51 protein-coding genes (2 of these 51 cut by a window edge) are annotated in these 57,671 nt (G+C 33.4%); 24 read left to right on the top strand and 27 right to left on the bottom strand.

What is annotated here, in order from left to right; genetic code table 11:
• From C1H87_RS01675 to C1H87_RS01660, 4 genes are all read right to left on the bottom strand, one after another.
• On the bottom strand, positions 1-856 hold the 5' end (the start) of the coding sequence (locus C1H87_RS01675) for a gluzincin family metallopeptidase (RefSeq protein WP_233783294.1). Its footprint begins 1,880 nt before the window's first position; only the first 856 of its 2,736 coding nucleotides appear in the window; it begins with the start codon at positions 854-856; its stop codon lies beyond the left edge, outside the window.
• 221 nt (positions 857-1,077) lie between these two features.
• Positions 1,078-1,767, bottom strand: coding sequence for an LOG family protein (locus C1H87_RS01670; RefSeq protein WP_102754157.1), 690 nt, complete (start codon positions 1,765-1,767; stop codon positions 1,078-1,080).
• An 84-nt stretch (positions 1,768-1,851) separates the two neighbouring features.
• Positions 1,852-4,683 (bottom strand): excinuclease ABC subunit UvrA, encoded by a 2,832-nt coding sequence (uvrA, locus tag C1H87_RS01665; protein ID WP_102754156.1) that lies wholly within the window; start codon positions 4,681-4,683, stop codon positions 1,852-1,854.
• A gap of 196 nt (positions 4,684-4,879) precedes the next feature.
• Positions 4,880-5,233, bottom strand: coding sequence for a hypothetical protein (locus tag C1H87_RS01660; RefSeq protein ID WP_102754155.1), 354 nt, complete (start codon positions 5,231-5,233; stop codon positions 4,880-4,882).
• Between the two features lie 390 nt (positions 5,234-5,623).
• Here C1H87_RS01660 and C1H87_RS01655 point away from each other — a divergent pair, with 390 nt between their 5' ends.
• Positions 5,624-6,148: a hypothetical protein gene (locus C1H87_RS01655; protein WP_102758136.1), complete on the top strand. Its 525-nt coding sequence runs from the start codon at positions 5,624-5,626 to the stop codon at positions 6,146-6,148.
• Between the two features lie 112 nt (positions 6,149-6,260).
• Here the strand turns inward: C1H87_RS01655 and C1H87_RS01650 are convergent, their stop codons facing one another.
• The 4 genes from C1H87_RS01650 to C1H87_RS01635 all read right to left on the bottom strand — a co-directional run bounded on the left by C1H87_RS01650 (position 6,261) and on the right by C1H87_RS01635 (position 10,728).
• Positions 6,261-6,671, bottom strand: a complete 411-nt coding sequence (locus C1H87_RS01650; protein WP_102754154.1) for a hypothetical protein — start codon at positions 6,669-6,671, stop codon at positions 6,261-6,263.
• Positions 6,672-7,646: 975 nt separating this feature from the next.
• The gene (locus tag C1H87_RS01645; RefSeq protein ID WP_102754153.1) at positions 7,647-8,369 is read right to left on the bottom strand and encodes a hypothetical protein; all 723 of its coding nucleotides are present in this window, start codon (positions 8,367-8,369) and stop codon (positions 7,647-7,649) included.
• Between the two features lie 73 nt (positions 8,370-8,442).
• Positions 8,443-10,131 (bottom strand): gamma-glutamyltransferase, encoded by a 1,689-nt coding sequence (gene ggt / locus C1H87_RS01640; RefSeq protein WP_102754152.1) that lies wholly within the window; start codon positions 10,129-10,131, stop codon positions 8,443-8,445.
• 3 nt (positions 10,132-10,134) lie between these two features.
• Entirely contained in the window at positions 10,135-10,728 is a 594-nt protein-coding gene (locus C1H87_RS01635; protein ID WP_102754151.1) for an acyl carrier protein phosphodiesterase, read from the bottom strand.
• 71 nt (positions 10,729-10,799) lie between these two features.
• On the opposite strand from C1H87_RS01635, the gene glmM reads away from it, so the two are divergent.
• Positions 10,800-12,188 carry a phosphoglucosamine mutase gene (gene glmM / locus C1H87_RS01630; protein WP_102754150.1) on the top strand — a complete coding sequence of 463 codons (1,389 nt, stop codon included), beginning with the start codon at positions 10,800-10,802 and terminating at the stop codon, positions 12,186-12,188.
• Positions 12,189-12,826: 638 nt separating this feature from the next.
• Positions 12,827-14,365, top strand: coding sequence for a sulfatase-like hydrolase/transferase (locus C1H87_RS01625; RefSeq protein WP_102754149.1), 1,539 nt, complete (start codon positions 12,827-12,829; stop codon positions 14,363-14,365).
• A 4-nt stretch (positions 14,366-14,369) separates the two neighbouring features.
• Here the strand turns inward: C1H87_RS01625 and C1H87_RS01620 are convergent, their stop codons facing one another.
• Positions 14,370-15,251: a lysophospholipid acyltransferase family protein gene (locus C1H87_RS01620; protein ID WP_102754148.1), complete on the bottom strand. Its 882-nt coding sequence runs from the start codon at positions 15,249-15,251 to the stop codon at positions 14,370-14,372.
• Positions 15,252-15,313: 62 nt separating this feature from the next.
• On the opposite strand from C1H87_RS01620, the gene C1H87_RS01615 reads away from it, so the two are divergent.
• From C1H87_RS01615 to C1H87_RS01595, 5 genes are all read left to right on the top strand, one after another.
• Positions 15,314-15,964 carry a rhomboid family intramembrane serine protease gene (locus tag C1H87_RS01615; protein WP_102754147.1) on the top strand — a complete coding sequence of 217 codons (651 nt, stop codon included), beginning with the start codon at positions 15,314-15,316 and terminating at the stop codon, positions 15,962-15,964.
• A gap of 193 nt (positions 15,965-16,157) precedes the next feature.
• Complete coding sequence (gene lon, locus C1H87_RS01610) at positions 16,158-18,608, top strand: endopeptidase La (RefSeq protein WP_102754146.1); 2,451 nt, start codon at positions 16,158-16,160, stop codon at positions 18,606-18,608.
• 261 nt (positions 18,609-18,869) lie between these two features.
• The gene (porQ, locus tag C1H87_RS01605) at positions 18,870-19,892 is read left to right on the top strand and encodes a type IX secretion system protein PorQ (RefSeq protein ID WP_102754145.1); all 1,023 of its coding nucleotides are present in this window, start codon (positions 18,870-18,872) and stop codon (positions 19,890-19,892) included.
• Positions 19,893-20,320: 428 nt separating this feature from the next.
• A complete protein-coding gene (cmk, locus tag C1H87_RS01600; protein WP_102754144.1) occupies positions 20,321-21,016 on the top strand; it encodes a (d)CMP kinase in 696 nt (231 codons plus the stop codon).
• Positions 21,017-21,172: 156 nt separating this feature from the next.
• Positions 21,173-21,874 (top strand): DUF547 domain-containing protein, encoded by a 702-nt coding sequence (locus tag C1H87_RS01595; RefSeq protein WP_102754143.1) that lies wholly within the window; start codon positions 21,173-21,175, stop codon positions 21,872-21,874.
• Positions 21,875-21,991: 117 nt separating this feature from the next.
• Here the strand turns inward: C1H87_RS01595 and C1H87_RS01590 are convergent, their stop codons facing one another.
• Both C1H87_RS01590 and C1H87_RS01585 read right to left on the bottom strand, forming a co-directional pair.
• A complete protein-coding gene (locus C1H87_RS01590) occupies positions 21,992-23,155 on the bottom strand; it encodes a carboxypeptidase-like regulatory domain-containing protein (RefSeq protein WP_102754142.1) in 1,164 nt (387 codons plus the stop codon).
• A gap of 250 nt (positions 23,156-23,405) precedes the next feature.
• The gene (locus C1H87_RS01585; protein WP_102754141.1) at positions 23,406-23,786 is read right to left on the bottom strand and encodes a LysM peptidoglycan-binding domain-containing protein; all 381 of its coding nucleotides are present in this window, start codon (positions 23,784-23,786) and stop codon (positions 23,406-23,408) included.
• A gap of 439 nt (positions 23,787-24,225) precedes the next feature.
• Between C1H87_RS01585 and rpsA the strand changes: the two genes are divergently transcribed.
• The 6 genes from rpsA to C1H87_RS01560 all read left to right on the top strand — a co-directional run bounded on the left by rpsA (position 24,226) and on the right by C1H87_RS01560 (position 29,167).
• Complete coding sequence (rpsA, locus tag C1H87_RS01580; RefSeq protein ID WP_102754140.1) at positions 24,226-26,058, top strand: 30S ribosomal protein S1; 1,833 nt, start codon at positions 24,226-24,228, stop codon at positions 26,056-26,058.
• A 150-nt stretch (positions 26,059-26,208) separates the two neighbouring features.
• On the top strand, positions 26,209-26,748 hold the full coding sequence (gene pyrR, locus C1H87_RS01575; protein WP_102754139.1) for a bifunctional pyr operon transcriptional regulator/uracil phosphoribosyltransferase PyrR: 540 nt from the start codon (positions 26,209-26,211) through the stop codon (positions 26,746-26,748).
• A gap of 66 nt (positions 26,749-26,814) precedes the next feature.
• Entirely contained in the window at positions 26,815-27,744 is a 930-nt protein-coding gene (locus C1H87_RS01570) for an aspartate carbamoyltransferase catalytic subunit (protein ID WP_102754138.1), read from the top strand.
• A 3-nt stretch (positions 27,745-27,747) separates the two neighbouring features.
• On the top strand, positions 27,748-28,080 hold the full coding sequence (locus C1H87_RS01565) for a ribonuclease Z (protein ID WP_102754137.1): 333 nt from the start codon (positions 27,748-27,750) through the stop codon (positions 28,078-28,080).
• 1 nt (position 28,081) lies between these two features.
• Positions 28,082-28,258, top strand: a complete 177-nt coding sequence (locus C1H87_RS23255; RefSeq protein WP_158655095.1) for a hypothetical protein — start codon at positions 28,082-28,084, stop codon at positions 28,256-28,258.
• Between the two features lie 3 nt (positions 28,259-28,261).
• The gene (locus C1H87_RS01560) at positions 28,262-29,167 is read left to right on the top strand and encodes a ribonuclease Z (protein ID WP_102754136.1); all 906 of its coding nucleotides are present in this window, start codon (positions 28,262-28,264) and stop codon (positions 29,165-29,167) included.
• On the opposite strand, the gene C1H87_RS01555 is transcribed toward C1H87_RS01560, so the two are convergent.
• The 4 genes from C1H87_RS01555 to C1H87_RS01540 all read right to left on the bottom strand — a co-directional run bounded on the left by C1H87_RS01555 (position 29,164) and on the right by C1H87_RS01540 (position 31,362).
• Positions 29,164-29,580, bottom strand: a complete 417-nt coding sequence (locus C1H87_RS01555) for a hypothetical protein (protein WP_102754135.1) — start codon at positions 29,578-29,580, stop codon at positions 29,164-29,166. The genes C1H87_RS01560 and C1H87_RS01555 overlap by 4 nt on opposite strands.
• Positions 29,581-29,864: 284 nt before the next feature.
• Positions 29,865-30,290 carry a hypothetical protein gene (locus C1H87_RS01550; RefSeq protein WP_102754134.1) on the bottom strand — a complete coding sequence of 142 codons (426 nt, stop codon included), beginning with the start codon at positions 30,288-30,290 and terminating at the stop codon, positions 29,865-29,867.
• Between the two features lie 202 nt (positions 30,291-30,492).
• The gene (locus tag C1H87_RS01545; RefSeq protein ID WP_158655094.1) at positions 30,493-30,903 is read right to left on the bottom strand and encodes a hypothetical protein; all 411 of its coding nucleotides are present in this window, start codon (positions 30,901-30,903) and stop codon (positions 30,493-30,495) included.
• Positions 30,904-30,942: 39 nt separating this feature from the next.
• Complete coding sequence (locus tag C1H87_RS01540) at positions 30,943-31,362, bottom strand: hypothetical protein (protein WP_102754132.1); 420 nt, start codon at positions 31,360-31,362, stop codon at positions 30,943-30,945.
• Positions 31,363-31,455: 93 nt separating this feature from the next.
• Here C1H87_RS01540 and pdxH point away from each other — a divergent pair, with 93 nt between their 5' ends.
• Both pdxH and C1H87_RS01530 read left to right on the top strand, forming a co-directional pair.
• Positions 31,456-32,103, top strand: coding sequence for a pyridoxamine 5'-phosphate oxidase (pdxH, locus tag C1H87_RS01535; protein ID WP_102754131.1), 648 nt, complete (start codon positions 31,456-31,458; stop codon positions 32,101-32,103).
• A 163-nt stretch (positions 32,104-32,266) separates the two neighbouring features.
• On the top strand, positions 32,267-32,764 hold the full coding sequence (locus C1H87_RS01530) for a CAP domain-containing protein (RefSeq protein WP_102754130.1): 498 nt from the start codon (positions 32,267-32,269) through the stop codon (positions 32,762-32,764).
• A gap of 336 nt (positions 32,765-33,100) precedes the next feature.
• Here the strand turns inward: C1H87_RS01530 and C1H87_RS01525 are convergent, their stop codons facing one another.
• The 9 genes from C1H87_RS01525 to C1H87_RS01485 all read right to left on the bottom strand — a co-directional run bounded on the left by C1H87_RS01525 (position 33,101) and on the right by C1H87_RS01485 (position 41,989).
• Positions 33,101-34,111, bottom strand: coding sequence for a Gfo/Idh/MocA family protein (locus C1H87_RS01525; protein ID WP_233783292.1), 1,011 nt, complete (start codon positions 34,109-34,111; stop codon positions 33,101-33,103).
• Between the two features lie 30 nt (positions 34,112-34,141).
• Complete coding sequence (locus C1H87_RS01520) at positions 34,142-34,861, bottom strand: YebC/PmpR family DNA-binding transcriptional regulator (RefSeq protein ID WP_102754129.1); 720 nt, start codon at positions 34,859-34,861, stop codon at positions 34,142-34,144.
• Positions 34,862-35,481: 620 nt separating this feature from the next.
• Positions 35,482-35,772: a 4a-hydroxytetrahydrobiopterin dehydratase gene (locus C1H87_RS01515; RefSeq protein ID WP_102754128.1), complete on the bottom strand. Its 291-nt coding sequence runs from the start codon at positions 35,770-35,772 to the stop codon at positions 35,482-35,484.
• A 59-nt stretch (positions 35,773-35,831) separates the two neighbouring features.
• On the bottom strand, positions 35,832-36,671 hold the full coding sequence (locus tag C1H87_RS01510) for a sugar nucleotide-binding protein (protein ID WP_102754127.1): 840 nt from the start codon (positions 36,669-36,671) through the stop codon (positions 35,832-35,834).
• Positions 36,672-36,685: 14 nt separating this feature from the next.
• Entirely contained in the window at positions 36,686-37,768 is a 1,083-nt protein-coding gene (gene gcvT, locus C1H87_RS01505; protein WP_102754126.1) for a glycine cleavage system aminomethyltransferase GcvT, read from the bottom strand.
• 156 nt (positions 37,769-37,924) lie between these two features.
• The gene (locus C1H87_RS01500) at positions 37,925-39,028 is read right to left on the bottom strand and encodes a hypothetical protein (protein WP_102754125.1); all 1,104 of its coding nucleotides are present in this window, start codon (positions 39,026-39,028) and stop codon (positions 37,925-37,927) included.
• Between the two features lie 136 nt (positions 39,029-39,164).
• Positions 39,165-40,076 (bottom strand): C1 family peptidase, encoded by a 912-nt coding sequence (locus C1H87_RS01495; protein WP_102754124.1) that lies wholly within the window; start codon positions 40,074-40,076, stop codon positions 39,165-39,167.
• Positions 40,077-40,435: 359 nt separating this feature from the next.
• Positions 40,436-40,942 (bottom strand): hypothetical protein, encoded by a 507-nt coding sequence (locus C1H87_RS01490; RefSeq protein ID WP_158655093.1) that lies wholly within the window; start codon positions 40,940-40,942, stop codon positions 40,436-40,438.
• A gap of 171 nt (positions 40,943-41,113) precedes the next feature.
• A complete protein-coding gene (locus tag C1H87_RS01485; protein ID WP_102754122.1) occupies positions 41,114-41,989 on the bottom strand; it encodes an AraC family transcriptional regulator in 876 nt (291 codons plus the stop codon).
• A 103-nt stretch (positions 41,990-42,092) separates the two neighbouring features.
• Between C1H87_RS01485 and C1H87_RS01480 the strand changes: the two genes are divergently transcribed.
• Entirely contained in the window at positions 42,093-42,452 is a 360-nt protein-coding gene (locus C1H87_RS01480; protein WP_102754121.1) for a DUF983 domain-containing protein, read from the top strand.
• A 183-nt stretch (positions 42,453-42,635) separates the two neighbouring features.
• On the opposite strand, the gene thrC is transcribed toward C1H87_RS01480, so the two are convergent.
• From thrC to thrA, 3 genes are all read right to left on the bottom strand, one after another.
• Positions 42,636-43,928, bottom strand: a complete 1,293-nt coding sequence (gene thrC, locus C1H87_RS01475; RefSeq protein ID WP_102754120.1) for a threonine synthase — start codon at positions 43,926-43,928, stop codon at positions 42,636-42,638.
• Positions 43,929-44,062: 134 nt separating this feature from the next.
• Entirely contained in the window at positions 44,063-44,989 is a 927-nt protein-coding gene (locus C1H87_RS01470) for a homoserine kinase (RefSeq protein WP_102754119.1), read from the bottom strand.
• Positions 44,990-45,082: 93 nt separating this feature from the next.
• The gene (gene thrA / locus C1H87_RS01465) at positions 45,083-47,527 is read right to left on the bottom strand and encodes a bifunctional aspartate kinase/homoserine dehydrogenase I (protein ID WP_102754118.1); all 2,445 of its coding nucleotides are present in this window, start codon (positions 47,525-47,527) and stop codon (positions 45,083-45,085) included.
• 964 nt (positions 47,528-48,491) lie between these two features.
• On the opposite strand from thrA, the gene C1H87_RS01460 reads away from it, so the two are divergent.
• From C1H87_RS01460 to C1H87_RS01430, 7 genes are all read left to right on the top strand, one after another.
• Complete coding sequence (locus tag C1H87_RS01460; RefSeq protein WP_102754117.1) at positions 48,492-49,775, top strand: T9SS type A sorting domain-containing protein; 1,284 nt, start codon at positions 48,492-48,494, stop codon at positions 49,773-49,775.
• A 129-nt stretch (positions 49,776-49,904) separates the two neighbouring features.
• Complete coding sequence (locus tag C1H87_RS01455) at positions 49,905-51,467, top strand: NAD(P)H-hydrate dehydratase (RefSeq protein WP_102754116.1); 1,563 nt, start codon at positions 49,905-49,907, stop codon at positions 51,465-51,467.
• A gap of 269 nt (positions 51,468-51,736) precedes the next feature.
• A complete protein-coding gene (locus tag C1H87_RS01450; RefSeq protein WP_102754115.1) occupies positions 51,737-52,273 on the top strand; it encodes an RNA polymerase sigma factor in 537 nt (178 codons plus the stop codon).
• Positions 52,274-52,325: 52 nt separating this feature from the next.
• A complete protein-coding gene (locus C1H87_RS01445; protein WP_102754114.1) occupies positions 52,326-53,252 on the top strand; it encodes a FecR family protein in 927 nt (308 codons plus the stop codon).
• On the top strand, positions 53,253-55,766 hold the full coding sequence (locus tag C1H87_RS01440) for a TonB-dependent receptor (protein WP_102754113.1): 2,514 nt from the start codon (positions 53,253-53,255) through the stop codon (positions 55,764-55,766).
• Positions 55,767-55,849: 83 nt separating this feature from the next.
• Complete coding sequence (locus C1H87_RS01435; protein ID WP_102754112.1) at positions 55,850-56,881, top strand: hypothetical protein; 1,032 nt, start codon at positions 55,850-55,852, stop codon at positions 56,879-56,881.
• A 314-nt stretch (positions 56,882-57,195) separates the two neighbouring features.
• Positions 57,196-57,671: the 5' end (the start) of a hypothetical protein gene (locus C1H87_RS01430; protein WP_102754111.1), read on the top strand. 538 nt of this gene lie beyond the right edge of the window; the window shows 476 of its 1,014 coding nt (coding positions 1-476); the start codon lies at positions 57,196-57,198; the stop codon falls past the right edge of the window.

The raw sequence follows: 57,671 nt of genomic DNA, 5'->3' as shown, positions 1-57,671 counted from the left end.
TGGGATAGGTTTTTATAAATTTCGGTAAAAAGTTTACTCCATAAACCGGATCTTTTGCATTGTCGATTTCTGATAATAAAAGCCTTTTGTGCGGATATTTTCCGAAGTGTTTAAAAATATAATTTGTAACTCTTTCTGTAATTAAAACTTTCTCTATAACCTCTAAACCTTCGTCGCTTATGTTTGTAACGATAGAAAAATCGTTGGTTTGTATGGTATTGAAATTAGATCCTTTGCTTAAAAATAACTTATTGCTATTTCTGTCTTTTCCTTTTAATTTAACTATTTGCTTGTTAGGTAATTGTGTTTTGTTAATTAAATCTAATTCTGAAGTTAAAACATAACTATTCGGATGTTCGATTTCTAAAGTGATATCCGATTTTGGGATGAATAAATCATCTAGGTTTTTATTACTGTAATATTGCCATTCGCCATTATAAACTGCGGGTGTTATATACCAATATCTTAAGTTAAAATCCCCAGAGGCTGTAACACCATAGCTCGTAAATTTGGAATTTGGAATTTGTACAATGTATTCTAAATCTATTTTATAGGAGTCGTTAGGTTTTAGAGGTGTTTTTAATACAACCTTTATGACATCTATTTGATCCTTTAGTTGTTCGTATGTTAAGTCATCTCCATTTTGTTTAATGGAAGTGATGGTGGAAAAACCTCTATCTCTACTTTTTGCCAGATGAAAAACGGTTTTGTATTCGTCGGCTAGTCGTACGGCCAGCGCTGTTTTTTTTGTTGAATAACTATTGTTCCAATCGTTAAGGTAAATGGTTTGTAATTCGTCTTGTGTAGTATTATGATATTGAATGGTTTGAGAGATCTTTATTTGCTTTTTCTCCATATCAAAAACCGCCTTTAAGTCAATTTTATTTTGACCAAAGCTTGTAAGGTATACAAGTGCGCAAACGATGCAATTTAAAAGGCGTAATTTCAATTTACTATTAAACATTTTAGGGTTAATAATTCGCATTAAGGCTTTGCAATATAATAAAATAAGGTATTTTAAGATTTTCCCATGTTTACGAAGCCTTAAGTGCTTAGTCGTAAAAAAAGGGTAATAATTTAGAAGTTAGGGCTTAAACCTGATTCTTTATAGAATGAGTCCAGAATGGCTATGACTTCGTCTTCGGTGTCTACTAAGTGAATTAAGTCTAAGTCTTTGGCACTTATATTCGAAAACGAGTTTAATAGTGTTTTTTTAACCCAGTCCATCAAGCCTTCCCAAAAATCGGTTCCTACCAATATGATTGGGAACTTTCCTATTTTGTGTGTTTGTATAAGCGTCATGGCTTCAAACAATTCATCTAAAGTACCAAAACCACCGGGCATAACTACAAATCCCTGTGAATACTTAACAAACATTACTTTGCGTACGAAGAAATAATCGAAATCTAAACTTTTGTCGTGGTCTATATATGGGTTATCGTGTTGTTCGAAAGGTAAATCAATGTTTAAACCAACCGAGGTACCGCCACCTAAGTGCGCCCCTTTATTACCGGCTTCCATAATTCCGGGACCACCTCCTGTAATAACACCATATCCTGCTTCTACAATTTTTCTAGCTACTTGTTCTGCCAACTTATAGTATCTGTCTTCTGGTTTTGTTCTTGCCGATCCGAAAATAGAAACACAGGGCCCTATTTTACTCATTTTTTCAAAACCATTAACAAACTCGCCCATTATTTTAAAAATAGCCCAAGAATCGTTTGTTTTTATTTCATTCCATCCTTTATGGTGTTGTTCTTTTCTCATATATAAAAGTTTATATGTTTATTGAATTTTATATAGCGTGCAATTTTTCCAAATTTAATTCTTTTCTAACTGAATACAGGTTTTCTAATTTAATTCTTTTTTAAGGAATTTGGCGGTATAGCTCTTTTTATGCTTAATAATTTCTTCTGGAGTACCTTCTACAATAATTTTTCCACCACCTTGTCCACCTTCGTATCCAATGTCTATAATATGATCAACGGTTTTTATAACGTCTAAATTGTGTTCAATAATAAGTACAGTGTTGCCTTTATCGGCTAACTTGTTGAGTACGATCATTAATACCCTAATATCTTCGAAATGTAAACCTGTAGTTGGCTCATCTAGTATATAGAAGGTATTTCCTGTATCGCGCTTACTTAATTCGGTTGCTAGCTTTATACGTTGTGCCTCTCCGCCGGAAAGGGTGGTACTTTGTTGCCCCAGGGTAATGTAGCCTAAACCAACATCTTGTATGGTTTTAAGTTTGTTATAAATTTTAGGAATGTGCTCAAAGAATTTTACCGCTTCGTTAATGGTCATATTTAACACATCACTTATAGACTTTCCCTTGTAGCGGATTTCCAGTGTTTCTCTATTAAAACGCTTGCCTTGGCAGGTTTCGCATTCTACATGTACATCTGGAAGGAAATTCATTTCTATAACTCGTAAACCGCCACCTTGACAGGTTTCACAACGTCCGCCTTTTACGTTAAAACTGAAACGACCAGCTTTGTAGCCGCGAATCATGGCTTCGGGAGTTTTGGCATATAGGGCTCTAATTTCGCTAAATGTACCGGTATAGGTTACTGGATTGCTTCGTGGGGTTCTTCCAATAGGTGATTGGTTAATGTCAATAACCTTATCGATATGTTCTAAACCTTTAATGCTTTTATATGGCATGGGTTTTTTAACGCCATTAAAATAGTGTGCGTTTAAGATAGGGTATAGGGTTTCGTTGATTAACGTAGATTTTCCGCTACCAGAAACGCCCGTAACACCTATCATTTTTCCTAATGGGAATTTTACGGATACATTTTTTAAGTTGTTTCCTGTACAGCCTTTAAGTTCTAAAAACTTACCGTTGCCTTTTCTGCGTTTTTTGGGTATTTCAATTTCCTTATTACCATTTAAGTAGTCGGCAGTAAGCGTATTGTGTGTTTTTAACTCGTCCGGATTTCCAATGCTGATTATTTCGCCACCGTGTTTACCGGCTTTTGGACCGATATCTATAACATAATCGGCACGTTCTATCATATCTTTGTCATGTTCTACAACGATAACCGAGTTACCGATATCGCGAAGGGATACTAGGGAGTTTATTAGTTTTTCGTTGTCGCGCTGATGTAAACCAATGCTGGGCTCGTCTAGAATGTACAGTACGCCTACCAATTGCGAGCCTATTTGGGTTGCGAGGCGAATACGCTGTGCTTCGCCACCCGATAAGGATTTAGAGCTTCTGTTTAATGATAGGTAATCTAACCCGACGTCTAGCAAAAATTGTAATCTGGCCTTAATTTCTTTTAAAATTTCTTCTGCAATTTTAAACTGTTTTTCCGATAAATGTTCGTGTAAATCTTGAAACCATTTGGACAATTCTACAATATCGGTATTGGCAAGCTCTGCAATGTTTTTATTATTGATCTTAAAATAAAGCGATTCTTTTTTTAGTCTTGATCCATGACAATCTGGACATGCAATTTTGTCCATGTAGTCCTTGGCCCATCGTTTTAAAGAGGTAGATTCGGCCGATCTGTATTGATTTTCAATAAAATTAGCTACACCTTCGAAATCAATTTTGTAATCGCGGGTAACACCAAGTGTTTTACTGTTTACAGAAAACTTTTCATTGCCACCATACATAATCATTTGTTTGGCTTCTTTGGGAATGTCTTTATAGGCGTCTGTTAATTTAAAATTGAACCGCTGCGCTATGGTTTCAAACTGTTTAAAAATCCAACTATTTTTTTCTGGTCCATGAGGGGCTAATGCTCCTGCTTTTATTGACAGCGTATCGTCTGGAACAATTTTATTTTCGTTTACCTGATATAATTCCCCTATACCGTTACAGTTGGAGCAGGCACCTTTTGGTGAATTAAATGAAAAATTATTTGGTTCTGGATTAGGATATGAAATTCCGGAAGACGGACACATGAGATTTCTACTAAAATAACGGGTTTCGTTAGTATCCTGATCTATAACCAAAAGAACATCTTCGCCATGATACATGGCTGTGTTGATGGTTTCTGTAAGGCGTTTGTCGTTATCTGCGGATTCGTCAATAACCAACCTGTCTATTACAATTTCAATATCGTGGGTTTTGTAACGGTCTAATTTCATGCCCTTGGTAAGGTCTTTAATTTCGCCGTCTGTTCTTACTTTTACAAAACCTTGCTTTGCTATTTGTTCGAATAGTTCCCGGTAATGTCCTTTACGGGAACGTATTACAGGAGCAAGTATATTTATACGTTTTCCGTTAAAATTCTTAATAATGAGTTCTTTAATTTGCTCGTCGCTATAACTCACCATTTTGTCTCCTGTGTTATAGCTATAGGCATCACTGGCTCGTGCAAATAATAAACGCATAAAGTCGTAAACCTCGGTAATTGTACCTACGGTAGAGCGGGGAGATTTGCTTGTTGTTTTTTGTTCGATGGCAATAACAGGGGAGAGTCCATCTATTTTATCGACATCTGGTCTTTCCAAACCACCAAGGAATTGCCTGGCATAGGCCGAAAATGTTTCAATGTATCGGCGTTGTCCTTCTGCATAAATAGTATCGAATGCTAAGGATGATTTCCCACTACCTGATAGTCCTGTTATAACAACAAGTTTTTCTCGAGGGATGGATACGTCTATATTTTTAAGATTATGTGCTCGGGCACCTTTTACTTCAATAAAATCGTCAAAATGGCTCATAAAATCGCAAAACTGCGAAGTTACGATTTTAGAAGTTAATTTTTCGTGAACATTTAGTTAGACTTTTTAATTTATTCAATGAAGTTGTGCACAAAATAGAACACTCCAAAAAAACAGTTCAATATGATAAATCAAATTGCAAAGCTTTTTTGGAGCGTTCTATATTTCTATGGTTTATAATGTATTACAAACCTGGTTATGGGTTTGTTGTCGACAATTCTCCAGATTTTATGGATTTATTATAGTTTGCTTTTACCTCACTAAGAATACCAAAGAACTTTTTACCGTTCTTCTTTTTAAGAACGACATAGGAACTGCCGTTGTCTTCGCTTATAACTTCATCAACGATCACTTTATTTCCATAAACGTTTTTGTAATTAGCAAGTTTTCCTCGTTTTACTAAAAAGTTAAGTTTGGGAAAAGCTATGTGGTTATACTTTAAACCATTAGGGGCATTTATTACTAACTCGTCACCAATTTCGGGTTTTTCCTGAGCTTGTATTAAAAAGCAAAAACTTAAAAAAAATAGTGTTAAAAAGAGCTTTTTCATGAATAGGCGTTTTTGTGTTACTCCTAATAAATATAAGCGTTTACCTTTACATGAGCAATGATTTTTGTTATGGTTAAAGAGGCAAAAATTTCATGCCTACCTCTTAAAAAATAGGGGGTGTTTTCTAGAACTAATGGGTTTTATTATAAGTGGGTTCTGTTGGAAAGTGTTGGACGTAAAATAAGGCTTAGTTTTTAGTTTGAAACCATTTCTTTTATGGGGGTATTCGCAAAACCTATTTAAATCTGATTTTAACAAAATTTTATGATAATATTTAGCATATTTGGAAACGAAACTATAAATCTGATTTTTTTTTTGATTGAATAGAATTTAAAAATCAGTTTTTTAGTAGTGTTAAGTTTAACTAAATATAAAATCGAAGATATTAAAATGAAATTATTAGGAATAGGCTCAAGAATAGAGCATCCGGAATATGGAAAAGGGGTGGTAACTAATGTAACTACGCAGCATTATTGGGTAACGTTTATTGATAGTGGATTAGAAACTATCGATCTGGATAGTGAATTTGATGTTATTGAAGCGGCAGATGGCGATGTAGATACGGTTAGTTTTTTTGATGTTGAAAGTAGTTTGGTAGAAATTTTAAAGAAATGGAGCGATGTTAGCGAAGTTGTGCCTATTGCCGATAAATATAAAGGTGGTAAATTGATTTTAGAGCCTGCCGACGATAGTTTAAAACCTTATGAATTGCCAATAGATACGTTTTTTCATAAAATAACCATGGTGAGAGATCGATTACGTGTTATGGAGCAGCGTATTAATTCAAGTGATTTAAGTGAACAGGGCAAAATAGATTTACAACAATATATTACTAGAATTTATGGGAGTTTAACTAGTTTTAATGTGTTGTTTAAATCGAAGAGTCATAATTTTGTTGGACAACGTAGTAAGTAATATTTTGTTGGTAGCTAACAGTACAACAAACATGTTATAAACAAAAGCCACCTGTTAAAGGGGCTTTTCTTTTTAGGAATAAAGCAGTTATAAACTTTATTTTTATGATTGATTAAGGGGTGACAGTAATGGTTTTATATACAGATCCGTAGCAAGAACCAGAACCATGGTAAGCTCCAGATACGATATATGATCCAGGAGATACATTAAAAGGCATACTAAAATATGGGGTTTGATTATAGTATTCTTTTATAGTATTTCCATCCATATCTCTTAGAGTCCAATCGTATTGTGAGTTATCTGCATAGTGACCATTTCCATCGTAAATATGAAAATTCATGCTACTTCCCTGATGAGTTGTATCGAATATAGAGTAAATGAAATACCCAGTACATGAGTCGGTTAATTTATTATCTGATGGTGCTTCATTGAAAGCTGTTTGCTCTATAAAGAAGCCAGAACAGATAAAAAATAGACATAAAACAGCTGCTTTTAAACTTAAAGATTTAATGTTTGTTTTCATAAATAAAAGTATTTAAAGGTTTAATTGTTGTTGTATTATTATATTAGGAAAAATGAAATACCGTTAACGTTAACGGTATTTGGTGTAATTACTATTTATTCCAGATATGTTAATACCAGTTTTCATTAGTTGTTTATTTAAGATTAGAGTAATTAGGTGTTAATAGGGAGAATTATAGATAAATAAAATCAATAGATTTAATCACCGAATTAGCATTGCTAAGTTCGTTTGGGGCTTCAATTATTAATAATAATTATTTGTTTACCAAAGTAATAGGATTAAAATTATCTTTAAAGGAGAAATAATTGTCTCAAAGTGATTTTAAGAGCACACATAGCGTTTAATAGTTATTAAATTTACCTGAGTCGACATAAGAACAAGCCTGTTTTAGGTGTGAAAGCCAATAATATAAAGTGTTTGTCTCCTTGAGCATTATCGAAATATAAAATGTATTTTATATTGAAGACACCTAGCAAAGCTTAACGAAAGGTCATTAAAACCTGAAAGTTTAAATAGGTTTCGACTGCGCTCCTGAGATAAACCGTAAGTTGTTTATTTTTAATAAAATAACATGAATTTTGGATAAGAGAATTTATGTCGGTGTGTGACCCAGACTTGTTTCAGAACTATTTTTTTACCGTTACAGTGCTCTCCTCTTAAAATTAAAGCCGAGAAATGAATTTCGATTTTGATAAAAATAGGAAGAAAGAGGAGTTTTATTAAAAATAACAAACAAATATAACCCTCCGAATCCCGATGAAATCGGGATCCACCTCCCTTTTTAAAAGGGAGGAACACCTTGAATTCTTAAGCAAGATTACGTTAAAATACAATCATTTTTATGTCGAACTCAGGTTAAATTAAATATTCAAGCCGTATGTTTAAAGCGTGTAAACTTTTGGCTTACAGTTTTTTTAACGAAAAATGATTAGTGAATTAAATAAATATTGCTAGTAAGAAAAAAACATTAAAAAATTATAATGTTCCTTTAACATGGTTTATTTCAATCCCAAAAACAAGTAAATTATGAAAGGTTGGCAGTTGGGCACCACTTTCGGTAGTAGTCCAATTATTCCATGTAGCTTCAACACCATCAATTGGAAGTAGCGATGTCCACATTTTAAATGAAGTAGGTTTGCCCAAACTATCAAGAAGCCACAAATAGGAATCTCCTGGTGTAAGCCCTCCTGAGGTATAAGTAACCAAAAGCGCTTTATTACCATTGTTAAGTTTTACGACTCTTCGCTCTGCACCTTCGTCGAACACCTTATAAGGAGCAAGTAACCAAAAGGAATCATTATTAAAGTATTTTACGGCTTTTTCTATAAGTCCTTTTGCCATGTCGCTCTCAACTTTAAAACTATGTACAAAAGCTTTATGATTGGTTTCGTCGTTTAAATCTAAATTTACTTTAAAATCCTTCCAGTAAACCTGACAGACGTTATTTTCTTTGTCCCATTTATAGTGGTGTCTGTTTTTAAATGACCATTCAATATAATTGGTACTTTTAAAAGCATCATAATCCAAAGCTTCCAACATTTTGTATGCTAAAGCATCGGCTTCTTTGCCCTGCACACCTGTAGGCAAATCTTCGTTATATTTAAAGAATAAAAATCCAAAAAATAAAAAGCTGGGCAATGTGAGAAATATAACGGTCCCAGATATAATTTTAAATATTTTTTTAGATTTCTTTGTCATTAAACCTTGTATTCGGTGACTTATAATAAAGGTCTAAATTATTAAATCCTATCGTGTTATAGAAGTAAAATTTTCAAAAACCGACAGCCGTATCATCCCCTCGATAATCTGCACCACCCTCTAACATTTCATCATCTAAAACAAGTATTCCGTCGACCTTGCCTATTACAGGCGAATCTTTTTCGTTTATGGGATATCCTAGTTTTTCCAGTTGAAGAATTAAGGAGCGTTCAAACAGGTTTGGTTCCATTCTAATTTCATCTGGTAACCATTGGTGATGAAAACGAGGGGCATTTACCGCTTCTTGCATGGTCATGTTAAACTCATGTACATTAAGAATGGTTTGCATAACAGAGGTAATAATAGTCGATCCTCCAGGAGTACCAACACTCATGAATAATTTACCGTTTTTTTCGACTATAGTTGGCGTCATTGCGCTTAACATGCGTTTTTCTGGAAGAATGCTATTGGCATCGCCACCAATAAGCCCGAACATATTGGGGACCCCCGGCTTACTACTAAAATCGTCCATTTCGTTGTTTAAAAAGAATCCGAGTTCAGAGCAGTATAATTTCGATCCGTAGGCACCATTTATGGTTGTGGTTACAGATACAGCATTTCCGAATTGATCGATAATAGAGTAGTGGGTGGTTTCATCGCTTTCAATAACCTGAACATCACCATGTGATACATCTTTAGAGGATGTAGCTTTTTCAAAGGAAAATGTTTGCATTCTATCATTTAAATAGAGTGTACTTATTAATGTATCGCTAGGTATGTTAACAAAATCGGGGTCTCCTAAATAAAAACTTCTATCGGCATAGGCTCGACGCTCTGCTTCAGTTATAACCTGTATGGCTTTAACAGAATTGTGTCCGAATTTATCCAAATCGTACGGTTCGATCATTTTCATTATTTGTGCCAAACAAATACCACCGCTAGATGGTGGCGGCATGGAAATAATTTTTAAATCGTCGTACATAAACGTTGTTGGAGTACGCCATTTAACCGTATATCTAGCTAAGTCCTCTTCGGTTATTATACCACCATTTTCCTTAAGAAACTTTACTAAACGTTTGGCAGTCTCACCTTTGTAAAATTCATCTTTTCCATGTTGTAAAAGACGCTCTAAGGTTTTTGCAAAAGCAGGATACTTGATGGTATCGCCATACTTCCATGATTTGCTAAATATAATGGAGTCTTTATTAGCCTTTAAGAAAAGAGGTTGGTACTTTTTTATTCTGGTTTCCTGCTTTTGTGTAACTACAACGCCTCTGTATGCCAGATTAATAGATGGTTTTATAATATCTTCCATCGGCAAGCTGCCAAATTTTTCATGAACAGCAAAAATACCAGCTACAGAACCAGGTACACCAACAGCCATGGCTCCTAAGGTGCTTTTTTCGGGTAGTACGTCGCCATTCTCATCCAGATACATATCTCTTGTAGCCGCTAAAGGCGCCTTTTCTCTAAAGTCTAAAGATCCGATTTCACCATCAGATTTTCGATAAACCATAAATCCACCACCACCTAAATTTCCAGCATAAGGGTAGGCAACGGCTAAAGCCAATTGCATGGAAGCCATAGCATCAAACGCATTACCGCCTTTTTTAAGAATATCGCTGCCTATTTTTGAAGCTTCAACACGAGCAGAAACAACCATGGCATTTTTGGTAATTAAACCTGTTTTTTTAGGCTTATCGGCTTTTTTACAAGCAAAGCAAAGGGCTAACAATAAAAAGACGTAGAGTAGTCGTTTCATAAGTTATATCTCGTTTAATTCTTCAAGTTTTTGTTTGGAAAAGATTATTAGTTCGTTAAAAAACAGAGTAAACTCATTTTCAAATTCCGAATAAAATTCTTTAAGCTCAATAACGGCTTTATGCATTCCGGATTTAAATTGCGTTCTTCTATTCATACCCTCCAGGACTTTGGTAATCCCTTGAATGGAAGCATAGCTTAAAAGCCAATTATCGGCAATCATATAAGGCATCATTTTTTGTATTCGGGGCGGAAGTATATCGTAATGATTTTCTAAAGAATCATAAAAGCCCTTAGCATAGGCTTCCAAAGGTAAATCGTTGTATTTACTCCAGTTTTTGGCAAGAAAATGGTCGTAAAGGATATCGACAATAATTCCGGAATAATGACCATATTTTTTATGTAACCGTTTGGTGCTTTGTCTTACCGTTTTATGGGCATCGGTAAACGTGTCTATGTTACGGTGTAATAAAATGCCGGTTTGTAGATCTTTTGTATACTTTTTATAGGCTTGACCTTTAATACCATCGGCAATAAAGTTTCCAATAGTAACGAGGTCATTTTCTCCTGATAGATAAATGTGAGCAAGGTAGTTCATTTGTGTAATTTACGAATTTCGATTTACGAATTACAATTGTATATTTGTTTTTTTAATTTGAAACTAACTACATGACACTTATAAAATCAATTTCAGGAATTAGAGGGACTATTGGCGGACAGGTAGGCGAAAACTTAACGCCTATAGATGCTGTTAAATTTGCTGCTGCTTATGGCGTATGGCTAAAACAAAATAGGGAAAAAGAAAATTACCGCGTGGTTGTTGGTAGAGATGCTCGTATTTCTGGGAAGATGATTCAAAGTTTAGTTATGAATACGCTAGTTGGTATGGGGATTCATGTAATTGATTTAGGACTTTCTACTACACCTACGGTAGAAGTTGCCGTCCCTATGGAACATGCCGATGGTGGTATAATACTAACTGCAAGTCATAACCCGAAACAGTGGAACGCTTTAAAGTTGTTAAACGAAAAAGGCGAGTTTTTAGATGCTGTTGAAGGAGCAAAAATTCTGGACATTGCAGAAAGTGACCAAATGAATTTTGCAGATGTAGATAGCCTAGGGAAAATAACAAAGAACAAAGCTTACATAGATTTACATATCATTGAGGTTTTAGATTTACCATTGGTAACGGTTAAGCCTATTGAAGCATCTCGTTTTAAAGTGGTGGTTGATGGTGTAAATTCCACAGGAGGTATTGCTATTCCGTTACTTTTAGAACGATTGGGCGTACACGTGGTTAAACTATTCTGCGAGCCTAACGGAAATTTTCCGCACAATCCCGAACCGTTAAAAGAGCATTTATCTGATTTATCGAAAAAAGTGATCGAAGAGCGTGCCGATTTTGGTATTGTGGTAGATCCAGATGTAGATCGTTTGGCTTTCATGGACGAAAATGGTGAGATGTTTGGCGAGGAATATACTTTGGTAGCCTGTGCAGATTATGTGTTAAGTAAAACTCCAGGGAATACCGTTAGTAATATGAGCTCTACAAGAGCATTGAAAGATATAACCGAAAAGCACGGTGGCACTTATGAGGCCAGTGCAGTAGGAGAGGTGAATGTTGTAAAGCTTATGAAAAAGAATCATGTTGTTATAGGTGGTGAAGGTAATGGTGGTATTATTTATCCAGAATCTCATTATGGACGTGATGCGCTAGTTGGTGTTGCTCTATTTTTAAGTTTATTGGCCGAAAAGAATATGAGTGTAAGCGAGCTTAGAAAAACGTATCCTAATTACTTTATGAGTAAGAAGAAGATTGAATTAACACCAGGTTTGGATGTTGATGGTATTTTAAGGGAAATTGAAAACCGTTATCAAAATGAACAGCTTACTACTATTGATGGTGTTAAGATAGATTTTCCAGATAGTTGGGTGCACCTTCGTAAGAGTAATACAGAACCTATTATTAGAATATATACCGAAGCTAAATCACAACAAGAAGCAGATACCTTAGCCGATAAGTTTATTGAGGAAATAGGAGCTGTAGCTAGTGTTTAAGGTGTTAAAATAATACGAGACTGAATATCATTTATTTTGTCATTCAAAAGTCTTTCTGCAGCTACGATGTACACACATTTCTTTTAGTTATGACTCAAGTCTGGACACGAATTACACTAATTTACACCAATCGCAAGGTGTTAAAAATGATCTGTTTACCTAATCAAGAATGAGACCTTGGGTCTGGAACCAGTTAATACAAATTCGATTCTAACCCAAAAGTACTCTTTAATTTATTCGTAACCAATGACCATTAAACCATTCGTGATAATCCGTGAAATTAGTGTCAACTATGCTTCATTGAATTATTAGCAATATTTGTGTATACCCCATAGCTGCTGACAGGCAGGGAGGAGCGACTGAAGAATCTCTTCTTAAAACTATAATCTTTTGATTTAGGTTACAAGAAGAGATTCTTCATTTTATACGCTTATCAATTTTTTGTCACTAATCCTAAAATGCTATTTTTTGACCTCTTAATAATCATATGCTCTATTTACAGGAGCCCTTCAACCATGTATTATTTTCTATTTGATCTCGATTAAGCATAAAGAATCCAAATTTATATAACGTATGGTCAATTACTGATAAATGGCTACTAAAATCACTATTTTTAGTTTATATAAATTTGATAAACAATGTTTTGTATTAAAAATCTAAGTGTCGTACGTGGTGCAATAACTTTCTTGAGTTTGGTTTTGTTAGTTTCCTGTCAGGATAAGAAAGAAAAACCAGAAACATTACAACCTAATATCGTACTTATTATAGCAGACGATGTTAGTTGGAATGATATAGGGCCATATGGTCATAAAACGATTAAAACCCCAAATTTAGATGCATTGGCAAACGATGGTATGCTGTTCAATCAGGCTTTTTTAACAGCCAGCTCTTGTAGCCCTAGCAGAACCAGTATTATATCGGGGCTTTATCCGCATAATACAGATGCAGAACAGCTATCATGGCCGTTACCGGATTATATTAAAACGTTTGTTCAAGAGTTAAAAAATTCTGGGTATTGGACAGGTTTAGCGGGAAAACATAACATGGGAGATCATGTAAAAGATGATTTTGATGTGTTTTTAGAAATGCAATGGAAAGATGCGCCTATAGGAATAGACAGGCGATTGGTAGGTGATGGAAGTGGTTGTGACGAATGGGTAAAACTATTGAAACAACGCCCAAAAGATAAGCCGTTTTTTACTTGGTTGGCAGCTGCAGATGCGCACAGACCGTATTATGAAAACACCATAGAAAATCAACATACTTTTGAAGATGTAGAAATACCTCCATACATGCCAAATACCGAAGCGACTAAAAAGGATTTTGCGCTTTATTATGATGAAGTATCGAGAATGGATAACTACATAGGGCAAGTTATTAAAGAACTAGAGACGCAAGGAGTTTCCGAAAATACGATGGTTCTTTTTATTTCAGACAATGGCAGGGCATTTCCCAGAGACAAAATAACTTTGTATGATGGCGGGATAAAAACCCCATGGATCGCTAAATGGCCAGGAAAAATAAAAGCAGGCAGTGTAAATAATAATTTAGTAAGCTCTGTAGATATCGCACCTACTTTTATGAGTATCGCTGGCTTGAAGCCCTTAGATGGGTTTGAAGGTTATAACTTCTTGCCAATGTTAAAGGATACTTCTGTTGAAATTAGAAACGATATTTATGCCGAAGACCATTTTCATGATTTCGAGGATTATACACGAGCGGTAAGAACTAAGCAGTATAAATACATTAAGAACTATTATCCAGAATTGCCTAATACCCCTTCAGCAGATATTATTAGGGATTTAACCTGGAAAAGTATGGTGGAGGAAAAAAACAAAGGTACCCTTAACGAAGCACAAATGCGTTGTTTTGAAATTCCCAGACCAGAGGAAGAGCTTTACGATGTTATTAAAGATCCTTATGAATTAAATAATCTGGCAGGTATAGACCAATATAAAGATGTGCTGCTTAATATGCGATCCAGATTGGAGGAGATTAGAAACGTAACAAAAGATCATTTACCCGCAGTTAAGCTGCATGATGATTTTTTTAGAGATACGGGTTTACCAACCAAGTATCGTATAAGACCAAGACCATCAAAGGCAGATTATTTAAAAGCGCAATCTGAAGGTATTGTATTAATGAATCCAGACTTTAAAGAAGAAGTGTCAAAATAGGAGGTTAGCTGAGGGTGTTGTTTCTGTGTTTCCAGCGTTTGTGGGTCCAGAAATAGTACTCGGGAGCTTCGTAAATTTGTTTTTCCAGCTCTTTAAGGAACATGTCTGTTAATTCATAATCCTTGTATCCATTAGAATCTTCTGCTAGTGTAATAATTTCTGCCTCGTAATAGCCTCTTTTTATTTTGGTAACTTTTAAATAAGCTGTGGAAAAGTCTAACTTTTTAGCCAAACGTTCTGCTCCCGTAAAACAAGGCACTTTAATACCCATAAAAGTACTCCAATGCACATCTTTACTTAGTCGGGGAGATTGGTCGCTTAAAAAACCTGTGATCGTTTTTGTGCCATTAGCTACATTTTGGTTTATGGTACTTGTAGTTTCTTTAGTGCTGATTAATGTTGTATTGAATTTCGATCGAATGTCCCTAACCAACTTATCAAAATGCTTATTTGCAAGCTTTTTATAAACCGCATAGCCTTTGAAATTAATATAATTTTGGAGTACGATAGACCATTCCCAACTGGCATAATGACCAAAAATTAAAATGATACTTTTATTTAAAGACTCTAACCGTTTAAACTCTTCGGGATTGGTAATTTTAAAACGCTTTTCCATTTCTTTTTTGGAGATGGTCATGGTTTTAGCCATTTCCAAAAACATGTCGCATAAATGCTTGTAGAATTTTTTTCTAATAGTTGTTATTTCTTTAGCCGTTTTATCAGGAAAAACCAGCTTCAAATTGTTGTTTACTACTTTTTTTCTGTAACCTATTACATGATAAAGCAGCAGGTAAAGACCATCTGAAACCGTGTACAACAACCTAAAAGGAAGTTTGGATATACACCATAAAAAAGGATAAACAAAAATATAAATTAGAAATTGCATTAATTAGTTTTAGATTTGTAGCGGCAAATATATATTAAATAGATTTTAAACGTTTAAACTACATGGGTAAAATAGACATAATTACAATAATTATTATAGCAGCTAACGTCGTTATATCCTATAAAGGGTTTGGTGATTATAGTTTTTTCGATAAGTATAAGTTTCATGTCGGTGGTGTGCAAAGAGGGGAGAAGGTTAGAATGTTCAGTTCTGGTTTTTTACATGTAGATACACAGCACTTATTATTTAATATGCTTACCCTATACTTTTTTGCACCAGTAGTTATTAACCTTTTAACTCCGTTTTATTTTGCACTGGTTTATGTTGGAAGCTTGTTTTTAGGAAGTTTGCTGTCTTTTCAGTTTCATAAAAACGAATACCACTATAGTGCTGTTGGAGCTAGTGGTGCTGTAACAGGGATTTTATATTCAGCTATTTTATTAAAGCCAGGCATGAGTTTGTATATGTTCTTTGTTCCAATTCCAATACCGGCATATATTTTTGGAATAGGGTATTTGCTATACTCCATTTATGGTATGAAAAACAAAGTTGGTAATATAGGACATGATGCTCATTTTGGTGGTGCTATTGGAGGGTATTTAATTACATTATTATTGTCGCCTTCGTTATTAAAAACAAACTTTTTAATGGTTTGTTTACTAGCCTTACCCATAGTTCTGTTATTTGTTTTAAAAAGAATGGGGAAGATGTAAATTCTTAAAAATTCGTACTAACATAATTTTAAGACTTTGAAATGAGTATATGGCACAGCTATTGAATTATATAGTAGTAGTGTATATGATTACTTTTTCTTAAGTGTTTGATATACATTATTTTAAAAGTTTTTTGAAATTAAAAAATAAATGATCAATCTTGTTTTAATGACAGATTGACCTAAATACATATATGAAGAAATCTAATTTTATGACCCTTGACAGTTTGTCATTTCAGGAATTCGACGAAAACTCAGAGTTGATTCCATTAATGACCCCAGAGGATGAAGAAGCTATAAATAATGAGGAGCTTCCAGAAACCCTACCAATTTTATCATTAAGAAATACGGTATTGTTTCCTGGCGTTGTAATTCCCATTACAGCAGGACGAGATAAATCTATTAAACTAATAAACGATGCCAATAAAGGCGGAAAAGTTATTGGTGTAGTATCTCAAAAAGATGAGTCTGTTGAAAATCCTACGGCAAAAGATATAAACGAAACAGGAACAGTAGCAAGAATACTACGTGTTTTAAAAATGCCTGATGGAAACGTAACTGTTATTATTCAAGGAAAAAAACGTTTTAAAGTAGCAGAGGTTATTACCGAAGATCCGTATATGAATGCTACTATTCGTGATCTTGCAGAGGCAAAACCCGCTGTTAACAATAAAGAGTTCTCTGCAATAATAGACTCTATTAAGGACTTAGCGCTAGAGATTATTAAAGAGAGTCCAAATATCCCCAGTGAAGCATCATTCGCTATTAAGAACATAGAAAGCAATTCATTTTTAATAAACTTCGTGTCTTCCAACATGAACCTTTCGGTAGCCGAAAAGCAGGCACTTTTAGAAATGGATGATCTTAAGAAAAGAGCCTTGGCCACGCTTAAGTATATGAATGTTGAATTCCAGAAATTAGAACTTAAGAATGATATTCAGTCTAAAGTTCAAATGGATATGAGCCAGCAGCAACGCGAATATTTCTTGCATCAACAAATGAAAACCATTCAGGAAGAACTGGGCGGCGTGAGTCATGACGAGGAGATTGAAGAAATGAAGCTACGCGCTAGTGAAAAGTTGTGGGATGAAGACGTGGCGAAGCATTTTGACAAAGAAATAGCTAAAATGCAACGTATGAATCCGCAAGTTGCAGAATACTCGATTCAACGAAATTATTTAGAATTGTTTCTGGATTTACCATGGAACGAGTTTAGTACCGATAAGTTTGATCTTAAACGCGCTAAAAAAATACTGGACAGGGATCATTTTGGATTAGAAGATGTTAAGCGTAGAATTATAGAATACCTAGCAGTATTAAAACTGCGTAACGATATGAAATCACCAATTTTATGTCTGTACGGTCCTCCGGGAGTTGGTAAAACATCGCTAGGTAAATCCATAGCAGAAGCTTTAGGGAGAGAGTATGTGCGTATTTCGCTTGGTGGTTTAAGAGATGAGGCAGAGATACGCGGACATCGTAAAACCTATATAGGAGCTATGCCGGGGCGTATTATACAAAGCTTAAAGAAAGCAGGAACGTCTAACCCTGTTTTCGTTTTAGATGAAATAGATAAACTATCTAATTCGCATCAAGGTGATCCATCATCTGCCATGTTGGAAGTTTTAGATCCTGAACAAAATAGCGAGTTTTATGATAATTTCTTGGAAATGGGCTACGACCTTTCTAAAGTTATGTTTATAGCAACATCTAATAGCCTATCTACCATTCAACCTGCATTGCGCGATCGTATGGAGATTATTAATGTAACTGGTTATACTATTGAAGAAAAGGTAGAAATAGCAAAGCGTCATTTATTGCCTAAACAATTAAAAGAGCATGGTTTAACTACCGAGCATATTAAAATTGGTAAAGCACAATTAGAGAAGATTGTTGAAGGGTATACCCGTGAATCTGGTGTTCGTGGTTTAGAAAAGCAAATTGCAAAAATGGTACGTTATGCAGCCAAAAATATTGCAATGGAAGAAGATTACAATGTTAAAGTTAGTAATGAGGATATCATTGAAGTTTTAGGCGGCCCTAAATTAGAGCGCGATAAATACGAAAATAATAATGTAGCTGGTGTTGTAACAGGATTAGCATGGACGCGTGTTGGTGGTGATATTCTGTTTATTGAGTCTATTCTATCAAAAGGAAAAGGCACGCTTTCTATTACTGGAAACCTAGGTAAAGTAATGAAAGAATCTGCTACCATTGCTATGGAGTATATAAAATCTAATGCAGATCATTTTGGAATAGATGCCGCCATTTTCGATAATTATAATGTGCATATTCATGTGCCGGAAGGCGCTACACCAAAAGATGGTCCAAGCGCGGGAGTTACTATGTTAACATCGTTAGTATCTTTATTTACACAAAAGAAAGTAAAGAAAAGCTTAGCTATGACAGGAGAGATTACCCTTAGAGGTAAAGTACTTCCAGTTGGTGGTATTAAAGAAAAGATTCTGGCAGCAAAACGTGCTCGCATTAAGGAAATCTTGTTGTGTGAAGAGAATAGACGAGATATAGAAGAAATAAAAGAAGAATACTTAACAGGTTTAACATTCCACTATGTAACAGACATGAGTGATGTTATTAAAATTGCTCTTACTGATCAGAAAGTTAAGAATGCGAAAAAGCTTTAAATGCTTAAGATAAGTGAGCCTGTCTTTAAAAAAGTATTAAAAACAAAAATTGCCTCATCGAGCCCAGTCGAGATGTGTTAAAAAGTTCTCGACTGCGCTTGTTTTGAGCAAAATAGAAGACTCGAACGAACATTGAAGTTATATATGTACGTTCGTTTTTTTCTTTTCAATTAAAAAATATAGAATCAAGCTAAAATTACTACAAAATAAAAGACACATCCCTTCGTTTTAAGATAGATTTACTTACTTTGCGCTGTAAATATGCTAAAGACACTTATTACTCTTTTTTGTTTGCTTACATCTATACCCCTTGCCATTGCTCAGGTAGGAGGGGAGACAACCTATCGATTCCTTAATTTGATATCGTCTCCAAGGCAAGCAGCATTAGGGGGTAAAGTACTAACAAATGTCGATTACGATGTTACGCAAGCGCTTTTTAATCCAGCTACTATAAATGTAGAAATGGATAATCAAGTAGCAGTAAATTACACCAGCTATTTAGGAGGTATAGGTTACGGTACGGCTTCTTATGCCTATACCGTAGATAGACATACACAAACATTTCATGGTGGTATAACCTATGTTAATTATGGTTCGTTCGACGGATATGACGAGACTGGTAATAGTACAGGTTCTTTTTCTGGTAATGAAACAGCTTTGTCCATTGGATATGCGCTTCAAATTGGCTATTCAGATTTTTATTTTGGTGCTAATGTTAAGTTTATTTCATCAAAATTAGAACAGTATACTTCAATAGGGGCAGCAGCAGATTTAGGGTTGTTGTATATTAATGAGGATATAGATTTTAATGCGGCTTTAGTAGTAAGAAATCTAGGGAGTCAAATAACAACATATGCTGGACTTCACGAACCCATTCCGTTTGAGGTCGCAATAGGAATGTCCCAATTAATGGAAAATGTCCCGATTCGTTGGCATGTTACTTTTGAAAACCTTCAAGATTGGCCAATTGCCAGACCTAACCCTACACGTGTTACTAGCGATTTGGAAGGGAATCAGACTAACGAAAAAATAGGCTTTTTGGGTCAGGTTATTAGACATACCATTGTTGCTGCAGAAATATTTCCAGAGCGCGGTTTTAATATAAGAATTGGTTATAACTTTCGTAGGGGTGAAGAATTACGAATAATAGATCAGCGTAATTTTTCAGGGTTATCTGCCGGTATTTCAATTAAAATGAATAAAATGCGCTTTAGCTATACACATGCAAAGTATACCAATGCAGCTAATTCTAACTTTTTTGGGCTTCAGATAGATTTGCGGTAGTTCAGTATTTAGTAATCAGTAATCAGTGATCAGTGATCAGTATCAGTTTGCAGTTATCTACATCCTAAATATGCTTTGCGCCTTAGCGTCTTAGCGAGAAGGGATTCAGTATCCAGTAGCAGTAAGCATTGTCAATAATCCCCTTACTCGCTTTGCGTATTCATGCCTTAATCAGAAAAAGGATTAAGCTTTTCGGTAAGCATTATCAGTTTGCAGTTATCTACATCCTAAATATGCTTTGCGTCTTAGCGTCTTTGCGAGAAAAGAAATCAGTATTCAGTTGCAGTATACAGTGCCATACTTCTGGTATTTGTCCTGTATCTTCGCGCTTATACGTTTTACCAAATAACCAATACAACCATAAATTATAACAATTCGTTTTCTTGCTTAAAGTGCTTTAAGTATTTTTGATACCTCAAACATAAAGAATGAATAAAATTACTATAGCTATAGATGGGTTTTCTTCTACAGGAAAAAGTACTGTAGCTAAGCAACTTGCCAAACATTTAGGTTATGTATATGTTGATACTGGTGCGATGTATCGGGCAGTCACGTTTTATGCTATGGAAAATGGCCTTATTGGCGATGATGACTTTAATGTTGAAGCATTAATTTATCAATTACCTCATATGGAAATAGCCTTTAAATTTAATGAAACCTTGGGTTTTGCGGAGGTGTATTTAAATGGCGTTAATATTGAAAAAAAGATAAGAACATTAGAAGTTTCCAGTTTTGTTAGTAAAGTAGCAGCTATATCGCAAGTGAGACACAAGCTAGTAGAACAGCAACAAAGAATGGGGAAGGATAAAGGTATAGTTATGGATGGTAGAGATATTGGTACCGTTGTTTTTCCTGATGCCGAACTTAAATTATTTATGACGGCTTCTGCTGAGAAAAGAGCTATGAGACGCTATGAGGAACTTACAGGCAGAGGAGATAATGTTATTTATGAAGATGTTTTGTTTAATGTTCAAGAGCGTGATCGCATTGATACAACCAGAGAAGATTCTCCATTGGTAAAAGCAAATGACGCTATTGAAATTGATAATTCTAATATGACATTAGATGAACAGTTTGATAAAATTTTAAGTTTAACAAAAATGACTCTTGAGAGCTTGGAATAGAGTTATTTAATCTGTGTTTTTATTCTATAGAACACCACTTCAATAAGCATTTACAGGGAACTTTCATTAAAAGAAATTCATCATTATAAACCATAGGGTGTTAGTTTTTGTTAAAATGACGACTCATTGTGTCATATTAACCTAATAATATTTATAATGAAAAGTATTTTGCCCCTATTTTTATTTATTTGTTTGAACGGATTTGCACAAACAATAGATTTAACAGCATATAATGAGTTTTTAAAAGACCATGTTTCATCTAAAGGTGTCGTGGATTTTGATAAAGTTTTAAAAAATGCAGCTGAATTAAATAAAATAACCCATAGTTTTTCTAAAATATCTCCAAATAGTGGATGGAGTGAAAGTGAAAAAAAGGCGTATTGGATTAATTTTTATAATGCTAATATCATAAAATTATTGTCTGAGCATTATCCAATTAAAAGTATCAACTATGTACAGAATGCCTTTAAATTAAAAGTCATTGATTATGCCGGAGGAAAAATATCTCTTGATGATGTAGAGCACGAAATTTTACGAAGATTAGAAGATCCCAGAATACATTTTGCGCTTTACTCAACAGCTATATCATCGCCTGTATTAAAAAAGACTGCATACGAACCAGAAGCTGTAGAACGTGATTTAGGATTGGCAACCAGCAATTTTTTGAATGATAAAACAAAAAATATAATCAATCCACGTGTTAGTAGACTATCTAAAACCTTTCAATGGTATAAAGATGATTTTGCTAGTTTAGAAGATATGATAAACTTTATCAATAAACATTACGGAGGTGCTAAAATTAATTCAGAAACGCAAATAGTATATATGGAGTATGATTGGAATTTACACCGTAAATAAAATTATAGTTTAAAGAAGAGATTTAAAATGTGTCATCCTATGCTTATGTATAATAGTTTTTATAAACATAGGATGGCAGTATCTAAAATTTAGAGCTATATTTCATTGCCAAATCTTCTATTTTTTATTAACAATTTCATATTGCCTTTCTAAAGGAACACCATATAAGCTTTCCAAACCATCTTTAATACGTTTATAAAACTTCGTATCAGGTGGAGCACTAAGGTTGTTCCAGAAATCGCTGTTATAAGGTATATCGATCATGCCTATGTCTACGTTAATACCATAAGGACTAACTTTTATTTTCTTTTTGTCAGTTATAACTTTGTAGACAAAAGCCTCAGCTTTAAAATGAGTTTCTTTAAGGATACTTCTATGTTCCTCAGGAATTCTGTTTTTTGAAAGATTCCAATCGTGTTTATAATAACTTAAAACCAATTTACCGCTTTCATGATTTTTATAAATATACAAACTATTTCCACGTTCAATTCTATACACCTTATAGCTATCTATACCAATATAAAAGATGATTTTTTCCCACTTCTTTTTAGGATTATGTCCTTCTAAAATAACTACGTCTTCGCCTTCATAAGATGAATCACCAATTTTTTTCCAGATAAACTTCTTTAAGTTTCTTTTATGACTAGAATTGTTGGGTCTAAGCGGATTAAATTGAGCCAGGATATTTATAGAATGCCATTTACTGTCGGGTTTCCAAATTCTGTAGTCAGCAGATTTACGAGATTCAGCAACTTGAATCTCTCCAAAATAAGAAGCGAGTCCACGAGATTCAATCTTAATATAATTCTCTACTAAAAACTTAGCTTTGCCATTTTCTGTTGTCGCACTTCTATATAATAATTCTACCTGGTGGAAGTTGCTTATTGTATTCTGTTTAAGACCTTTTTTTGCCAGGTTAACATATTCAGCTGGTTTCAAGATATTAACCGCATCAAGTTCTGTGACCGTTTCGGTTAAAACTATTTCCTTCTTTTCCTGTTTTAAATAATCTGCTACTTTAATTTTATAAGAATTGAACCCCAAACTAGAAATCGATAATGAGTCTTGAAGTTCGTTCTTGGTAACTAAAAAAGAAAACTCTCCATCTTCGGTACTTGCAGTTCCAATGTATTTTTCAACTATACCAACAGAAACGAAAGGAACCGGAGTCTTGGATTCATCTAAAATAATTCCGTTTATTTCAATTTTAGATTGTTGAGATATACCATTAAGAGAAGACAATAGTATTGCTAGGAGAAAAAGAAATCGTGCATTTTTCATATTTATTTTTATTAATTAATACCCTTTACTTGCCGATCTTTAGGTAAGATACCATAAATTTTTTCTAACTTTCTTTAACTGGTAGCTTAGCAATATTTACAGCAACAAATAGAACAGGATTTTTTGTTTCATTTAAAATAACTCTTCTTGCTTCAAAAGTTTTTAAAAACAAGATCCCAATAAATATATTTATCAGGATCTTAATTTATGAAGTTTAATTAAATGTTCCAAATGCTAGAACATAAGTATGTTACAAATTAGGAATAATCAATTCCTGGTCTGGATGTATTAAATCAGGATTCTTTAAAATATCGGAATTAGCCTTAAAAATATCTTGGTATTTTGATGCGTTGCCATAGTACTTTATAGCTATTTTGCCTAAAGTTTCACCGCTTTTAACTACGTGTCTGTGAAAAACACTTTCATCAGCAACTTTAATATCTGCCATGATATCCGATGGACTTTCACCTCCAATTTCTTTTATTTTATCCCAAATCAGGTTTTTTTCATAAGGTGTATTAGCAGTTCCCCAAACTTTTAAAACGCCGTTTTCTTCTTGTACGTCGCCGTTCTGAATGTTTAGAGATTCTCCCAATTCTAATACTGGTTGGTATTTTGCTTTCATTGTCATAATTATAAGTTTTGATTTAATGATTACAAGATAATAAATTCTTGTCTAGGTTAACATATGTTAAGTTTTATTTTTTTGTTTAGTTTAGACACAGAAGAAAAGCAAAAGTCACATTAATATATTTCGGCTTTATTTAGAATGAAACCTGAAGAAAGTATTAAATGAACGAAATGAATTTTTTGACTTAATGATGTTGACCTCTAGATATTTATACAGATTTAAGACTTTAAGAAGATATTGTACTAAAATTAGGCTAATTTATCGAAAAAATGTATTTTTGCACTCCTTTTAGCGGATTATGGAAAGATAAAAGGAACGAAAACAAAATTTTATATAACGCTTCTGTGTGTTATTCGCATAAAACTTTTCAAAACATACAGAATACAAAAACGTAATGTAGTTGTACTTCTTAATATAAAACTACATTGCATAATTTTAAATGGCTGAAAAAGCAAAACAAGCTGAAGTTGAAGCAACTGAAGCACCAAAAAAAGAAGCTCCAGTAGTATCTGAAGCTCAAGCTAATCCCGAAAAATTCTTAAAAGAGTTCAATTGGCACAATTACCAAGAAGGTATTGATGAGGTTGACGACAAACAACTTAAAGAATTTGAAAAACTAGTAGCAGAAAATTTCGTTGATACACTTAACGATGAGGTTGTAGAAGGTACTGTAGTTCACATTTCTGATAGAGATGCGATTATAGATATTAATGCAAAATCTGAAGGTGTTATTTCTTTAAACGAATTTCGTTACAATCCTAACTTAGCAGTTGGAGATAAAGTAGAAGTATTAATTGATGTTCGCGAAGATGCTACAGGACAATTAGTATTATCTCACAGAAAAGCACGTGTAATCAAAGCTTGGGATCGCGTTAATGCGGCTCACGATAGCGGAGAGATCGTTAATGGTTTTGTTAAATGCAGAACTAAAGGTGGTATGATTGTAGATGTTTTTGGAATTGAAGCATTCTTACCAGGATCTCAAATTGATGTTAAACCAATTAGAGATTACGATCAGTACGTAAATAAAACTATGGAGTTCAAAGTTGTTAAAATCAACCACGAATTCAAAAACGTAGTAGTATCTCATAAAGCACTTATCGAAGCTGATATTGAGATTCAGAAGAAAGAAATCATTGGTCAATTAGAAAAAGGTCAAGTACTAGAAGGTGTTGTTAAAAACATTACGTCTTACGGTGTATTTATTGATCTTGGTGGAGTAGATGGATTAGTTCATATCACAGATTTATCTTGGTCTAGAATTAACCATCCAAACGAAATTGTGGAATTAGACCAAAAACTTAATGTTGTAATCCTTGATTTTGATGAGAACAAATCAAGAATCCAATTAGGATTAAAACAATTAAGCAAACACCCATGGGAAGCTCTTGCTGAAGAGGTGAAAGTAGGTGATAAAGTAAAAGGTAAAGTAGTTGTAATTGCAGATTACGGTGCATTTATTGAAGTAGCAGATGGTGTTGAAGGATTAATTCACGTATCTGAAATGTCATGGTCTACACATTTACGTTCAGCTCAAGATTTCGTTTCTGTTGGAGACGAAGTTGAAGCAGTTATCTTAACATTAGATAGAGAAGATCGTAAAATGTCTCTAGGTATTAAGCAATTAACGCCAGACCCATGGACAGATATTACAGGTAAGTACCCATTAGCTTCTAAGCATACGGGTATTGTACGTAACTTTACAAACTTTGGTGTATTTGTTGAATTAGAAGAAGGTATTGATGGATTGATTTATATCTCTGATTTATCTTGGACTAAGAAAATCAAGCACCCATCTGAGTTCTGTGCAGTAGGAGACAAGTTAGAAGTAATCGTATTAGAGTTAGATGTTGAAGGACGTAAATTAAGTTTAGGTCACAAACAAACAACTGAAAACCCTTGGGATAAGTATGAAACAGAATTCGCTTTAGAAACTGTTCATAATGCGTCTATCGCTGAGATCGTTGACAAAGGAGCTACAGTTGAGTTTAACGAAGATATCGTTGCTTTTGTACCTTCTCGTCACCTTGAAAAAGAAGATGGAAGCAAACTTAAAAAAGGAGAAGCTGCAGAATTCAAAATTATTGAATTTAACAAAGAGTTTAAACGTGTAGTAGCATCTCATACAGCTGTATTTAAAGCAGAAGAAGTTGCTAACGTTAAAGCAGCAGTTAAGAAAGCAGCTAGTGCAGCAGCAGAAGCAAAACCAACTTTAGGTGATGCTAATGATGCTTTACAAGCTCTTAAAGATAAAATGGACGGAAAAGCATAAGCTAATCCCGAAATATAAACTAAAAAGCCTTCAAGAAATTGAAGGCTTTTTTATATGTAAAGAATATTGACTTCGGAAGTATTACATTTATGCTTCCACTTCTAAAATTTTGCATTATCTTTGTACTCCAAACACGTTTGGATAGTTTATATGAGTCAAAAAGTTTTACTTAACGCAAAAGAGGTAAACATCATTCTTCACCGATTGGCTTGTCAACTTATTGAAAAGCATACCGATTTTTCTAATACCGTTTTAATTGGTTTACAGCCACGAGGTATATTTTTAGCCGATAGATTAGCGAAAATATTGGAAGAAGATTACAAGGTTAAAGACATTCAATTAGGTCATCTGGATATTACATTTTACAGAGACGATTTTCGCAGAGGCGATAAAACACTTGAAGCCAATACGACCAAAATCAACTTTTTAGTAGAAGGGAAGGATATTGTTTTTATTGATGATGTTTTGTATACGGGCCGTAGTATTAGAGCAGCCTTAACTGCTATTCAGTCTTTTGGAAGGCCAAACGAAATAGAGTTATTAACACTAATAGACAGACGTTTTAGTAGACATTTACCTATTCAGCCAGATTATCGAGGAAGACAGGTAGATGTTATAAATAATGAAAGAGTAAAAGTAAACTGGAAAGAGTACGATAACGAAGATTCGGTTTATTTAATTGAAAAATAATAATTTTGCTAGTGGCTAGATGGAGAACGACTGGCAACAGAAAACTGCTAACTGAATATTAAAAACATGAGCGAATTAAGTGTCAATCACTTATTAGGTATAAAATATCTTAAAGAAAAAGATATCCAACTTATTTTTGAAACAGCCGATCATTTTAAAGAAGTTATTAACCGACCCATTAAAAAAGTACCTTCGCTTAGAGATATAACTATAGCTAACCTTTTTTTCGAAAATTCAACAAGAACAAAATTATCGTTCGAATTGGCCGAAAAACGTTTATCTGCAGATGTTATTAATTTTTCGTCGGGACAATCTTCTGTAAAAAAAGGAGAGACATTAATCGATACTGTTAATAATATCTTATCTATGAAAGTAGATATGGTTGTAATGAGGCATCCTAATCCGGGAGCAGGTGTTTTTTTATCAAAGCATATAAATGCTAGTATTATTAATGCTGGGGATGGTGCTCACGAACACCCTACACAAGCACTTTTAGATTCGTATTCTATAAGAGAAAAATTAGGGGATGTAGCAGGAAAAAAAGTGGTTATAGTTGGAGATATTCTTCATAGCCGTGTAGCGCTTTCAAATATATTTGCCTTGCAGTTACAAGGCGCTCAGGTTATGGTTTGCGGACCAAAAACCTTATTACCCAAGTTTATTAATGAACTTGGAGTAAAGGTTGAAACAAATTTACTTAAAGCGTTGAATTGGTGTGATGTAGCAAATATGTTACGTGTGCAAAACGAACGTATGGATATTAGCTATTTCCCATCTACCAGAGAATACACCCAACAGTTTGGGGTTAATAAAGAATTGTTAGATTCATTAGATAAAGAAATTACGATCATGCATCCAGGACCTATTAACAGGGGAGTGGAAATTACCAGTGATGTTGCCGATTCTAAACAGTCGATTATTTTGGATCAAGTCCAAAATGGTGTCGCCATTAGAATGGCAGCTATATATTTATTAGCGTCGAAAATAAAACAGTAGATTATGATTTTAGACCAGAATGGAAATACTTCTATAGTTACGCAAGAAAAAGCTACGGTTGTAGAGTTAGTTAAGAAACTACAAGCTTTGTACCCGAAATTTAAAAACAATAATATTATTGTTGTTTTAACGACTTTAAATAAACTAAAACAGCAAGATATTGTTGAGTTTTTGGAAATATCGAATAACCATCGTGCTACCAAGCAATCTTTTGTGGTTGTTTCAGATAAAATTGATATAGATGATATTCCAGACGAAATAGTAGTTGTACCTACCACACAAGAGGCTTACGACATTATTGAGATGGAAGAAATGGAACGCGATTTAGGGTTTTAATATGAATAAACCACACCTTATTGAGTACGTAAACACGGTAACAAGTTTTGGTATGTGTAAGGACGTTGAGCACAATTTGAATTATTTTAACAAACATAACGATACGGCATATACATTTAGTTTAAGGAATAAATTTGTAGTATCAGATTCATTAAATTACAAACCTACTTTTGTATAATATATGAGGCTCACTATTTTAGGTTGTTATAGCGCAACTCCAAGAACACTAAACAATACCACATCCCAAGTACTGGAAATTAATAACCATATGTTTTTAATTGATTGTGGCGAGGGAACTCAAGTACAACTCCGTAAGCATAAAATAAAGTTTAATCGCATTAAACATATATTCATTTCGCATTTACACGGCGATCATTTTTTTGGTTTGGTAGGCTTAATATCAACTTTTAGGTTGCTTACCAGAGAAGCAGACTTACATATTTATGGACCAAAAGGAATCAAAGAAGTGATTACCATGCAAATGAAGCTGGCCGATTCCTGGACTAATTACAACCTGATCTTTCATGAATTAACTTCGGATGCATCAGAATTAATTTTTGAAGATGAAAAGGTAGAAGTACATACAATTCCATTAAACCATAGGGTTTATACCAATGGGTTTATGTTTAAAGAAAAAGAAGGCAACCGTAAATTGGATATTGATGCGGTAGAAGAAGCCAACATTCATGTTGCTTATTACAGAAAACTGGTGCAAGGATTTGATGTGGTTAACGAAGATGGTGTAACCATTAAAAATGAAACAGTTACCAAAGATGGTATTAAACCAATGAGCTATGCCTTTTGTAGTGATACTATGTACAAGGAAGATATTGTGCCGACTATTAAAAATGTAGATGTGTTATACCACGAATCTACTTTTTTAGATAAACATGCGCACTTAGGACCTAAAACCAAGCATTCTACGGCTAAGGAGGCTGCTACAATAGCGAAATTAGCTAATGCAGGTACATTGTTGCTGGGACATTATTCTACGCGTTACGATAGCTTAAATGCCTTCAAAGAAGAAGCTCAGGAAGTTTTTAGCAACGTAGAGTTATGCGAAGATGGAAAAATTTTCGAATTTTAGTATAATTCGTCCAAATCTGTAACCCAGTTTAAAGCTTCATTTAAGGACAAGCTAACCTTAATATTAAACCTTGAGAACATTTTTTCGAATGAAGCATTCATGCACATCATACGGTTATATGATACAATAGAACCACCTACCATTCTTTTATTGTATTTTTTATAAACTTTTGTCCAAATACACGGATCTATAGAATACGAGTTAATTCTATTGGAGATATATCCTATTTTAGCATTTTCACCATAAAAATCTAGAACTTCATTAGTTACAGTTTTAATTTTTGGCCAATCGATGTGTACACCATCACCCAATTCTGAGATTATAAATTTTTCGAATAAAAAAAAGTTACCAAAGCTCATTTGCAATTTGTAGTAATTTAGTTCATTACTAAAGAGAGAATTTTCAAATTTCATTTGCTTAATATTTTGAGAGGCGCATAATTTACAATGTTTTATAAAATACGAAAGCTTTGAAATATCTTTTTTGGGATATTTTTGAATTTTTCTTGGATAATTTTAGTTAAAACAGTAGGAGATTACCAATTATGTAATAAAAAAGCTTCATTCTTAAAAAGAAAAAGCTTCAAATTTCACCTTTAGTCGCAAATTGGACACATTATGACGATTAAAATATTTAGAGGAAAGAATGCTGTATTTTAATAATACTAGACTTTGTATTATTATGAAAAGTTATAGATTTAAGTATTTACGATATTAAATTCTTTTAGGTTCACGATCCAACTAATAGCCTCATTTAAAGTATTACATTTTTTAATGCTCATATTAGATAAGTATTTTTCAATAATAGCAATGTTGAAGTTTAAATCATTATAAGTAACAATAGCTGTAGCAATTAAAAAATTATAAGTCTCATTAAATTTCATCCATTCCCTAATGTCAAGAGAGTATGAGTTTATACGATTCGATATAAAACCAATTTTTAACTCTTCACCATAATGCTCAAACAAAGCCATAATAATGTTTTGAGCTTCTTTAAAACCCAAATGTACACCTTCATTAATTTCAGAAATACAAAAGTGTTTCGTAAAGTAAAATGTGCCAGTTTTTAAAACAATCTTTTTTGAAGCTAAAGTCTTGTAGTAGTTAGAATCTTCAAATCTCATAATTTGTATTTTATCAAAAGATATTTTTTTGTAAGAAAATTACAATAAAAAAATGATAATACAAATTATGTTACTTAATTAAAGGATGTTATATGGTTACAAAAGCTGGAGGAATCATGATTTGTTTTGGTAAAACTAAATGAAGATTGGGAACTGCTCTGTTAATGTGATGCGTAATGTAAAAACGCTCTCGATTTGAGGTTTATTTCGATTCTTCCAAACCTAGAACCCACTCAATAGCTTCATCTAAAGATAAGCATGGGTGAAAATTAACTTTTAAAAATCTTTTTTCTAAAGAAATATTTAAATAGGTCATATAATTATAGTATACAATAGCAATGCCTGTCATTAAATTATACTGTTCTGCTTTTTCCCAATCTTGTGGACTAACCGAATAGGAGTTAATTCTATTCGAAATATAGCCTAATCTCGTATTCTCGCCATAGAACTTAAAAACATTTTTAATGACCATTTCTATTTTAGGCCAATCGAAATGTACACCGGTATGTAATTCTGATATTATAAATTTTTCACATAAAAAAAAATTGCCAAAAGGCAATACGAGCTTGTAATAGTTCAATGTTTTGCTATGGGGGGAATTTTCAAATTTCATTGGGGCATTTTTTGAGAGTATTTGTGAGAGTGAAGGGGTTTATTTAGAATCAACCAAGTTTACAATCCATTCAATAGCGCTATCTAAAGACAAAAAAGGGACTATTTTAACCTTAGAAAACCTTTTTTCTAAAGTAGCGTTTAAATACATCCTATCATTGTAGTACACGATAGCACCACCAATTACAAAACTATTTCTGTTAAAGCGTTCCACTTTTGTCCAAACTTGGGGGTCTACAGAATAAGAATTAACTCTATTAGAAATATAGCCTAGTTTGCTATTTTCACTATAGAAATTCAATACTTCTTTAGCGACTATTTTAATCTTAGGCCAGTCAAAATGTATGCCAGCGTGTAGTTCTGATATTATAAATTTTTCACATAAAAAAAAATCACCAAAGGGCAATTCTAACTTGTAGTAGCTTAACTTTTTACAGTAGAGAGAACTTTCAAATTTCATTGGGATGCTATTCTTTGAGATATAGCTAATTTACGATGTTTCATTAAATTTTAATGCCTTATAAAACATTATTTTTTTGTTATTTTGTAATCTATGGAAAAGGATTTAAGCAATTATAGAAAGTCTTACGAAAAGCACGAATTACTTTTAAAGGATGTACCAGAAAACCCAATGGAATTATTCCAAAAATGGTTTTATGAAATCGATAAATTTTTTGTTGAAGATGAAACCAATGCCATGACGGTTTCTACAATTGGCTTGGATGGTTTTCCAAAGAATCGAGTTGTACTGCTTAAGCGTTTTACCTATGAAGGGTTTATTTTTTACACAAACTATAATAGTGAAAAGGGGCTAGCCATAGCCAAAAATCCTAACGTATGCTTGTCTTTTTTTTGGCATGGAGCCGAACGTCAGATTATTATTAAAGGAAAAGCAGAAAAGATTGCAGAAAACTTAAGTGATGGTTATTTTGAGTCCAGACCAAGAGGAAGTCAGTTAGGAGCCTTAGTTTCAAATCAGAGTGAAATTATAGAGAATAGAGATATCATTGAGAAAAGACTTGTTGAATTAGAAAAAGAATTTGAAGGAAAAGAAATTCCAAGACCAGCTAATTGGGGCGGGTATATCGTTAAGCCTTTTGAAATTGAATTTTGGCAAGGACGCCCTAATAGATTGCACGATAGGATTAGATTCACACTTCAACCAGATTTTAACTGGAAAATCGATCGATTATCTCCTTAAATTACCGTTTAAATACATTTCATTTCGTTTAAAATCGCATTTCGTCGATTAAAAACAAATTTGTACGATAAAATACACGTTTTTAATCGATTTTAACATTTCTTTAACATTCACTTCGGAGTAGGCTACTATTTTTACCATACCTAATCTAAATTACCTACTTATGAAGTCAGTAACAAAACTGTCATTATTGACATTGTTTGCTGTGTTGACGCTCACTTCTTGCTCAACAGACAGCATTGATGATAAAACGGATACTATCGAATTAAGCCTTGTTTCACTTGAGGCAAAAGAGATAGAAATAGAAATACTTGAACTTATTAATGATTATAGATTGTCTCTTGGATTAAACACTTTAGAAGACATGTCTGTAGTTAAATCTGTAGCTTATAGCCATACAGATTATATGGTGGATAACAACGTGGTATCTCACGATAATTTTTATACCCGTAGCAATTATTTAAAAGCTAATGCTGGTGCTAAAAAAGTATCTGAAAACGTAGCCTATGGGTATAGTACTGCACAAACGGTAGTAAAGGCCTGGATAAAGAGTGACGGACATAGAGGGACTATAGAAGGAGACTTTACAAACTTTGATGTTTCGGCTGAAAAAAATGAAAATGGAAGGTGGTATTTTACTAACATCTTTATAAAAAAATAATAGTGCTTTTTAATAAGCAGCAAAGCATAACCTATTTTAATTGAACTATTTTATAGCGATAACTGTATTATGACTTATACAGTTTGGAATTAAAAGAGGTTATATTGATAACTTAATTGTTATTGAATTTAGCTTTAGGTAAAAAATCCTTCCAGTTTTCTGGAAGGGTTTTTGTTTTAAACTTTTAGAATCGACTTTGTATTTTAGTACTAGTGCAGAATTCCGTGTCATTTCGAACACAGTGAGAAATCTCACCAACCATATTAACATAAACTTGTATTGTAAGATATCCTCTTGCTGTCGAGACACAGGAGGCTTAGTGTAACATGCATTAATTTATAGGTTACCTAGAATCTTATCCATAACCCAACTCGTATGAAGGGCAGTAGTTCCCGTAGATGGGTGCGTATAATTCTTTTTTATAAGCATATCTCTCATACCCGTTACGTGATGTATTTGTATATGTTTCGGGTTTTCAATGAATAATTCTTCATTTTTTGTCTCACTGTTTAATACAATTGGGTTGTCGTGAAAAATGGAAAATTGTATGGTTCCCTTGCTTCCGGAAATCAAAACTTTATCCGTATGACCATCGCAACCAAAATTCCAATTACCAGATCCTGTAACACCATTTTCATGAATCCAACAAGCCGTTACTGTGTCTTTTGACGTATAAAGACCTTGTTGATTGCCACTTATGCCATAGGCATCTGTTATATCGGCAATTAGAAAGGTAAATAAATTGAGTCCATGACTGGCCAAGTCGTCAAAGTAACCTGCTGGAGCTATTTTAGCATCTGTTCTCCAATTGTATGCTTTAGAATTATCTATATCGCTAGCAGGTTTATTATAGCGCCAATTAATATGTCTAACATCTCCTATATACTTGTTGTCTAACCAATCCTTTACTTGATTAAAACGTGGTAATGATCTTCTATAATAAGCTACGAATAGGGGAAGGTTCTTATCTTTAAACGCTTGATGTATAGCTAAACTCTCCGAATAACTAGGTGTCATTGGTTTTTCAATACAGCAAGGTTTATTGGCAGCAGCAACTTTCAGGGCATAATATTTGTGGGTGTCTGGTGGTGTCGCTATATAAACAGCATCGATGTCATCATCGTTAATCAGCTCATCAGCATCTGCAAAAACTTTGCTTACACCATGTCTTTCGGCATAGTCTTTTGCTTTGTCGAAGTCTCGTCTCATAACTGCTGCTAGCTCAAAACCTTCAATTGTTTTGTATGCGGGACCACTTTTTATTTCTGTAACATCACCGCATCCAATAATACCCCATCTAATTGTTTTATCGAGTTTTTGGGTGTGGGGTTTAACGATTGTGCTCAAAATGATAGTTTTTACTTTTTGTGTTTCTTTTTACTCTGTACTTTCCTCCATGGTATGGTATACGTTCTGTACGTCGTCGTCGTCGTCTAGTTTTTCCAAAAGTTTTTCAACGTCTGTAGCCTGTTCTGGAGTAAGTGGTTTTGTTACTTGTGGAATACGTTCAAAACCAGAAGACAGGATTTCTATTTCACGTGCTTCTAACTCGGCTTGTATGGCTCCAAAACTTTCAAAAGGTGCATATATTAAGATGCCATCGTCGTCTGCAAATACTTCTTCTGCACCAAAATCTATAAATTCTAATTCTATTTCTTCCGGATCTAAACCTTCTGAATTGATTCTAAAGTTACACGTATGGTCGAACATAAAAACAACAGAACCAGATGTTCCTAAACTACCATCACACTTGTTAAAATAGCTACGTACATTGGCTACTGTTCGAGTGTTGTTATCTGTTGCTGTTTCTACTAAAACGGCTATGCCATGAGGTGCGTAACCCTCGAAAATAACTTCTTTGTAATCGCCCTGGTTTTTATCACTAGCTTTTTTAATAGCACGTTCTATATTGTCCTTTGGCATGTTTACTGCCTTGGCGTTTTGAATAACTGCTCTTAAGCGGGAATTACCTGCTGGGTCGGGACCTCCTTCTTTTACTGCCATGACAATATCCTTACCAATACGAGTAAATGCTTTACTCATTGCGGCCCAACGTTTCATTTTTCTTGCTTTTCTAAATTCAAAAGCTCTTCCCATAATTATATGCTTTAATTTGTGATCCCTTTTAAGTATAGGAATCTGTTATTCTATAATGCTAGCAAATTTAAAAAAATCTACTAATCAAAAATAATGGTTACTAACTTTAATTTTTAGAAATTGATCTTGTGTGGAATACGGGTTATTGCCTATTTGATGTTGTGATTGCTTTATGATCTTTTCAGGACACACAGATGTGGAGAGAAAATAGTTGTTTTTTGATTATTGAACTACTGTTAACTGGAACACTTGATGTCTTTTGTTAAATCGCAAAGCCGCAAAGGAATTAAGAGTTTAAATGGTATTGATTAGCAACTGTCTACTGCCACTGAACGCTGTATACTTGGTGTTTCTCGCTGAGCCGCAAAGGAATTAAGAATTTAAATGGTATTGACTAGTAACTGCTTACTGCCACTGAAAACCGTACACTTGGTGTTTCTCGCTGAGCCGCAAAGTCGCAAAGGAATTAAGAGTTTAAATGGTATTGATTAGCAACTGCCTACTGTCACTGAACGCTGTATACTAGATATTTCTCGCCAAGGCACTAAGCCGCAAAGAGAATACTGTTATTTACTACTGAATTACTGATTACTGCCAACTGATCACTAAATACTGTCAATTCACTCCTCAGGTTCAACTATAGTATCGATAGCTTCTGCTAGTTTGAAGTCTTTATTAGTTAAGCCATTAGCATCATGAGTTGTTATCGAAATGGTAAGTACATTATATACGTTAGACCAATTAGGATGATGATTCAATGCTTCGCACTCGAAGGCAATTCTGCTCATGGCACTAAAGCAATCTTTAAAATTATCGAATTCAAACTCGGCATGAATAGCATTATCGTAATAATCCCAGTCTGGAAGGTGCAATAGTCTTTTTTCTATATCATTTTCTGAAAGTTTACTCATCGTTATATGTTTATATGGGTAGATGTTACTAATTTAACAATTTAATAGCTTAGAATCAATTATATTTTTAATTCTGATACTATTTGCTGACTTTCTAATTGTAGGTGTTTTGGTAATAGGTTGTATTTTGGTAATACTGCTAAATATCTATCGTCGTTAGTGGTATAAACATTTTTATATATCACTTTATTTTTGTGTTCGAAAGAATCAACAATTTCTTTAATAAACTCGTCGTGATGTACCAAATCCTTGCTTCCCAGGTGAAAGACTCCGTATTTGTTTCTATTTATAATATAATGAACTTGTTGGGTTACTTTTACATCATTGGTTACATTCATTATTAGGTTTGGAAAGACTTCAATAGGTTCTTTTTCTTTTATGTTTTCGTGCATTTCTGCTATTCTTGGAGATTGTGCTCCAAAAACCATAGGTAATCTTAAGATGGCTACTTGTTTTTTTGGCATGCGCAATAGCATGTTTTCAATTTTGATTTTGAAATGACCATAAATACTATTGCTTAAGGTTTTATCGGTTTCGTAACTGGGGTATTTACTGTAGGCATCAAAAACGTTGGCAGAGGATAGAAAAATGAGCTTTATTTTGTTGGTAAATACATATTCTGCAAGATGTTGATGTGCCATCAGTTGTGCTGAAAAATCACCACGAAGTGCAGAAATAACGATAGTAGGCTTAACGATGTCTAGTATTTCATAAACATCGTCTTCCTCTATATTGTAATGAAAAAAATGATTATTCTTTTCGTGTTGCTTGTTAGGGGTGCTATAAGTTCCGAAGGTTTTAAAGTAGGAGCAGAGCTCTTTATAAATGGCACCCCCCAAAAAACCGCTGGCTCCTAATATTAAAATTCTATGTTTACTTTCTTTCTCCTGCCTTTTCATTTATAGAAAATACTTTAACCTTTATAGAAAGGCAGTTTTATAACGGTTGCCGGGACTGCATTTTTACGTATTTGGATATTAATCTTACTACTAATATCAGAGAAAATGGTTGGAACATATCCCAAGCCTATTCCTTTTCCTAACGATGGCGACATGGTGCCTGATGTTACAATACCTATTTTATTTCCGTTTCCATCAACAATGTCGTAACCTTGTCTTGGAATACCGCGTTCATCAAGCTCGAATGCGATTAATTTACGTTCTGGTCCTCGTTGCTTTTCGGCTTCTAATGCTTCAGAATTTGTGAATGCTTTAGTGAATTTAGTAATCCAACCTAAACCAGCTTCAATAGGCGAAGTGGTGTCGTCAATATCATTTCCGTAAAGGCAGTACCCCATTTCTAAACGTAGGGTATCTCTAGCAGCAAGCCCGATAGGTTTAATACCATAATCTGCACCGGCTTCAAATACCTTATCCCAAATTTGTTTTACTTCGCTATTCTTGCAGTAAATCTCAAAACCACCACTACCTGTATACCCAGTAGCTGAAATGATAACGTGCTCTATACCTGCAAAGTCACCAACTACAAAGTTGTAGAATTTTATTGCTGATAAATCTTGACTTGTAATGGATTGCATAGCTTCTATGGCTTTAGGGCCTTGAATAGCTAGTAACGAGTAGTCTTCGCTTAAATTGCGCATGGTTGCTCCAACATCGTTTTTAGATTGAATCCAGTTCCAGTCTTTTTCAATATTACTGGCGTTAACTACCAGTAAATAGGTTTCTTCTTTTATTCTGTATATAATTAAGTCGTCTACAATACCACCGTCATTGTTTGGTAAGCAGCTGTATTGAGCTTTACCAATAGTTAGTTTAGAAGCATCGTTACTGGATACTTTTTGTATTAATTCTAATGCGTGCGCTCCTTCAATTAAAAACTCTCCCATATGCGATACATCAAACACCCCTACAGCTTTTCTAACGGTTTCGTGTTCTATGTTTACCCCTACGTATTGCACAGGCATATTGTAGCCAGCAAAAGGTACCATTTTAGCTCCTAGAGCTTCGTGTGTTGATGTTAATGCAGTGTTTTTCATGGTTGGTTATTAATAATTAAATTTTGTAGCGCAAAACTACATAAATTCGTAATATTCCAACCAAAAAATCATATTAAAATTCGGGATTCAGATTGTTAAAGGGAATCACATGCACGCACCCTACTGTTATAGTTAAAAAAAGTTATTGTATGCTTTTTATTTATCCAATTTCTCAACATCATTTAATTCTAAGGAAAGTTTTTCAAGGTTCTCGTTTTCAATTAGATTGAGAAGAATATAGGAATGTATCCATTTTTTGTTAAGCATGGTATAAATAAAGAATAGGAATACGAGTTTACCCCAAAAACATATTAAGAAAACTATTGATTTAAAAATTGCTGCGGCTTCTAAATCTACGGCATTAAATAACGCATATAAGGGTTGAACAACGACATACAAAGGAAGTCCTATTGTTATTCCGTAGTAATAAAAGCTTCTTTCTAAATTTCGCTTTGAGTTTTGAAAATAGTATTCCATGGAAATGAATCTGCTAAATAACAAGGCCATAGCAATTCCATTATAAATTCCGCCCAACAATCTAATAGAAGTAGAGGTTTCTTTTAGATTAAAATAATCGACACCTACAATAAAAAAAACAATATTAATAACAGTAATGGCAATAGCTATTGAGATAGGAATTTGATTTTTTATATGCCAGGTCTTATTGTCATTTTCAAGAGTAACGCTAAATAGAACCAAAAAGGATGTAAAAAGGAAAGTTGCACTAAATAAGTTTGATGAATTGGTTAAGATTTCGATACCTAAAAATTTTGCGGCGTTTAAGTTTGAAGTCGATTGCAACCCATCGGATGTGAATTTTAGTAATTCAAGAATACTTTTGTTGTTTTTAAGACTGTTTTCAAAATCATCATATTTATCCATTAGACTAAAATCCATAAAGAATTGTAGGCAATAAAAGCCAAGTAAAATTATTGCAAACCAACGAATGGAGCTTGATAGCTGGTTGATGAGGGAATTTGTTCTTACAATTTTTGAATTAAAGCTTTCTGTAGATAAATTAAAGTCTGAGCAAATCTTTTTTGTTTCTTCTTTTGAAACAAAAAGGGGAGTCCCTTTTGTTAAAGCTAGTGCCAATAAAAGAATTCCAATGTTTATGGAATCGGTTAGTAGGTTAATGTTTAAATTTTCAAAACTTGTTTTGTCTATTGTTTTTGAAATTACTGCCAGAGAAGTAATAATACCAACAACTATCCCAAGAATTTCATCATTCTGTTTAAGAAACTTTATTATTCTTTGCATAATGAGTGTTGGTTTTTTGTAAGGCTGTTTTAAAAGTTTATAAATTGGTATTTAGTTTTAAAACAGCCTTTTCTTTAAGTACTATTTTTAAAAATCTATGTTTTAAATAACAAACTATTGGTGTTTACTATTCGGTTTACATTTTAAATTTTCCAGTGTCTATCCATTCAGCAGATATTAAACACCAAAAATCGCTGGCTAATTGTTGTTTAACATATTCGTAGGGGATATAACCATAGCCTTCATCGCCCCAATTTCCCCATGAATTACGAATGATAAGTGCTCCTTTTTTATTCTTGTTATCAATTGGATTTGTAATAACCATGTTATCGTCGTAACCAACAACCATAACAGCATGGCCGCCTATTACCGATTCTGTATCACTAGGGTAGGGAATTTTGCCACTTTTAAACGTTTCTAGATCTTCGAGGGATGTATAACACGTAAACCCCATGATTGATGGTATTCCGGCACTTAGTTGTTTTTTAATGTTTGTTAGTGTTTGATTGCCACTGGTTCCCAAGGGATCTAATCTGTAATAAGCTAGTGCCTGAAAATTTTGACCATATGAGTATACAAATGCAGGTGGTTCTTCATCGAATTTTTCGGTTTCGTAAGGATAGCTACTGGTTGGAGGAACACCAAACAAGGCAAGAGCGCCCATAGCCGTTCTTGTATAAGATCCTTTGTCGCCTTTCCAGCCCAGCATATTTCTTTGAGTTTTGTATACGAAAAGTTCTGAGCCATTTATAAATTTGTTAAAGGCTCTTTTCTGGAAGTATTCGTACATACCAACGGCAGCAAATGCTGTACAAGAACCTATACCACCTTGGTTTTTAATTGGCGAACACCATTTTCTAAGATCTACTTTTTTCTTTAAGGCTTTTTTTGAATCATCAGTCATTCCTATTTTGCCCATTAAATCTTTTACCGATTCTTTTATAACGGGTTTAAGCGGGTTTTTGTGAACTGTAGATGTGTGAACGTCGTAATCCCTAATATCTGGATAGTCTTTTATCCATCCCAGATTTTTTTTAATTTGTTTCATGTTTAAAATAGCTTTAGTTGATGAAACAATATTAGGGTTATATGTATATCGATTCAATACCTGATAATAGGTATATTGTTGTTAACTAACGTTAATCTTGCTTAAGAACTCAAGGTGTTCCTCCCTATTAAAAAGGGAGGTGGATCCCGATGAGATCGGGATTCGGAGGGTTATATATGTTTGTTATTTTTAATAAAACGCCTCTTTCTTCCAATTTTTATCAAAATCGAAATTCATTTCTCGGCTTTAAATTAAAGAGGAGAGCACTGTGACTGTAAAAAAATAGTTCTGAAACAAGTCTGGGACACAGTTTAGTGAGCTAAGAGTTTAAGATAAGAGGGAATGGTGTAATAATAAAACTATCCGTTGACATAATAATTGGTAAGAACTTTTATCCTTTTTAGTTTGTTGTTTTTATAAAATTCCATTTTTACAGGTAATTCGGTTTTTTTGTCGATATACCTGATTTTTTGTAACTCATTCTGCCCTTTATAATGTTCTGTTTTTAAATGTCTGCCGTCCTCTAGGTAGGCAATGGCTCTTAATTTTCCTTGATTATTGTAGTAGTAATATTTTACATTATAAAAACCGCCACCATATTGTATGCTTTCATAAGTATAATTTGATGTATACATTCCTTCTTTAACAAGCTGCTTTTTATCATTATAAATAACATAGTATGTTTTGTCAATTGGGTTTATCAAATCATAACTAATTATATGTTCCGATTTATCGCGGTGGTTTAGTACCAACGCTTTCTTAAAAACTAAAGTGTCGTTTTGATAAACTCTCAGTGTATCTATTTCTTGTGAGAGTAGCATGTTAAAAGAACAAATTAACGTGATCAATGTTATTCTATTTATCATTATTACAAGATTTTTAAATTAATGACTCTTTGAAATGGATTATTATACAAGGCAAAGAGAGTTAATTTCGAGCATTTCTGTTACCCGGTTTCCAGTGAAACTTATATATGGTTTCCAGTGTTAAGTCTTTAATTATAAGAGCTGTGAATGTGCAGGGAATTGTAAGAAAGGCTATTGATAACTTTTTTTAAATGCCAATGGTGTTTTTCCAACTTTTAATTTAAACACTCTGGAGAAATAGGCATAATCTTCATAGCCTAATAGTTCTGAAATAGAGGATAAAGTATTGTTAGAGTGGACCATTAAGCGCTTTGATTCTAATATTATCCGTTCGGTAATCAAGTCGGTTGTGGTTTTTCCTAAAGTAGCTTTTGTAATTCTATTTAAATGTTTTGAAGTAATATTTAGTTGGTTAGCATAAAATGTTGCTGATTTTTCTGCTTTAAAATGATTATCAATCAACTTCTCTAAAGACCTTAATGTTTCTACATAAGCTAACGAAGTTTCTTTTTTAATAGATTCTATTGCATTGTAATGTCTGGTTAAATCTATATATGTTGTATTAATAAGGCTTGCTATTTTTTGTTTCTTATAAAGGAAGTCCGTACAATATTCATTATAAATATCTTTGAATTTAGACTCTAAAATTTCAATGTTTTTGGAATCTAAATTAAGAGTAGGAGGATTTTTATGAGAGTAATAAAAAGGAAATTGTTCCAATTTACTTTTGGAGAAGTGAAGCTCATAAAAGTCCTGTTTATGAAAGAAAATGTAACCTTTAGGCGGGCTATCAAACTTCCAATAATGAGTTTGACCTGGTCTTAAAAAAAATACACTTCCGGGTTTAATGGAATACGTATTAAAATCTATTTCATGTATACCAGAGCCTTTGGAGAATATTACACATAGAAAGAAATCGTGACTATGGGGTTTATGGAAAAAGTCTTTATGTCTTTCTAAATGACTTGTTAGATCACTACTATAAAAATCTGATATAGGTACATCTTGCTCAAATTGCTTAATATTTAAAACAGGTATAGGCTTCATAAAAAGAGTTATGTCCTAAAAGTACAAAAAAGAGCGTATTATTTATATACGTTACTTGCATTGAGTAGGCTAAATTTGCACAATGATTCTAAAAGGGTGAAATATGAAACTGATATCTATATTAAAAAGCAAATGTCCTCAATGTGAAAAAAACAACATTTTTAACTCTGGGGGTAATTTGCTATTATTTCGAATTCCACGAATAAAAGACAGATGCAACACTTGCAATTTTAAATTTGAAAAAGAGCCTGGTTTTTTCTTTGGAGCCATGTTTGTTAGTTATGCACTAGCAGTAGCCGAATTTATTGGTGTTTTTTTGTTGGCTCACTTTGTTTTGGGATTGTCTCTTTTATTTTCTTTTATAGGAGTAATATGTGCATCTATACTTTTTAGCACATTTAATTTTAAGTTATCCAGAACTATTTGGATTTACTTGTTCTCGAATACAGATACTAAGATGTAGATCTTTTTGTTATAACCACTGTTTACAAATTTTTCCGGTGCTGTTTGAGAAGCCCCGAGATGTGCAGTTATAATTGGTTTTTTGGGATAAGGTGTGCCATACGAACCATTTTTAAAGTATGAAATGTATTAAACAAAAATGCCATGGTAAACCCATGGCATTGAATATTATATGAAAGTTGTTTTATTTCAATAAATAAGATTTTAAATCTTCGTAAGTAGAAATTTCTAAAGCCACCTTTTCTTTACCCATTACCGCTTGAATTTGTTCTGGTAATGGCTGTTCTTCTTTAATAACTTCTTCAACAACATCCAAGAATTTAGTTGGATGCGCAGTTTCTAAAAATACACAGTGTGCCTCAGGGTTTTCTTGTAAATAGGCTTTAGAACCTAAATAACCAACAGCACCATGCGGATCTGCTACATAGTTGTATTTCGTGTAGATTTCCTTCATGGCTTCTCTGGTAGCATCATCAGAAAAACTAAATGAAGACACATTATCTTTCAGTGTTTCAAACTTGTTTTTATAAATCTCCTGAATACGGATAAAGTTACTAGGATCTCCAACATCCATAGCATTACTAATTGTTTGTACCGATGGTTTAGGCGCGTATAATTGTGTTTTTAAATACTCAGTAACTACATTGTTTTCGTTATTAGACGCAATAAAGTGATTAATTGGTAAGCCTAATTGTTGAGCCATCATACCCGCGCAAACATTTCCGAAATTACCACTAGGTACAGAGAACACAATATCATCATATTTTTTATGTAATTGCTTGTATGCAAACATAAAATAGAATAATTGTGGTAGCCAACGTGCCACATTTATAGAGTTAGCAGAAGTTAATTGCATGTTGTTGGTTAAGCTTTCATCTAAAAAAGCTCTTTTTACCATGGCTTGACAATCGTCAAACGTGCCGTTAACTTCTAGGGCGGTAATGTTCTTGCCAAGTGTTGTTAATTGTTTTTCTTGAATGTCGCTCACTTTACCACTAGGGTAGAGTATAACCACATTTACACCTTTAACACCTAAGAAACCATTAGCTACAGCTCCGCCTGTGTCTCCAGATGTAGCTACCAATACTGTAACTTCGTTGGTGTTATCTTTATTAAAATAGCCTAAACAGCGTGCCATAAAGCGGGCACCAACATCTTTAAAGGCCATGGTTGGTCCATGAAATAGCTCTAAGGTAGATATGTTATCATCCAGTTGAACCACAGGAAAATCAAAAGACAACGTTTCTTCAACAATGGTTTTTAAAACCTCGTCTGGAATCTCGGGAGATACAAATTGTTTTATGGCTTGAAACGCAATTTCAGTATATGATAATTGGTTAATATTTTTAAAGAAATCATCACCTAATGGTGTAATGCTTTCTGGGAAATACAATCCTTTATCTGGAGCTAAACCTTTTATAACAGCATCTTTAAATGATGTGTTTGGTGCTTGTTTATTTAAACTGTAATAATTCATCTTTCTGTCTTTCCTGCCTTTCGTCTACGCTTAAGATAAACTTCAGCAGGAATCTGTTTATTATTAGTTCTTGATTTTATTTTTATAATGTGATTTCTCGCTTTTGGCTCAAAATAACAAATGTATCGACTTTATTAATTTAATATTTTTATACCCTCTGTATTAATTTTCGTTACATGGGTTTCAAAGGTTATTCCTGTTTCAGAATATACCTTATTTATTGCTTCTTTTACGTTTTTAGCGTTCTCTAATCCTTTGCTTAATGTAAAAATAGAAGGTCCTGAGCCTGATATTCCAGCGCCTAAAGCGCCATGCTGTATTGCAGCTTCTTTTACTTCTTTGTAATGAGGGATTAGTTTACTTCTATGAGGTTCTACGATAACATCGTGCAACGATTTTTGTATTAAATCGTAATCACTTGTGTGCAAACTATGAATTAAACTTCCAAAATTTGCCCATTGTGTGATGGCATTTTCTAATGCCACTTCTTTAGGAAGTATAGCTCTGGCTTCGGATGTTTTTATTTCTATTTGCGGATGTATAATAGTCGCATACAAATCCTCTGGCGTTGGAATTTCTAAAATTTCTAAAGGCGACACACTTTTAACCAATGTAAAACCTCCAAAAATAGCAGGGGCAAGGTTATCGGCATGTTCACATTTACTTGCCAGAGCTTCACCTTTAATGGCGAATTGCGTTAGTTCTGTTTTGTTATAAGGTCTGCCTAAAAGCTCGTTCATACCAAAAACACTTCCAACGGCACTGGCGGCACTGCTACCAATACCGCTACCAGGTTTTATGTTTTTGTATATTTCAATTTCGAAGCCGCAATCTGGTTGAGCCGCTTCGTACATGGCTAGGGCAGAAACACCGGCTACATTTAATTCTGCTTCAAAAGGTAAATCGAAGCCTTCAATTTTAGTGATATGAATCCCTTTTTTATCAGTTTTTCTAATGACCATGTCATCGCCAATATTGTCTAAGCAAAACCCTAGAACATCAAATCCACAAGCTACATTGGCAACTGTTGCAGGTGAAAATATTTTTATTTCGTTTTTCATTTTTTAATTTCTTAGTTCTCGACTGCGCTCGAACGGACAAACTTTTCAGGAAATAAACCTGATTTTTGACTGTGAACTGAGCCTGAACATTCCTTACTGATTACCAATTCTAATAATATCTGCAAACAGACCTGAAGCGGTTACTTCTGCACCAGCTCCGGCTCCCTTAATAATCATCGGCTGTTCTGGGTATCGTTGCGTGTAAAACATTACGATATTATCTTTACCCTCAAGGTTAAAGAACGGATGCCCTTCTGGTATTTCCTGTAAACCAACATTAGCTTTACCATTGTTTAATTGAGCCACATATTTTAATTGGCTATTTTTCGCTTTTGCAGAAGCATATAAACTTTGATAGTGTTCTTCGTCTTTAATTAGAGTTTGGTAGAAATCATCTACAGTATCACTTTTTAGTCCCGATTCAGATAAAAATGGTGTATTATCAATATCTTCCAAATTCATTTCCATACCACTTTCGCGTGCCAAGATCAATATTTTTCTAGCTACGTCTACACCGCTTAAATCTATTCTAGGGTCTGGTTCTGTATAACCTTCTGCTGCTGCTTGTTTAACGACATCGTAAAACTTAGTGGAATCGTTAAAATTGTTGAATACAAAATTTAAACTACCAGATAGTACGGCTTGAATGGATGTTATTTTATCGCCAGAAGCAATTAAATTGTTAAGTGTATCTATAATTGGTAACCCTGCACCAACGTTCGTTTCAAACAAATAAGGTGCATTGTATTTAAGCGAAAGACGTTTTAATAAACTGTAGTTTTCGAATTCGCTCGAACATGCAATTTTGTTACAAGCCACCACACCAATGCTTTGACGTAAATAGTCGGCATATAAATTTGCAACATCTTTATTTGCAGTAACATCAACAAAAATGCTATTACGTAAATTGAGCGATTTGGTTTTTTCGAAGAAACCATTTAAAGTTGCAATTTCTCCCGAAGCTAGTTGTTCCTTCCAGTTGGTCAGGTCGATACCATCCTCATCAAATACCATCGTTCTGGAATTTGATAAACCTATAACCCGTAAATTAATCTTTAAATTTTCTTTTAAGTAGTTGCTTTGCTGCTTTATTTGTTCTACCAGTTTTTCGCCAACATTTCCAACACCAGTAATAAATACATTGAGTTGTTTTGTTTCTATTTCGAAGAATTGCTCATGTAGGGTGTTTAAAGCCTTTTTTATATCATTTTCAGATATAACGGCAGAGATATTTTTTTCTGAAGCCCCCTGTGCAATAGCACGAATATTAATATTGTTTTTTCCTAACGAACTAAACATTTTACCGCTAATTCCTTGGTGGTTTTTCATATTATCACCAACCAAAGCTATAATTGAAAGATTGGTCTCAACTATTATAGGGTTTATTTTATTTAGAGCAATTTCGTTTTCGAAAGCAGCGTCGATAGCTTGTTTAGCATTGTCAGCATCCTTTTCATCAATACCTAAGCAAATGGAGTGCTCAGACGATGCTTGTGTAATTAGGATGATATTGATTTTTTCTTGCGATAAGGTTTCGAACAAACGCTTGGAAAACCCTGGAATACCTACCATACCACTACCTTCTAACGTTAATAAGGCAATGTTTCCTATGTTGCTAATTCCTTTTACAGGAGAAGTAACTTTGGTTTCATCATTAGAAATAATAGTTCCAACAGCTTCTGGATCTAACGTGTTTTTTATGTGAATAGGAATATCTAGATCTAAAACAGGTTGTACCGTTGGTGGGTACAAAACCTTGGCACCAAAGTGCGATAATTCCATAGCTTCCTGATATGAGATTTTCTCGATAGGATAGGCCTGTTTTACCAATTTAGGGTTGGTAGTAAACATACCGCTTACATCGGTCCATATTTCTAACTGATCCACTTTTAACGCAGCAGCAACAATAGCTGCCGTAAAGTCTGAACCACCTCGACCCAATGTCGTTTGTTCACCCGCTAAGGATTTTGACACAAAACCAGGAAGAATAGTAACGCGTTGCGTTGCTGTTTTAAAATAATCTACTATGTTTTTGTTGGTAAGCTTATAATCAACTTCAGCCTTCGTGAAATTAGAGTTTGTTACGACTAGTTCCTGCGAGTTTTTACGATCGGCAGATAAACTACGGTTTTTCATAGTTTCCGAAATGATGTACGACGACATAAGCTCGCCGAAACTCACAAGTTTATCTGATGTTTTAGGAGACAGTTCATTGATTAAATAAATACCATCCAATAAATTTTTTAGTTCGCCTAGTTTCGTTTCAGTAAACGTTATAATTGAATCGGCATTACTGGGGTTTAACTCATTTATAATCTCTAAATGAATATCCCGAATCGTATTAAATGTTTCTTTGAAACCTGTGTCTTTATTTTGAGCTAGCTTACCAGCTAAAAGGAGTTTGTCTGTAATGCCGCCAACTGCAGATACAACACATATAACAGAATCTTTTTGGGAATAATCTGTTAAAATGTCTATGACGTTATTTATGTTTTTTGCAGAACCTACCGAAGTTCCACCAAATTTTAAAACTTTCATTTTTTGATGAATTGATAATTGAAAAAATATGTTTTGATGTTGTAATTATAGAAATTACAAGAAAAGCCTGAAGAATATATAGTTAGCAACCCCAAAGGGTCGTAATAATTGTAGTTGTACCAAAAATAGCAGTTGTTCCTTCTGTTAAAGAAGCAATGCGTACAACTGTATTTTGGTTTAAATGATTCATTATATTCTATAAATATACAGCTCAAAAGTATTACTTTTAGCCAAATTAAAAAACAACTTGAGGTTTTTTTGTGGTATTCTTAATATAGAAGCTTGTTTTATTTCATATAATCGACTTATTCGATTTTGAATTAAAAAAATGTCAATTGTAAAACCAATCTTTAGGGTAATATATTTTTTGATTTTAAAGGATCATGACTAAAAGTTGTGTTTGGTCAAAATACGATTTTAAATTATCTATATCTTTTTTGCATTGACCAAAAAAGAAACAAAAAAGTCTAGCCTTAGATTCTCGGCGGTCAAATTAGTTTTCGATGTCTAAAAGAAATGAACTCGCACGATGACCATTTCTCACTTGCCAATCTTATTACCTTACCTATTGGCCTAACTCTTTGTTTTCTCGGGCATGTGCTCAAACAGCATTTCTTTTTTAACGACATCTTCAAACATTTGACGCTCGCCTACAAATCATAGGGCATTTTACTCCGATCTATGTTTTGGCTAATTCATAAAACAAACTGTAACTTATCATTTATGAGGCTTTTTACTGTTAGTTCAAATTCTCACACAACTTTTGTTCTTGATGCATTTTAAATATCTCTGCTAAGAATTAATTTAATCCCTGTTAGTATAAATTAAACAGTGACATCTTCTTCTTGTTACTTGCACTTTATTGTTATTTTTATCGTTTAAATGTAATTTTTTATCGTTTAAATGTAATTATTGAATAATAATTCTTACATTTGAATAAATAAAAGATAAAAAAACTTACAAGATGAAAACAAAATTACGTACAAAATTATGTTTGGTAACATATTTATTTTTAACAACGCTACTTGTGCAAGCTCAGGTAACTAATGTATTTGATTTTAATTCTGCTAATCAATTAAGTGCAGCATTTACTCAAGGTGGTTCTTCACTACTTATAACGCAAACAACAAATACAGGTATTGATGGTACCGGAGCTGTAAACGTTTCGGGAAATACGAACGAAGTTTTTACAACAAAGCAAGGATATTCTATATCGGGAGAGGGTGCTCACTATGAGTTTGAAACGTATTTTAAAAGTGAATTTAATAGTGGCTATGGAGGTATCGGTTTTACGTCTAACCCGAATGCAACTCATAATTTTTATGCAGCTCCTAGTGATGGCTTAGGTATATCTGTACATGGTGGTGGTTATATTTTTACTAGTGGAACTACAACTAATTCAGGTAGTTGGGATGGAGGTGATGTTTTAAATAGCGGCTCAGCAGATGATTGGTATTTAGCAGTTTTAACCATTGATTTATTAGCAAATAGCTATTTTGACATGACTATAAAAATTTATCCGGCTAACGCAGATGGAACGCTTATAACCCCTGGGACACCAACAGAAACCAAAACATGGAATGTGCAAAATACTGCTATGGCAAACTCCGAGATTATTTACTCATACTTTGCTTTTGGCGGCCATAGAATTACCAATTTTGACAATTATACTATTAACCTTGAAGGAGGCGCTACCATTATAGAGGAAGGGGCTCCAGTTGTTATTGGTACTTCTACACATAATAGTGCTGCCAACCAAATAGATATGAGTGGAGAAGTTACAGATGATAGAGGATCTACTGTTACAGAAAGAGGGTTTGTTTATAGTACTTCGGTAAACCCTCCAACTATTTCAGATACTAAAGTTGTTGTGGGAAGTGGAGAAGGTGTTTTTAATGATGCATTAGGAAGCCTGTCTGCTAATACCATTTATTATGTAAGGCCTTTTGCCACAAACTCTATTGGCACATCGTATGGGGACTTAAGTACAATAGATACTAGTGTTTTATCTGATAATAATATAGATTCAAAAGCTAAAATTAAAGTATATCCAAATCCATCAACTAATTTTATTCGTCTTTCAAGTGAAACCGAGCTTAAAGGTTATGCCATTTATACCATGCTTGGAAGAGAAGTGTTGAAGGGAACTACAGTAAATAAAAATAAAATAGACATTAAATCTTTATCTAAAGGAATATATCTTTTAAAATTAGAAAATCTTGAAGTAATTAAATTTATTAAAGAATAGAGGTTGATTTTATATCGCTAATTTATAGTGATTTAGGGATATGTAGAGAAATCCTTGGCTAAAATCTAGCTAAGGATTTTTTTATTGCCTAAATTGGGGCTTTATTTTCTATAAAAGCGTACATTATTCATGAAACTATTTTCTAAAGAACAAATATATCAAGGAGATAAACTAACATCCGAACGTCAAAAAATATCTTCAACAGATTTAATGGAGCGTGCCGGGATGCAAATATTTAATTGGATCCATATGCGTATGCAAGGAGCACAGGTTCCCATTCATATATTTTGTGGTATTGGTAATAATGGTGGCGATGGATTGGTGCTGGCCAGACATTTAATTTTAGATGGGTATAATGTTAAAACATATGTTGTTAATTGCAGTGATAAGCGGTCCAAAGATTTTTTAATTAACTATGATAGGATTAAGAATGTTACAAAGGATTGGCCAACACTTTTAAGTTGCACCGAAGATTTTCCAGAAATTCACCAAGATGATATTATTGTTGATGCTGTTTTTGGTATTGGATTAAACAGGCCGGTAGACGATTGGGTAAAAGCGTTATTTGGGCATTTTAGAAGCACAAAGGCATTTACTTTGTCTATAGATATTCCTTCGGGTTTAAGTACCGATAAAGTCCCTGAAGATGAAAATAGTGCGGTTTGGGCTGGGTATACTTTAAGCTTTGCATCCCCTAAGCTGGTTTTCTTTTTACCAGATACGGCTAAACATACCGTACAATGGGAGGTGTTAGATATAGGTTTGGATCAAGAGTTCTTATACACGACCCAAACAGAGGTGGAATTAATTGGAAAGCACGAAGTGTTACCAATATATAAACCGCGAGACAAATTCTCGCATAAAGGGCAATTTGGTCATAGTCTTATAGTAGGAGGGAGCTATGGAAAAATAGGAGCGGTAACTTTAGCAAGTAGGGCGGCTTTATCTGCTGGATCTGGTTTGGTTACAGCCTATGTTCCTAAATGTGGATATTTGCCTTTACAAACGTCTTTTCCAGAAGCTATGGTTATAACAGATGCTGATGAGGAACAGATTACAGATCTTAAAATAGATATAGAACCTACTGTTGTAAGCTTTGGTATTGGAGCTGGAACCCATACTAAAACCATAAATGCTTTTGAAGCCTTTTTAAAGACAAATAAAACGCCTTTGGTAGTTGATGCCGATGGAATTAATATGTTGGCCAAAAAGAAAGCGTTACTAAAATTACTGCCAGCAGAAACAATTTTAACACCTCACCCTAAAGAGTTGGAACGCCTAATTGGTGCTTGGAAAGATGATTTTGATAAGTTAAAAAAAGCAAAGGCCTTTTCGAAAAAACACAATTGTATTGTTGTAATTAAAGGCGCAAATACCATAACAGTATTAGGAGAAAAACTTTATGTTAATACAACAGGAAACCCCGGCTTATCTACAGCGGGAAGCGGCGATGTATTAACAGGTATTATTACAGGATTAATATCTCAAGGGTATAATACCTTGGAAGCTACTGTATTTGGTGTGTATTTGCATGGAAGGTCGGCAGATATTGCAGTTGAAGATTTTGGCTATCAAAGTTTAATAGCCAGCCATGTTATAGATTATTTAGGAGAAGCCTTTATTGATTTATTTAAGCAACCAGAACAACCGCCTGAAGCAGAAACGGAAACGAAAGAACAAGAAGCGAAATAGGTTTAACCTATTAGGAATTAGTTCCCTTTATGGTCACTTCAGCTTAGAGCGATAACCATAAAGGGATTTTATATAAATTACCCCAAAATCACCTCAACCATCCACTTTATATTGTGAACTCCCAAAGTATACTTCCAAAGTCTTGTTTCTAAGACAGTTAATTTTAAGAGTTTTATTACTGAATTTTTTTTCAAAAAAAAGAGGGTTAGGCAGGAGGGTTTTTTATATCTGTCACGTTATACTAAAGAACCTAAAAAATATTAAGATTAATGAATTGCGATGTTTACTCATCTAAAGATTCTATTTGTGAAGAACACAACTATAATGTAGCCTTTAAAAAACACTCAAAAGAAGTTTTTAACTTTTTGGTGTACCACTATGGAGACAAGGAACTTGCAGAAGATGTTATACAGGATGCCTTCCTTAAATTGTGGAAGAATTGTGGAAACGTACCCCTAAAGAATGTGAGAGCCTATTTATATACAGTTTCTAAAAATAGAATAATAGATATTTTTAGAAGCAATAATAGTGCTCTAAAGTATAAAGACAATACTACGAATGTTATAGAAAAAGAAACGCCAGAATATATTTTAGAAGAAAAGGAATTTCATAAACAGCTCAATCATGTTCTTAATGCTATGCCAGAAAAGTATAGGGTTCCTTTTTTACTTAATAGAGTAGATAAAAAGAAATATAAAGAGATAGCAGAAATCATGGATGTTACTGTAAAATCGGTAGAAAAAAGGATTTTCAATGCCTTGGTGTTTTTACAAGAAGAACTGCAAATAAGTAAAAAACGATTTTAGCAGCGGGTTTTTTTAATTTGAAACGTTACATACATAACTACTAGACCATAATATGGAAAAGAATAAAATTAATAGCATAACAAAGTTTTTGGATTTTGAATTTTCTTCGGTAGAAGAGAAGGAAGCCTTAAAAGCATCAGACGCCTATTCTGAATTTAAGGATATTATTGAATTATTTGACGGTGTTAAAGGTGTGAATTATGATGAAGACAAGGTTTTACGAAAGTTAGATTCAGCTCGTTTAAAGCCTTCTATAGAACATAAAAAAGTTATTCCATTGTATAAAAAATGGCTTCCTATAGCAGCAGCGGCATCATTATTGCTGTTTGTCTCGGTGTATTTTTTGGGAATGAGAAACAATCTCGAATATAATACGCTGGCAGGAGAATCCGTTCAAATTGCGCTTCCAGATGCTTCTAAAGTGTGGCTAAATGCAAAATCGGAATTGGCTTATAACAAAGATTGGAAAACATCGAGAGCCATAGATTTAAAAGGAGAAGGGTATTTTGAAGTTGCAAAAGGCAAGACGTTCACGGTTAAAACACCATATGGTACTGTAACCGTTTTAGGAACAAAGTTTAATGTAAAGCAGCGTCAGGATTTTTTTGAAGTGTATTGTTACGAAGGTACTGTATCTGTTATGCATAAAGGGAAAGAAACGATTTTAAAAGCAAACAGCTTTTTTAATTCGAAAGTGTTGGAAAAGAACAGTCAGCAAGGACATGCTATTAACGAAAAGCCCTATTGGATTGAAGGGATTTCTGTTTTTGAAAATGCACCAATAGATCAGGTAGTTTCAGATATAAGTATACAATATGATATAGAATTTATTATGAACAGTAATTTAAACATAAACTTGGAATACACAGGAAAGTATAATTATAACGATACTTTGGAAGACGTTTTAAACGTTTTATGCCAATCATTAAACTTAAAGTATACAAAAAAAGGGAAACGTATTTATTTGAATGAAATGTAGATGATAAAAGAAACCCGTGTAGCATATATGTTGGCTATATTTTCCCTTTTATCAACATGCTGCTTTGCCCAAAACAATACCATTTTACTTGAAACACATTTAAAAAGAATTGAAAGTTTCTTTAATGTCTCTTTTAATTATGAATCTGCATTACTAAAAAACCAATTATGTAAAGATTGTTTTTATAATGAAAAAGCTTCCTTAAAAGCTCATTTAGAATATTTAAAGAGAGAGTTTATGTTTTCTTTTATACTTGTTACTCCAAATAAAATTGTTGTAAAGCCTTTAAAAAAGGATACCTTATATTTTTATGACAAGGAAGACAATATGCCTTTAGAGCATTTGCTAATTACAGATTTGAATAACCATAAAACCTGGGTTACAAATAAAGAAGGACAAGTGTTTTTTGAAAATGTTATTCCCGAAAAAATCTTAATATCACATTTAAATTATGGTAAACAAAGTATAGATATTAGTAAACTAAAGGCTAATAAAGTTTTTTTAACTAAACTGCTTAGAGGGTTAGATGAACTGTTTATTTATCCTTTCTTTTCTACAGGAACTTATAAGAAAAAAGATGGTGCTTTTTTAATTAAAACTAAAGAAGTAGCGGCTTTGGCTGGGTTAACATCTCATGATGTTATTAAGAATTTAGAAAACTTACCTCAGGTTTCCAGTAATAGTGAATCTATTTCAGATTTAATTGTAAAGGGCAGTACACAGGATCAAAATTTGTTTGTGTGGAATGGTATAAAAATCTATCAAAATAGCCACTTTTTTGGATTAATCTCTGCTTTTAACGAAAACTTACTATCAACAATTACCCTATATGATAATGCCACGCCAGCCAAGTATGGAAACAGTACAAGTAGTGTTATTAGTTTGGAACATGAAAATGCGTTTTCAAAAAGAATAAAAGGAGGTATTGGTATTAATTTTTTAAGTGTAGATGGTTATATTAAAGTTCCTTTAAATAAAAAATCCGAATTGCTACTTTCAACAAGAAAATCGCTTACAGATTTGTGGGACTCTCCAACGTATATAAATTATGCTAGAAAAGCTTTTCAATCTTCAAACGTTACCACATACACTACATCAAAAGAAAACATTATTAGTACAGATAACACTTTCGATTTTCACGATTCGCAATTACAATATAAATTGGTAATTAACAAATCCAACACTATCGGATTAAATGTATTGGTGTTAGCTAATAATTTATCTTATGAAGAAACAGGTCTGCATACAACAAGTAAGGAAAGTAGGTTAACACAAGAAAACACAGCTTTAGGTTTTAATTGGTTGCATAGGTTTTCCAATAAGTCTATAATTGAAACTAGTATTAATTATTCAAAATATAAGCTAAAAGGCGGAAATTTTTTGCTGTCTAGAGATATTTCAAGCTTTCAAAGTAATAGTATTAGAAATTACGAGACGACTGTAAAATACCATTCAAAGATAAATAAATCAGGAATTGCTTATGAAGCTGGTATATCCCAAGAGCATTTAACTGTAAAAGACGATATTAATAACTTTAACCAGTTTTATCAAACTCATACAACACAGCAGAGTAATATTTTTGGAGTATTTAGTGGCCTTCATTACGTTAAAAACAAAATAAATACAGGTGTAGAACTAAGAAATGTTTATTATGAACTTATAGAAGACTTTCAAGCAGAGCCTCGGTTTTATTTTACATATAACCCCATACCAGAAATCGATATTCAGGTTAGAGGAGAAAGGAAAACACAAAATATTTCACAGATTATTAATTTGGAGAATAACTTTCTGGGGATAGAAAAACGCAGATGGATTCTTGCCAACAATGTTAAAGCTCCTTTACAAAAAAGTAAACAGTTGGAGTTGGCCTTTGGTTTTAAAAAAAGAAGGCATATGCTTAATGCTAGTATTTATACCAAAACAGTAGAAGGCATTACTACTTATAATCAAGGTTTTCAGAATCTCAACCAATTCGATAACCTTTTTGGATCTTATACCGTTCAAGGATGTACATTTCATTATAACTATAAAAGTCATACTTTAAACACGTGGTTAAGTTATAATTACGGTACTAATAGATACAAGTTTAAAGACTATAACCCTTCTCAGTTTTATAACAATAATGATATTAGGCACAATCTTATTTCCGGAGTAAATGTTAAGTATAAATTATTCAATTTTTCTTTGGGAATGGAGTATGCTACTGGAAAACCTTTTACTTCAATTAACGAGCAATTACCAATTATAAAAGGAGAGTTTAATGTCATTAATTATAATGAACCAAACACCGAGCGGTTATCGAATTATCTAAGGTTTGACGCTACATTGAGTTATGATTTTGATATATCAAAAAGAGTTGATTATAAACTAACCGTTGGTTTAATTAATATAGCCAACAAGAAAAATGTTCTTAATCGGTATTATACTTTAACCGAAGACAAAGAACATATAGAAATTTTAGATAAATATGGATTGGAGTTTACTCCAAATGTGTCATTAAATATTAAATTTTAATGGATTATATAGTTTGAAAAAATGCAGAGGTTTTTATTTGGAATTGTATCTATAGTAATTAAACCTAAAACATAATTAATAGCATGAAATACTTTTTAAGAACACTGTTTTTTATAGCTCTATTTTTAGGAGTTTTACAATCTTGTTCGTCTGGAGAAACGAGTACAGAAACTATATCTGCTGCAGATAAAATTTCACCCGATTTGTTGGACAGCATAATTTTTACGGCATCTTATGTAAGTGATTATAACCTAATAAATTTTGAATGTCAAGACAATGTAACTATCATTAGCTATTTTTTAAATAGCCAAGGGGATTATTCTCTTGGCCCTACTATTAAAATACCATTTTGGAGCGACGAATCAATGTCTACCTCACTAAAACAAATTTACGCAGATACCGGGGTTATATTTACTAAAGACGATTTCCGCATAATGTATGTAGCCGCTTTAGGTTCTAATAATAACCCTGGTCCTGGATTGATAAACAGCAGAAAGAATTTTATTGACTTTTTTGAAGACTGTCGTTTTGATGGAGATATAAAATTTTTCCCTGAGTATGAACCAGCTGCTAAAGTATCTGATATTAATTATAATTGCCTCGGATCTGCAAGGTATTATATAGAAGGATTAGATAATAGCTTTATAGCAGATAATATACCATTAAGCAGTGGCGTTTCCGCTGTTATGCAGGCTTTACAAACGTATAATGAAGCTAAAAATACACAGTATACCATTGATCAACTAAGAATAAATCAGGTTGATTTTATATCACCAGGACAAACAGAATCCCGAGCATTAGGAGGGGAGCAAATAATAAATTATTCTGAAAATTGTGCTTTGGACAGACCAAAGGAAATGAATGATTGTATAAATTTTAAATATCCATTTGTATTTAATAGAATAAATCTTCAAACTGAAGAAATTATACCTATAACCGTTACCAGTGATAAAGACTTAATTCAGAATCTTAAAAAGGGGGGTAATGAAAACTTAACAATTACTTATCCTATAACTTTAGAAACATTAAATGGTGACGACGTTATAGTAACATCTAATGATGAACTTAAAAACGCCTTGGATAACTCATCTTTTTATTGTACTGATGAATGGTAGCCTTAATAAAAAAGCTAAAAACGCTTTGAATGATAATTACCGATTATTGTAAAAACATTATTTGATTGCTTTATTTATGTTAAGTGACTAAAAAATCCAATGGAACTTGTTTCATTGGATTTTTGCTATAGAGGTGTAACGAACTCAATATTTCATCTATGATATTTTTTTCTTTTTTAATGAATATGGATTGTATTCTACTCCGAATATGTTATTAAATATTGGTTTTTAGCACAATACACTAATTTTTAAAATACAAGAGGGTTTTATTATTCACGATCGTTTTCATAATAACAAACCCCAATAATATAAACATGAAATATTTTTTTAAAACACTACTTATTGTAGCATTATTTTTAGGAACCCTACAGGCTTGTCAGTCTGACGAAACTACGGAAGAGATAAAAGAAGATAACAAGATATCAACAGATTTAAGATTTCTTATGGAGTTTACAACATTAACAAAGAATGATTACAATCGTATTAACTTTAATTGCGAAGACGTACATATTGTAGGTTATTTTTTAAATAACCAAGGAGATTTTTATCCGGCTCCCAAGATTTTAACATTTTTACCGAAAGTTCTGGCTAACCGAGCTATTTCTTCCGCATTGAAAGCAGCTTATAACGAAACTGAAATACAATTTACTAAAGACGACTTTAGGATATTTTATATTTCCAATAATGATATAGGTATAGTTCTTAATAAAAAAAGTATTGCTGAATATTTAGAAGACTGCAGTTTTAAATTTGATGAAATTGAACGTGAAGCAGAAATGCTAACAGTGTC

Origin of the sequence: Flavivirga eckloniae, from assembly GCF_002886045.1 — a bacterium.
Taxonomy (GTDB): domain Bacteria; phylum Bacteroidota; class Bacteroidia; order Flavobacteriales; family Flavobacteriaceae; genus Flavivirga; species Flavivirga eckloniae.
The sequence above is the reverse complement of the archived record's forward strand: the minus strand, read 5'-3'. Positions and strand labels throughout refer to the sequence as shown.

Coding starts and splice junctions, on each gene's coding strand:
- C1H87_RS01670 (WP_102754157.1), bottom strand. CDS start 1,767: ATGAGAAAAGAACAACACCATAAAGGATGGAATGAAATAAAAACAAAC.
- uvrA (WP_102754156.1), bottom strand. CDS start 4,683: ATGAGCCATTTTGACGATTTTATTGAAGTAAAAGGTGCCCGAGCACAT.
- C1H87_RS01660 (WP_102754155.1), bottom strand. CDS start 5,233: ATGAAAAAGCTCTTTTTAACACTATTTTTTTTAAGTTTTTGCTTTTTA.
- C1H87_RS01655 (WP_102758136.1), top strand. CDS start 5,624: ATGAAATTATTAGGAATAGGCTCAAGAATAGAGCATCCGGAATATGGA.
- C1H87_RS01650 (WP_102754154.1), bottom strand. CDS start 6,671: ATGAAAACAAACATTAAATCTTTAAGTTTAAAAGCAGCTGTTTTATGT.
- C1H87_RS01645 (WP_102754153.1), bottom strand. CDS start 8,369: ATGACAAAGAAATCTAAAAAAATATTTAAAATTATATCTGGGACCGTT.
- ggt (WP_102754152.1), bottom strand. CDS start 10,131: ATGAAACGACTACTCTACGTCTTTTTATTGTTAGCCCTTTGCTTTGCT.
- C1H87_RS01635 (WP_102754151.1), bottom strand. CDS start 10,728: ATGAACTACCTTGCTCACATTTATCTATCAGGAGAAAATGACCTCGTT.
- glmM (WP_102754150.1), top strand. CDS start 10,800: ATGACACTTATAAAATCAATTTCAGGAATTAGAGGGACTATTGGCGGA.
- C1H87_RS01625 (WP_102754149.1), top strand. CDS start 12,827: ATGTTTTGTATTAAAAATCTAAGTGTCGTACGTGGTGCAATAACTTTC.
- C1H87_RS01620 (WP_102754148.1), bottom strand. CDS start 15,251: ATGCAATTTCTAATTTATATTTTTGTTTATCCTTTTTTATGGTGTATA.
- C1H87_RS01615 (WP_102754147.1), top strand. CDS start 15,314: ATGGGTAAAATAGACATAATTACAATAATTATTATAGCAGCTAACGTC.
- lon (WP_102754146.1), top strand. CDS start 16,158: ATGAAGAAATCTAATTTTATGACCCTTGACAGTTTGTCATTTCAGGAA.
- porQ (WP_102754145.1), top strand. CDS start 18,870: ATGCTAAAGACACTTATTACTCTTTTTTGTTTGCTTACATCTATACCC.
- cmk (WP_102754144.1), top strand. CDS start 20,321: ATGAATAAAATTACTATAGCTATAGATGGGTTTTCTTCTACAGGAAAA.
- C1H87_RS01595 (WP_102754143.1), top strand. CDS start 21,173: ATGAAAAGTATTTTGCCCCTATTTTTATTTATTTGTTTGAACGGATTT.
- C1H87_RS01590 (WP_102754142.1), bottom strand. CDS start 23,155: ATGAAAAATGCACGATTTCTTTTTCTCCTAGCAATACTATTGTCTTCT.
- C1H87_RS01585 (WP_102754141.1), bottom strand. CDS start 23,786: ATGACAATGAAAGCAAAATACCAACCAGTATTAGAATTGGGAGAATCT.
- rpsA (WP_102754140.1), top strand. CDS start 24,226: ATGGCTGAAAAAGCAAAACAAGCTGAAGTTGAAGCAACTGAAGCACCA.
- pyrR (WP_102754139.1), top strand. CDS start 26,209: ATGAGTCAAAAAGTTTTACTTAACGCAAAAGAGGTAAACATCATTCTT.
- C1H87_RS01570 (WP_102754138.1), top strand. CDS start 26,815: ATGAGCGAATTAAGTGTCAATCACTTATTAGGTATAAAATATCTTAAA.
- C1H87_RS01565 (WP_102754137.1), top strand. CDS start 27,748: ATGATTTTAGACCAGAATGGAAATACTTCTATAGTTACGCAAGAAAAA.
- C1H87_RS23255 (WP_158655095.1), top strand. CDS start 28,082: ATGAATAAACCACACCTTATTGAGTACGTAAACACGGTAACAAGTTTT.
- C1H87_RS01560 (WP_102754136.1), top strand. CDS start 28,262: ATGAGGCTCACTATTTTAGGTTGTTATAGCGCAACTCCAAGAACACTA.
- C1H87_RS01555 (WP_102754135.1), bottom strand. CDS start 29,580: ATGAAATTTGAAAATTCTCTCTTTAGTAATGAACTAAATTACTACAAA.
- C1H87_RS01550 (WP_102754134.1), bottom strand. CDS start 30,290: ATGAGATTTGAAGATTCTAACTACTACAAGACTTTAGCTTCAAAAAAG.
- C1H87_RS01545 (WP_158655094.1), bottom strand. CDS start 30,903: ATGAAATTTGAAAATTCCCCCCATAGCAAAACATTGAACTATTACAAG.
- C1H87_RS01540 (WP_102754132.1), bottom strand. CDS start 31,362: ATGAAATTTGAAAGTTCTCTCTACTGTAAAAAGTTAAGCTACTACAAG.
- pdxH (WP_102754131.1), top strand. CDS start 31,456: ATGGAAAAGGATTTAAGCAATTATAGAAAGTCTTACGAAAAGCACGAA.
- C1H87_RS01530 (WP_102754130.1), top strand. CDS start 32,267: ATGAAGTCAGTAACAAAACTGTCATTATTGACATTGTTTGCTGTGTTG.
- C1H87_RS01520 (WP_102754129.1), bottom strand. CDS start 34,861: ATGGGAAGAGCTTTTGAATTTAGAAAAGCAAGAAAAATGAAACGTTGG.
- C1H87_RS01515 (WP_102754128.1), bottom strand. CDS start 35,772: ATGAGTAAACTTTCAGAAAATGATATAGAAAAAAGACTATTGCACCTT.
- C1H87_RS01510 (WP_102754127.1), bottom strand. CDS start 36,671: ATGAAAAGGCAGGAGAAAGAAAGTAAACATAGAATTTTAATATTAGGA.
- gcvT (WP_102754126.1), bottom strand. CDS start 37,768: ATGAAAAACACTGCATTAACATCAACACACGAAGCTCTAGGAGCTAAA.
- C1H87_RS01500 (WP_102754125.1), bottom strand. CDS start 39,028: ATGCAAAGAATAATAAAGTTTCTTAAACAGAATGATGAAATTCTTGGG.
- C1H87_RS01495 (WP_102754124.1), bottom strand. CDS start 40,076: ATGAAACAAATTAAAAAAAATCTGGGATGGATAAAAGACTATCCAGAT.
- C1H87_RS01490 (WP_158655093.1), bottom strand. CDS start 40,942: ATGATAAATAGAATAACATTGATCACGTTAATTTGTTCTTTTAACATG.
- C1H87_RS01485 (WP_102754122.1), bottom strand. CDS start 41,989: ATGAAGCCTATACCTGTTTTAAATATTAAGCAATTTGAGCAAGATGTA.
- C1H87_RS01480 (WP_102754121.1), top strand. CDS start 42,093: ATGAAACTGATATCTATATTAAAAAGCAAATGTCCTCAATGTGAAAAA.
- thrC (WP_102754120.1), bottom strand. CDS start 43,928: ATGAATTATTACAGTTTAAATAAACAAGCACCAAACACATCATTTAAA.
- C1H87_RS01470 (WP_102754119.1), bottom strand. CDS start 44,989: ATGAAAAACGAAATAAAAATATTTTCACCTGCAACAGTTGCCAATGTA.
- thrA (WP_102754118.1), bottom strand. CDS start 47,527: ATGAAAGTTTTAAAATTTGGTGGAACTTCGGTAGGTTCTGCAAAAAAC.
- C1H87_RS01460 (WP_102754117.1), top strand. CDS start 48,492: ATGAAAACAAAATTACGTACAAAATTATGTTTGGTAACATATTTATTT.
- C1H87_RS01455 (WP_102754116.1), top strand. CDS start 49,905: ATGAAACTATTTTCTAAAGAACAAATATATCAAGGAGATAAACTAACA.
- C1H87_RS01450 (WP_102754115.1), top strand. CDS start 51,737: ATGAATTGCGATGTTTACTCATCTAAAGATTCTATTTGTGAAGAACAC.
- C1H87_RS01445 (WP_102754114.1), top strand. CDS start 52,326: ATGGAAAAGAATAAAATTAATAGCATAACAAAGTTTTTGGATTTTGAA.
- C1H87_RS01440 (WP_102754113.1), top strand. CDS start 53,253: ATGATAAAAGAAACCCGTGTAGCATATATGTTGGCTATATTTTCCCTT.
- C1H87_RS01435 (WP_102754112.1), top strand. CDS start 55,850: ATGAAATACTTTTTAAGAACACTGTTTTTTATAGCTCTATTTTTAGGA.